Origin of the sequence: Flavobacterium notoginsengisoli (assembly GCF_042686225.1) — a bacterium.
GTDB lineage: Bacteria > Bacteroidota > Bacteroidia > Flavobacteriales > Flavobacteriaceae > Flavobacterium > Flavobacterium notoginsengisoli.
Genome location: NZ_JBHUOT010000010.1, coordinates 115343 through 173013, shown reverse-complemented (window position 1 = coordinate 173013; position 57671 = coordinate 115343). Strand labels below are relative to the sequence as shown.

33 protein-coding genes (2 of these 33 running past the window's edge) are annotated in these 57671 nt (G+C 35.3%); 20 read left to right on the top strand and 13 right to left on the bottom strand.

What is annotated here, in order from left to right:
• From ACFS3A_RS20655 to ACFS3A_RS20645, 3 genes are all read left to right on the top strand, one after another.
• Positions 1 to 1558 carry the 3' portion of a glycoside hydrolase family 95 protein gene (locus tag ACFS3A_RS20655; RefSeq protein ID WP_379827455.1) on the top strand. The gene continues 911 nt to the left of window position 1, outside the view, so 1558 of the gene's 2469 nt are visible here — the last part of the coding sequence; the start codon falls outside the window, past its left edge; its stop codon occupies positions 1556 to 1558.
• A 210-nt stretch (positions 1559 to 1768) separates the two neighbouring features.
• Positions 1769 to 3004, top strand: coding sequence for a glycoside hydrolase family 88/105 protein (locus tag ACFS3A_RS20650; protein ID WP_379827454.1), 1236 nt, complete (start codon positions 1769 to 1771; stop codon positions 3002 to 3004).
• Positions 3005 to 3031: 27 nt separating this feature from the next.
• On the top strand, positions 3032 to 4669 hold the full coding sequence (locus ACFS3A_RS20645) for a glycoside hydrolase family 43 protein (protein WP_379827453.1): 1638 nt from the start codon (positions 3032 to 3034) through the stop codon (positions 4667 to 4669).
• Positions 4670 to 5075: 406 nt separating this feature from the next.
• Here ACFS3A_RS20645 and ACFS3A_RS20640 read toward each other — a convergent pair whose 3' ends face one another.
• Positions 5076 to 9464: a hybrid sensor histidine kinase/response regulator transcription factor gene (locus ACFS3A_RS20640; RefSeq protein ID WP_379827452.1), complete on the bottom strand. Its 4389-nt coding sequence runs from the start codon at positions 9462 to 9464 to the stop codon at positions 5076 to 5078.
• Between the two features lie 567 nt (positions 9465 to 10031).
• Between ACFS3A_RS20640 and ACFS3A_RS20635 the strand changes: the two genes are divergently transcribed.
• Positions 10032 to 11060: a rod shape-determining protein gene (locus ACFS3A_RS20635; RefSeq protein WP_379827451.1), complete on the top strand. Its 1029-nt coding sequence runs from the start codon at positions 10032 to 10034 to the stop codon at positions 11058 to 11060.
• Between the two features lie 114 nt (positions 11061 to 11174).
• Here the strand turns inward: ACFS3A_RS20635 and ACFS3A_RS20630 are convergent, their stop codons facing one another.
• Positions 11175 to 11642, bottom strand: coding sequence for a cupin domain-containing protein (locus ACFS3A_RS20630; protein WP_379827450.1), 468 nt, complete (start codon positions 11640 to 11642; stop codon positions 11175 to 11177).
• Between the two features lie 311 nt (positions 11643 to 11953).
• On the opposite strand from ACFS3A_RS20630, the gene ppk1 reads away from it, so the two are divergent.
• Positions 11954 to 13975, top strand: coding sequence for a polyphosphate kinase 1 (gene ppk1, locus ACFS3A_RS20625; protein ID WP_379827449.1), 2022 nt, complete (start codon positions 11954 to 11956; stop codon positions 13973 to 13975).
• 57 nt (positions 13976 to 14032) lie between these two features.
• Here ppk1 and ACFS3A_RS20620 read toward each other — a convergent pair whose 3' ends face one another.
• Complete coding sequence (locus ACFS3A_RS20620) at positions 14033 to 14614, bottom strand: hypothetical protein (protein ID WP_379827448.1); 582 nt, start codon at positions 14612 to 14614, stop codon at positions 14033 to 14035.
• Positions 14615 to 14990: 376 nt separating this feature from the next.
• Between ACFS3A_RS20620 and ACFS3A_RS20615 the strand changes: the two genes are divergently transcribed.
• The gene (locus ACFS3A_RS20615; RefSeq protein ID WP_379827447.1) at positions 14991 to 16016 is read left to right on the top strand and encodes an NAD(P)-dependent alcohol dehydrogenase; all 1026 of its coding nucleotides are present in this window, start codon (positions 14991 to 14993) and stop codon (positions 16014 to 16016) included.
• A gap of 209 nt (positions 16017 to 16225) precedes the next feature.
• Here ACFS3A_RS20615 and ACFS3A_RS20610 read toward each other — a convergent pair whose 3' ends face one another.
• A complete protein-coding gene (locus ACFS3A_RS20610; protein ID WP_379827446.1) occupies positions 16226 to 16684 on the bottom strand; it encodes an RNA methyltransferase in 459 nt (152 codons plus the stop codon).
• Between the two features lie 291 nt (positions 16685 to 16975).
• On the opposite strand from ACFS3A_RS20610, the gene ACFS3A_RS20605 reads away from it, so the two are divergent.
• The 5 genes from ACFS3A_RS20605 (at position 16976) to ACFS3A_RS20585 (ending at position 27188) form a co-directional block, all read left to right on the top strand.
• Positions 16976 to 17419, top strand: coding sequence for a response regulator (locus ACFS3A_RS20605; protein ID WP_379827445.1), 444 nt, complete (start codon positions 16976 to 16978; stop codon positions 17417 to 17419).
• Positions 17420 to 17827: 408 nt separating this feature from the next.
• The gene (katG, locus tag ACFS3A_RS20600) at positions 17828 to 20101 is read left to right on the top strand and encodes a catalase/peroxidase HPI (RefSeq protein WP_379827444.1); all 2274 of its coding nucleotides are present in this window, start codon (positions 17828 to 17830) and stop codon (positions 20099 to 20101) included.
• Positions 20102 to 20727: 626 nt separating this feature from the next.
• The gene (locus ACFS3A_RS20595) at positions 20728 to 24096 is read left to right on the top strand and encodes a SusC/RagA family TonB-linked outer membrane protein (protein WP_379827443.1); all 3369 of its coding nucleotides are present in this window, start codon (positions 20728 to 20730) and stop codon (positions 24094 to 24096) included.
• 13 nt (positions 24097 to 24109) lie between these two features.
• On the top strand, positions 24110 to 26113 hold the full coding sequence (locus tag ACFS3A_RS20590) for a RagB/SusD family nutrient uptake outer membrane protein (RefSeq protein ID WP_379827442.1): 2004 nt from the start codon (positions 24110 to 24112) through the stop codon (positions 26111 to 26113).
• Positions 26114 to 26411: 298 nt separating this feature from the next.
• Positions 26412 to 27188, top strand: a complete 777-nt coding sequence (locus ACFS3A_RS20585) for a polysaccharide lyase (protein WP_379827441.1) — start codon at positions 26412 to 26414, stop codon at positions 27186 to 27188.
• 189 nt (positions 27189 to 27377) lie between these two features.
• On the opposite strand, the gene acnA is transcribed toward ACFS3A_RS20585, so the two are convergent.
• The 8 genes from acnA to ACFS3A_RS20545 form a co-directional block, all read right to left on the bottom strand.
• Positions 27378 to 30152, bottom strand: coding sequence for an aconitate hydratase AcnA (acnA, locus tag ACFS3A_RS20580; protein WP_379827440.1), 2775 nt, complete (start codon positions 30150 to 30152; stop codon positions 27378 to 27380).
• A 113-nt stretch (positions 30153 to 30265) separates the two neighbouring features.
• Positions 30266 to 31267: a type I glyceraldehyde-3-phosphate dehydrogenase gene (locus ACFS3A_RS20575; protein WP_379827439.1), complete on the bottom strand. Its 1002-nt coding sequence runs from the start codon at positions 31265 to 31267 to the stop codon at positions 30266 to 30268.
• A gap of 143 nt (positions 31268 to 31410) precedes the next feature.
• Positions 31411 to 32349 (bottom strand): ring-cleaving dioxygenase, encoded by a 939-nt coding sequence (locus tag ACFS3A_RS20570; RefSeq protein ID WP_379827438.1) that lies wholly within the window; start codon positions 32347 to 32349, stop codon positions 31411 to 31413.
• A gap of 308 nt (positions 32350 to 32657) precedes the next feature.
• Positions 32658 to 33008 carry a hypothetical protein gene (locus ACFS3A_RS20565; protein WP_379827437.1) on the bottom strand — a complete coding sequence of 117 codons (351 nt, stop codon included), beginning with the start codon at positions 33006 to 33008 and terminating at the stop codon, positions 32658 to 32660.
• Entirely contained in the window at positions 33008 to 33628 is a 621-nt protein-coding gene (locus ACFS3A_RS20560) for an alpha/beta hydrolase (protein WP_379827436.1), read from the bottom strand. Before ACFS3A_RS20560 ends, ACFS3A_RS20565 begins: the two co-directional genes overlap by 1 nt.
• 118 nt (positions 33629 to 33746) lie before the next feature.
• The gene (locus tag ACFS3A_RS20555; protein ID WP_379827434.1) at positions 33747 to 34037 is read right to left on the bottom strand and encodes a GNAT family N-acetyltransferase; all 291 of its coding nucleotides are present in this window, start codon (positions 34035 to 34037) and stop codon (positions 33747 to 33749) included.
• Positions 34038 to 34134: 97 nt separating this feature from the next.
• Positions 34135 to 34953, bottom strand: a complete 819-nt coding sequence (locus ACFS3A_RS20550) for an alpha/beta fold hydrolase (protein WP_379827433.1) — start codon at positions 34951 to 34953, stop codon at positions 34135 to 34137.
• A gap of 333 nt (positions 34954 to 35286) precedes the next feature.
• The gene (locus tag ACFS3A_RS20545) at positions 35287 to 35688 is read right to left on the bottom strand and encodes a lipocalin-like domain-containing protein (RefSeq protein WP_379827432.1); all 402 of its coding nucleotides are present in this window, start codon (positions 35686 to 35688) and stop codon (positions 35287 to 35289) included.
• A 215-nt stretch (positions 35689 to 35903) separates the two neighbouring features.
• Between ACFS3A_RS20545 and ACFS3A_RS20540 the strand changes: the two genes are divergently transcribed.
• A complete protein-coding gene (locus ACFS3A_RS20540; RefSeq protein ID WP_379827431.1) occupies positions 35904 to 37676 on the top strand; it encodes a mechanosensitive ion channel family protein in 1773 nt (590 codons plus the stop codon).
• 80 nt (positions 37677 to 37756) lie between these two features.
• Here the strand turns inward: ACFS3A_RS20540 and ACFS3A_RS20535 are convergent, their stop codons facing one another.
• The gene (locus ACFS3A_RS20535; protein ID WP_379827430.1) at positions 37757 to 40372 is read right to left on the bottom strand and encodes a beta-glucosidase; all 2616 of its coding nucleotides are present in this window, start codon (positions 40370 to 40372) and stop codon (positions 37757 to 37759) included.
• 300 nt (positions 40373 to 40672) lie between these two features.
• Here ACFS3A_RS20535 and ACFS3A_RS20530 point away from each other — a divergent pair, with 300 nt between their 5' ends.
• The 8 genes from ACFS3A_RS20530 to ACFS3A_RS20495 all read left to right on the top strand — a co-directional run.
• On the top strand, positions 40673 to 45007 hold the full coding sequence (locus ACFS3A_RS20530; protein WP_379827429.1) for a hybrid sensor histidine kinase/response regulator transcription factor: 4335 nt from the start codon (positions 40673 to 40675) through the stop codon (positions 45005 to 45007).
• 611 nt (positions 45008 to 45618) lie between these two features.
• A complete protein-coding gene (locus ACFS3A_RS20525; RefSeq protein ID WP_379827428.1) occupies positions 45619 to 46377 on the top strand; it encodes a hypothetical protein in 759 nt (252 codons plus the stop codon).
• 174 nt (positions 46378 to 46551) lie between these two features.
• Complete coding sequence (locus ACFS3A_RS20520) at positions 46552 to 49773, top strand: SusC/RagA family TonB-linked outer membrane protein (RefSeq protein WP_379827427.1); 3222 nt, start codon at positions 46552 to 46554, stop codon at positions 49771 to 49773.
• A 23-nt stretch (positions 49774 to 49796) separates the two neighbouring features.
• The gene (locus tag ACFS3A_RS20515; RefSeq protein ID WP_379827426.1) at positions 49797 to 51692 is read left to right on the top strand and encodes a RagB/SusD family nutrient uptake outer membrane protein; all 1896 of its coding nucleotides are present in this window, start codon (positions 49797 to 49799) and stop codon (positions 51690 to 51692) included.
• An 11-nt stretch (positions 51693 to 51703) separates the two neighbouring features.
• Complete coding sequence (locus ACFS3A_RS20510; RefSeq protein WP_379827425.1) at positions 51704 to 53353, top strand: DUF5123 domain-containing protein; 1650 nt, start codon at positions 51704 to 51706, stop codon at positions 53351 to 53353.
• Between the two features lie 156 nt (positions 53354 to 53509).
• Positions 53510 to 55153, top strand: coding sequence for a glycoside hydrolase family 43 protein (locus ACFS3A_RS20505; protein WP_379827424.1), 1644 nt, complete (start codon positions 53510 to 53512; stop codon positions 55151 to 55153).
• Between the two features lie 6 nt (positions 55154 to 55159).
• Complete coding sequence (locus tag ACFS3A_RS20500; protein ID WP_379827423.1) at positions 55160 to 56362, top strand: glycoside hydrolase family 88/105 protein; 1203 nt, start codon at positions 55160 to 55162, stop codon at positions 56360 to 56362.
• A 22-nt stretch (positions 56363 to 56384) separates the two neighbouring features.
• A protein-coding gene (locus tag ACFS3A_RS20495) for a glycoside hydrolase family 28 protein (RefSeq protein ID WP_379827422.1) crosses the window boundary here: on the top strand, positions 56385 to 57671 show its 5' portion. 408 nt of this gene lie beyond the right edge of the window; only the first 1287 of its 1695 coding nucleotides appear in the window; it begins with the start codon at positions 56385 to 56387; its stop codon lies off the right edge, out of view.

The window sequence follows — 57671 nt, the reverse complement described above, 5'->3', positions numbered from 1 at the left end:
CCAAAAATATTTTAATAGAGTTTCGTTGAATCTTGGCGATTCTCCTCAGTCTAAAAAAACAACTGATATAAGAATAAAAGAATTCAATACAAATTATGATCCGCAGTTGGTGGCGCTTTATTTCCAGTTTGGAAGATATCTGCTTATTTCCAGTTCGCAACCGGGGAACCAGCCAGCGAATCTTCAGGGAATTTGGAATCATAAATTGAGTCCGCCTTGGGATAGCAAATACACCGTAAATATTAATACCGAAATGAATTACTGGCCGGCTGAAACAACCAATTTGAGCGAGATGCATCAGCCTCTTTTCAGCATGTTGAAAGACTTAGCTGTTACAGGACAAGAAAGCGCAAAAGAAATGTATCATGCCAGAGGCTGGAACCTGCATCATAATACCGATTTATGGCGTATAACAGGCATAGTAGATGGCGGATTTTACGGAATGTGGCCTATGGGTGGCGCGTGGTTAACCCAGCATTTATGGCAACATTATCTTTATACAGGCGATACAGCATTTTTAAAAGAGTATTACCCAGTTATGAAAGGAGCGGCGCAGTTTTATCTTGATGTATTGCAGGAAGAACCAGAGAAAAAATGGTTAGTAGTATCTCCATCCATTTCTCCTGAAAATACGTATCAAGGCGGTGTTGGGGTTTCAGCAGGAACTACAATGGACAATCAATTGGTTTTTGATCTTTTTAATAATATTATCAATGCTTCTAAAGTGCTGGAAACGGATAAGAATTTTGCTGATTCCGTTGCTGTAGCTTTAAAACGATTACCGCCTATGCAGATAGGACAGTATTCGCAATTACAGGAATGGCTGCACGATTGGGATAAGCCAAATGATAAACACCGACATATTTCGCATTTGTACGGATTGTTTCCTTCAGGTCAGTTATCTCCTTTAAGAACGCCCGAACTGGTTGAAGCAGCTAAGAATACATTAATATCCAGAGGAGATGTTTCTACCGGCTGGTCAATGGGTTGGAAAGTAAATTGGTGGGCTCGATTATTAGACGGTAATAAAGCCTTTAAACTAATTAAAGATCAGCTTCGTCCGGCACCAATGGAAAGTAAAGGAGAATCAGGTGGCACTTATCCAAATCTTTTTGATGCACATCCGCCATTTCAAATCGACGGTAATTTTGGCTGTACCGCTGGTATATCTGAAATGCTCTTGCAAAGTTATGATGGTGTCGTTCATTTATTGCCTGCTTTGCCAGATGAATGGACAAAAGGAAATGTATCGGGATTGAAAGTTCAGGGAGGTTTTGAAATCGAAGAAATGAAATGGGATAAAGGCAGTATTATTTCAGTAACCATCAAATCAAATTTAGGAGGAAATCTTCGTTTGAGAAGTTATTCAAAACTAAAAGGTAAAGGATTGACAATTGCTACAGGAGAAAATCCCAATTCCTTTTTCAAAATACCAGAAGTGCAAAGTCCAAACATTTCAGCGAAAGCGAAACTAATTGGATTAAAAAGTCCAAAAGTTTTTGAATATGATATCACAACAGAAAAAGGAGGGAGTTATACTTTTTATGCTGAGGAATAATTTGAAAGAGAGGTATATTTTATATCAGAATGCTTTGGTTTTTGTCAGTAAGTACTAAAAAGTTTGATTTTTTGTCAAATACCCCCTGACATTTTGCGTATTGACCTCTCTATGTTCTGCGCTGAAAAGTAGTTTTGTGATTATAAATTTTGAATTATTCTCTCCAAAAATATGGAGTGAATGAGTAATACTTGATTAATAAAGGTTGTTATGTTTAAGTTTAAAAAAGAAAAAATAAAAATTCAGATGTTGAGACAGTTGGGTATTATGGCTCTTTTGTGTAGTTCCGTAATCGCATTTGGGCAGAATCAAAAAAAGTCGTTTTCAGTACAGCTAGCCGAATCTGTACTATATAATAATCCAGATGCATGGATGACCGATTTTCAGTCAAAACCGGTATGGGGTTATGTACAAGGTTTAGTTGCTCTTTCATTACAAGAAGTCAGTAAAGAAAAAAACGAACCAAAATATTTCGACTATGTCAAAAATACTTATGCTAATGTATTGATTAATAAGCAAGGAATTATTGACGGCTATCGTTTAGAGTCTTTTAAACTTGACGATATTAATTCGGGTAAGATATTATTTTCTTTATATGAGAAAACAAAAGACGAACGCTATCGCATAGCAATTGAAGCACTTCATGAACAATTAAAAAAACAGCCCAGAATCGATCAGGGAGCATTTTGGCATAAGAAAATTTATACCAATCAGGTCTGGTTAGACGGTTTGTATATGGGACTGCCGTTTTATGCACAGTATGCTGTAACATTTGGCGACGCTCAGGCTTTCGATGATATTACGAAGCAATTGTTAACTGTACAAAAGCATTTAAAAGATTCCAAAACAGGATTATATTATCACGGATGGGATGCCAGTAAAACCGTTTACTGGGCCAATCCTAAAACCGGATTATCACAAAACTTCTGGGGACGCGGCGTAGGGTGGCTATATATGGCATTGATAGATGTTTTAGAATATCTTCCTTCCAATCATAAAGATCGTAAAGCATTAGAAATCATGTTTCAGGATCTGACCGATTCTCTGTTAAAAGTTCAGGATCCGGATACAGGAGTATGGTTTCAGGTACTTAATTATCCAAAGCGTGAAGGGAATTATCGAGAAGCGACAGCCTCAGCAATGTTTGTTTATGGCTTAGCCAAAGGAATTCAATTAGAAGTTTTAAATAAAAAATACCTTAAACACCTGAAAAAAGCCTATTCAGGTTTTAGGAAAGAGTTCATTAAAATAGATGCCAATAAGCAAATAGAAATTACTTCGTGTTGCGCGGGAGCTGGTTTAGGTCCGGCAGACAATCTGGTTCGAAACGGGACTTATGATTATTATATTCATGAAGCGGTTAGATCTAATGACGGTAAAGCGATTGGTCCTTTTATAATGGCTTGTTTAATGCTGGAAAAGCATCCTCAATGGGCGGTTCTTTAATCTTAAATCGAAATTAAATATATTCAGATGAAAATAAAATATGTGGCATTTGCTTGTTTAGTCCTAACAAAAATGGGTAGTGTTTATGCACAAAAAAATACAGAAACGCTTTCTAAAGTTTGGGTATCCGACCTAGGAAATGGAAATTATAAAAATCCAATTATCTACGCCGATTATTCTGATCCCGATGTCTGCCGTGTGGGAAAAGATTATTTTATGACTGCTTCGTCTTTTAATTGTATTCCGGGACTTCCCATTCTGCATTCGAATGATTTGGTCAATTGGAAGTTAGTAAATTATGCGTTGCCAAAACAGCCTCCTGTAGAAACCTATGATAAAATACAGCATGGCAATGGAGTTTGGGCGCCTTGCATTCGTTTTCATAACGAGGAATATTATATTTTTTATCCAGATCCTGATTTCGGAATCTATATGACGAAAACCAAAAATCCCTATGGTAAATGGTCAGAACCTGTTTTGATTAAAGCAGCGAAAGGTATTATAGATCCCGCTCCTTTTTGGGATGAAGACGGTAAGGCTTATCTGGGATATGCATTAGCGGGAAGCCGTGCCGGAACCAAAAGTGTTTTAATGCTTTGTACCATAGATCCTGTAAGCTGTATGGCTAATGATGATGAGGTACTTTTGTTTGATGGTCATAAAAACCATACAACGGTTGAAGGCCCTAAATTCTATAAACGAAATGGCTATTATTATGTTTTTGCTCCTGCAGGTGGCGTGGCAACAGGCTGGCAGTTAATCTTGAGGTCTAAATCTATTTATGGGCCTTATGAAGAAAAAGTTGTTTTAGAACAAGGAAAGACAGTTGTAAATGGACCGCATCAGGGAGCTTGGGTGGACACGGTAACTGGAGAAGACTGGTTTATACATTTTCAGGATCAGGGCGCTTATGGACGAGTGGTACACTTGAATCCGATGAGTTGGAAAAATGACTGGCCGGTTATGGGAGTGGATAATGATAAAAATGGTATTGGAGAGCCTGTGCTGACTTTTAAAAAACCAAATGTAAATGGGCAATATCCTTTAGCAACTCCTCCAGATTCAGACGAATTTAATGAGCCTGTGCAAGGTTTACAGTGGCAATGGCATGCAAATAAACAGTTGGTTTGGGGGTATCCTTCGGCTGGTATGGGCTATTTCCGTTTGAATTGTATTCCAAAACCAGCGGATTTTAAAAGTTTATGGCAGGTGCCTAATATTCTGGCGCAAAAATTTCCTGCTGAAGAGTTTATGGCAACTTCTAAAATAACATTTACGCCCAATTTTGATAATGAACAATTTGGATTGGTTGTGATGGGAAGAAGTTATAGCAGTTTGACAGTTAAACGAATTAACGGACAATTAAAATTAATGCAGTTATCAGCTGCTAAAGCTGATAAAGGTGCTGCAGAAACAGGAACTGAAATAGCAACACTTTCTAATAACACTTTTTATTTCAGAGTGACGGTTCAAAAAGGAGGAAAGTGCCAGTTTTATTACAGTTTAGATGATAAAAAGTATTCCAAAGTAGGTTCTGAATTTATTGCTTCTGAAGGAACCTGGATAGGTTCAAAAGTTGGTTTTGTGGCTTTGAGAGAAGGAACAATAAATAATGCCGGCTATGCAGATATAGACTGGTTTAGAATATCTAAAATTGAAAAATAAGGTTTTAAGTTTAAGTTTAATTTTTTTTCGATCTGGTGGTTATGGTTTAAGTCATTAAGTATTTTTGTGGTTAATTGTAATTAGTTACTTTCACTTGCACTAGGATAAAAGAAGTCTTCGGACTTCTTTTTTTATTTCTAAAGAATTCTGTTTTCTAAAAAAGTTTTTTAACCACAACCCGAGCGATAGCGAACAGGCGAAGCAATTGCACAAATTTTCACAAATTAATTTCTACAGTTATTGGGCAGACTTTTTAGTTCATTAAAAAACTTAAACTTTAAATACTATTACTTAGCGTCTCTGCGCCTTTGCTAGCAAATTTCAAATTGGTTTACTAAATAATCTCGCAAAGTCGCAAAATCGCAAAGTTTTAATATGTATTCTCTTTTTTAGATTTTTAGTCGATCTAACTTTTATGTTTTTGTCGGTATTCTGTTGGAGTATCTCCGTATTTATTTTTAAAGGATTTAGTAAAATACTTCATGTCCGAAAAACCAGTCATATCAGCAATCTCTTTAATCAGTAACTGGCTGTCCGATAATAATTGTGCGGCACGTTTTATTCTAATATCACGAATAAATTCAACAGGAGAATAACCTGTTAAGCTTTTTATCTTATAATATAAAGTCGTTCGATTCAAACCTACAGTACTTCCGAGAATTTCAACAGAAAATTCATTATTGTCGATATTTTCTTCGATGCAATCCATGATTTTTCGCATCATTTCTTCGTCCTTGTCGCTTACTAAATGAGGTTTTGGTTCATAATCTTCTTTAGGATTAGGTTCGTTTTTTAATGTATTCTTATCATAGTTTTCAAAAATACTTTGTAAGCGTTTGCGCTGTTCCAGTAAATTCACAATACGGGCTCGTAAATAACTTACACTGAAAGGTTTGGTAATATAATCGTCGGCACCATAATTCATTCCCTCCAATTGACTTTCTATTGTTGTTTTTGCTGTTAATAATACAACAGGAACGTGACTGGTTTCGATGTTATTTCTAATTTTCTTCAGCAAATCTACTCCGTTAAGTTTTGGCATCATGATATCACTAATTACAAAATCTGGAGTGTTTTCGACTATTTTTTGGTATCCATCTTCGCCATCTTCGGCTTCAATTACTTCATAATCTTCTTCCAATACATTTTTTATAAAAGTGCGTAAATTCAAATCATCTTCAACAACTAATATTTTGACTTTTTCATTTGTCTTTTGTATCGTATTTTCTTCTTTTGCAATTTCGATTATTGCTGTAGGTTCTTCATAAAGAATTTCTACATCATCATTAAAATGATTATGGCCAATTTTAAAGTGTAAAGTAAAAGTACTTCCTTCATTGGCTTTACTGCTGAAAGTAATTTCTGCATGGTGCTGTTCCACTAATTCCTTAACCATTGAAAGTCCGATTCCAGTACTCGGATTATTGACATTGGTATTATAAGATGAAAATCGATTGAAAATGCGACTTTGAAAATCTTCCTGTATGCCTAATCCCGAATCGATAACCTGCAATTGCAATTGGTTTGACGTTTTTGTAATTTTTAATGTAATTGATTTTCTGTCTGGAGTATATTTAAAGGCATTGGACAACAAATTCATTAAAATCTTTTCTAACGCATTTTTATCAGCCCACAAACGAAAATCTTCTCCTTCGACTTCAAACAGATAGGTTATATTTCGTTCTTGTGCAGTCTCTAAAAAGTTATTGAATATATCGTTGGCAAACACCGTCAGATTAATTTCTGAAATCTGTAGTTTCTGATCCTGTATTTTTCTAAAATCCAGTATCTGATTGACTAAACGCTGTAATCTATTGGTATTTTGAGATACATAGGTCAATTGTTTTTTTACCACTTCAGAAGTTCTCGAATCATTGATAAGATAATCTATGGGACCGGTTATCAAAGTAAGAGGAGTTCGTAGTTCGTGCGAGATATCAATAAAAAACTTATTTTTCATTTCAAACATGTCTTTTTCCATTTGTGTATTGGTTTTCAATCGATACATGGTAAGGACTACGTAATTAATTCCTAAAATAATTCCCAATATCAACATGCAGTAAATAATGTAGGCAATCCAGGTATTCCATATCGCTGGCTGTACGGTAATATTGATCTGACGTTCATTGGCTACCCAGTTTCCTTGACTGTTGGTCGATTTTACCTTGAAAATATAATTTCCTTTTGGAACATTGGTATAAAACGCAGCATGTTGATCATTGGTATAATTCCAATTTTCATCAAAACCTTCCAGTTTATAAGCATATTTGATGTTTTCAGGATTAATATAATCTAAAGCAGCAAATTCGATATTAAAAAAGTTTTGATTGTGTTTTAATTCTATTACGGGATTACTGTCTATCGAGTATGATAAATTAAAAGGGGCATTATTACTATTTTGATTGTAAACCTGAAAATCAGTTAGGGCTAATGTTGGAATAGTATTATTAGATTTTATTTGGTTTGGGAAAAAATGAAGTAATCCTTCGGCATAACCAAACAATAATTCGCCGCTTTGTAATTTAATCCTTGTCGCTTCGGTAAAATTATTAAAGGTCATAATTGGCTTTACTTCCGAATATACTTCGAAGAGTTCGGCACGTGGATTAAAACGCGTCAAGATATAATCGGTTGTGATCCATAAATTTTGGTCATTGTCTTCTAATAATGATAAAATATTATTGGATGGAAGTCCCTCTTTTTGCGTATAATGTTTGAATTCTTTCGGATATCCCGATGCATCTCTGGTTGTGACTTTACTAATACCGCCATCAGCAGTTGCGATAAATGCCTGACCGCTTTTAGTCATACAGAAATCGATAATATCATTACTTTTTGGACAAGCTGTTTCCTGCTGTGTTTTTTCATAAACTTTAATAGAAGAAACTAGCTCTGGAAATCTTTTTTTGCCATCGACCACTAATAGTCCAGTTGTAGATCCGATATATAATATGCCTTGTTTGTCCTGTTTGATACAGCGAATATGCAAATGCTTCTCAAGCAACGTATTCTTTAATCGTCCATTCTGATTAATGAAATCTAAAGTATTTCCTCGTTTTCGAATTAAGTTTAATCCAGTTAAAGTACCAACCCATAAACGTTTAGACTGATCTTCAAAAATCGTATAAATATTATCATTACTTAAGCTGTTCGGATTATTTTCTGTATTCTTAAAACGCTGAACCTGATAGCTGTAGTTTTGATTTTTTTGAGTAAATTTAAAGAGTCCGTCTCCACGTGTACCAATCCATATTGTAGATTCTTTGTCTTGAATAATGCTATAAATTGGTTTTTTCCAGACAGCCTGAGGAACTAATTGTCCGTCAGGCGAAATGCATCCAAGTTTTTTAAAGTTTTTGTCAAAAAGAATGAGCTGATTTTGTTTATTCGCCACCCAAATATTTTCGTTTTTGTCTTGAAACATGGCACGCACATCTTTAATGCCTAATTTTATTTGAGGATTTTCAATTTTTAAAGCTTTAAAATTATTCTGGCTGAAAGTAACTTTTATAATTCCTGCGGTCTGTGTATTGTACCATAAATTGCCTTGTCGGTCAAAGTAAGCAATATGAAATTTATTGCTGAAGTTTCCTTTCGGAAAATAAGCTGTAGTTTCAAAAGGAATTAAACGATTGGTAGCAGCATCATATTTTGAAAAACTGCCATTATTGGGCTGTACCCAGATTTCTCCTTTTGTATTGGTCAATACTGTCGCTTTTACTGAAAACTGAGTTAATCCAGTTTCATCAGCACCTGCTGGAAAATAACTTACTTTTTTAGTTTTTATATTCACAGCATAAATTCCCGCCTCATCATTATTGGTAAACCATAATAGATCTTGTGTCAGCCTTATGACATTTATTTTCTTTTGTTCGAGATTTGTTATATCAGAAATTTTAAACTTACTTGTTTGTCCAGTATAAATGTTTAGTAAACAAAAATCAGCCTGCTCGGTTATGGCAATAACTGTGGAACTGTCTATTTTTTTTAGAATAATTATTTCACCATTTAAACCTAATTGATGAGTCCTGTAGTTTTGTGTTCCTTTTGTGTATTGAAGTAAATTACTGTTGGCTCCTCCAAACCATATTTCATCCTCTAGTTCAAGCGCACTGTAGAATACTTTTGTTTGTGAATTGGCGCCTAAGAGTGATTTTGGATTTGTCTGCAATTTATTTGCTTTGAGCAAGATAATACCTTGGTCAGTTAAAATCCAGCTATTTTTAGACTGATCTTCAAAAACTGTTATAACTTTATTGCTATTTAAACGTCCATTATCTTTACTAAAAATTTGATAGGAATAGCTGTTGTTTGTGATCGCAATACAGCCGTTATTTTTTGTAATAAGCCATACTAAACCTGATTTTTGAGGAAGTATCTGAGTAATTTCTATATTGTTTTTTACTACTTCTGGTATTAATTCTGCTCCCCAAAATTCGTTTAGAGCAGGATCAAAGCAATAAGCTTTGTTTTTGTTGGACAAAGTGCGCATCCAAATTTTTCCATAAGCATCTTCTGTAATCCAATCTATACGGTTGTTTTTCATCAAAACTTTATCCGTAGCTTCTGTTTTGTAGTTTTTAAATCTATATCCATTATACTTGCTCAAGCCGTTAGTGGTGGCAAACCACATAAATCCTTTTTTATCCTGAATAATATGATTGATAATATTGTGCGGAAGTCCGTCTTCAACTAAATAGTGGCTAAAATTGTAGTTTTGCTGGCAGTAAATGTGAAATTTGCTTAGTAATAAAAGTATTAAAATATAGCAGCATTTTTTTTTGAAAAAAGTCATCGAAGTGTAGTCTTGGTAGTAGTTTAGTATAGTTTACTAAAATAGGAAATTGTTTATTACAAAGACTAAAAAACAGTCAGTATATGAAATGATAAATTTTGTAAAATTGAGATAAAATGTTAGGAAATTTTATTCACAGCTTAATTTGTCAGAGATTTATAGAGTATTATAATATTTGGAATGCAAAAAAGAACAATCTATTATTTTATCATGGGATTTAAGCTGTCTTTTTGAAATTAAGGATATGATTTCATTTTAGATCGAAAAAGACATAAACTGTAAAAGAGAGCTTCTCTTTTTTTAAAGAAAAGAAGAATATGTTTGGTTATTTTGAAGGTTTGATACGTCTGTTTTTGTTAAAATTAGAATATTATTTTTGACTTTCTGAGAAGCTGCCAGCTCTTAATTATTTAATTGTGTAATTTATTGTTTGTTAATGGATTATGTTTGTTTGAGTAATGATTTAATTCTTTTTTAAATTCTCTGTATAACGAAGTGGCTGATCTTGTATTTTTAATGTAAAGAGAATAAAACTTCTATAATACCGTTTTTAAACAAAACGATATTATGGGTTTATTTGATTTTATGATAGTGGAAATCGCTATGGATTTGGGTACTGCTAATACTTTGATAATTTATGACGGAAAGATTGTTGTTGACAGTCCTTCAATTGTTGCAAGGGATATCAGGAACGGAAAAATTATTGCAGTTGGTAAAGAAGCCAGCTTAATGCAGGGCAAAACGCACGAGAATATAAGGACAATACGTCCGCTTAAAGACGGAGTTATAGCTGATTTTGATGCTTCGGAGAAAATGATTAGCTGGTTTATAAACAATATACCCGATATAAAGAAAAACCTTTTTAAACCGGCACTGCGAATGGTGGTTTGTATTCCAAGTGGTATTACAGAAGTTGAAATGAGAGCCGTAAAAGAATCTTGCGAGAGAGTGAATGGAAAAGAAGTTTTTTTAATTCATGAGCCTATGGCTGCCGCTATAGGAATGGGACTGGATGTAATGCTGCCGAAAGGAAATATCATTGTTGATATTGGTGGCGGTACAACAGAAATTGCCGTAGTTGCATTAGGCGGAATTATTTGCGACAAATCTATAAAAATAGCAGGAGATGTTTTTACCGGTGATATTCTGTATTACATGAGAACGCATCATAATTTATATATTGGTGAAGCTACTGCAGAACAGATAAAAATAGAGGTAGGTGCTGCAATTGAGGTACTGGAAGATGCTCCGGAGGATATGATGGTTCGTGGAAGGGATCTTCTAACCGGCAAACCCAAAGAGGTGCAGATTACATCCAGGGAAATTGCAAGGGCATTGGATAAATCAGTACTGCGAATTGAAGATGCAATTATGGTAACACTTTCAGTCACGCCACCTGAACTTGCTGCAGATATTTATAATACAGGATTGTATCTTGCAGGAGGAGGAGCAATGCTTCGGGGGCTGGATAAAAGAATTTCTCAAAAAACAGATCTGCCGGTTTACATTGCAGAAGATCCTTTACGGGCAGTTGTCAGGGGAACAGGTATTGTTTTGAAAAATATTGCCAAATATAAAAGTGTATTGGTAAAATAGCTTCTGAGCAATACAGCTATCAGAGAGAGATGAAATGTTCAAAAAAAGTACAGTTTTACAAAATGTATAGCGCTGTACTTTTTTAGTTATAATCTATTCGTAATCGTATAGATCCTATAAAAAAGTAATTCCAAAACTGCTACAAATTTCCAGTACTTTCTCCATATCAGGAGGACCTGCTGGAAGCTGAGAGAGTTGAACAAACATCTCTTCGATTCCTGAAGGAACAATCGTAATGATAGCTTTTGTATTTTTTTTTCCTGTAACTTTAAAGGAATGAGGAATTTGCCTTGGTAAAAATATAGTGTCACCAGTTTTTAATTTGCTTGTGATGCCTTCCACTGTAAATTCCATTTCTCCCTCCAGTATCCTGAATATTTCATCCTCATTTGCATGGACATGCAGAGGTATACTCACTCCAGGAGGATTATTGTTTTCGACTATGGTAATTCTTCCGCCGGTGTGTATTCCTGAAAGTTTTACCGTTTGGATATCTCCCAAAATGTTTTGATTAATACCTTCCGTTGCCTTTATAATTTTTGAAGCAGATGAAGTTGTTCCGCTAATACGATCCTTTTTCATAAATTACAATTAATTGTATATCAGTTCACTGCATATTTCCATTTTATATAGCTAAGGTAGATCTTTTTAATTATTGATAGATAAGTAGTTATACTTGATTTAGTTCTTTAAATTGATTTAAGAATTCTGCTTTTTATGATGTATGAGAAACAATAAAAGAATGAATAATTTTAGATGCACCACAATGATATGTTATCCATAGATTAATTTATGATTAAGTGTTTGTTTTATGAAGAAATAAAAAATAATTAATCACTGAAATTTACGAAGTTAGTGTCGCTAATTTAATTTTAAACATTAAAATATAAAACGTGCAAAACTATCTTATTCCTTCAGAAATTTCATGGCTTTCTTTTAACAATTGTATTTTGGATGAAGCTGAAAATCTAAGTAATTCATTGTATGACAGAATCAAATTTTTAGCGATCCATTCGTCTAATTTAGATGAGTTTTTTAGAGTCAAAATAAACAAACTGTATAAAAAAAATACCAGGAAAAACAACGAGTTATTAGCAGATATTTTAAAGGAAGTTGACCTACAGCAAAATAGATTCGGAAAAATATGGAGTTATTCAATTCTTACCGAATTAGCTTTAAATGATATTATATATTATGAGTATCAGGAAATAATTCCAAAACATTTGAATGAGATTGAGTATTATTTTAAAAGCATTATTCTTTCTTATATTCAGGTTATTTACATCACTGTAAATCAGCCTAAAACTTATTTTTTAAATAATCGAAGCTTATATTTTCTGGTAAAATTGAAAGACAGTAAAGGCGATTATAATTTTGCTTATTTGAATATTCCTTCTGATAAAGTGGAGCGTTTTAAAGAATTAGAAAGTCTGGAGGATAAACATTATATTATTTCAATTGATACTATAATTAGAAAATGCCTATCATTAATATTTCCGACAGAAAAAATTATTTCCTGTAATGCGATTAAATTAAACCGTGATGAAAATTATCTGATTGAAGATGAAAATTCCGGAGATTTAATAGCAAAAATAGAAGCCAAAGTAGAAGAGCGTAAAAAAGGTTCGGCCACAAGATTTCTTTACGATTCCAATATGGATGCAGATTCTGTTTCGATATGCAGAAAAGCGTTTAAACTTTACAAGAGTGAAATGATAAAAGGAGGAAGCCATCATAATTTTTATGATTTATTCAGGTTTCCAAATCCGGTCAAACCAAAATTAAAGGGAAAAGTTTATCCTGGTCTTCCGCATCTTGCATTTGAAAACAGCAAGTCGATTTTTGATGTAATAAAAAAACAAAACCAATTGCTTCAGTTTCCTTATCAATCGTATTATTACGTATTGCAGTTTTTTAACCAGGCAGCAATTAATAAAAATGTTACTGAAATCAAAATTACATTGTATCGTATTTCTTCTCAGTCGTTAATTGCAAATGCTTTAATTAGTGCTGCAAGGAATGGAAAAAAAGTGACTGTTTTTGTAGAAGTAAAAGCACGTTTTGATGAACATAATAATTTGTTCTGGTCTAAGGAAATGAAAAATGCAGGTATAAAAATTATTCAGAGTCTGCCTAATTTAAAAGTGCATGCAAAAGTGGCTATGGTGACGATGAAAGATAAATACGATAATAAAAAGAATTACGCTTATTTGTCAACCGGAAATTTTAATGAAAACACAGCAAATGTTTATTCAGATTTTGGGTTTTTTACCGCAGATACTAAATATATCAATGATTTAAAAAAAGTCTTTACATTTTTAAAAACCAAGAAGAAAGGAAAAGAACCTAAACATATTTTGGCAGCAGGTTTTAATATGAAAGAGAAATTACTCGAATTGATTGATACCGAAATAAAAAATAAGAAAGCAGGGAAACCAGCTTCGGTATTTTTAAAAGTAAATGGACTGGATGAGAAAGATATAATTGACAAACTGATTGAAGCAAGTAAGGCAGATGTCGAAATAATATTAATAGTCAGAGGAATATGTACATTATTGCCGGAAATAAAAAAAGTTTCTGAAAACATAAAAATATACCGTATTGTGGATATGTTTTTAGAGCATTCCAGAATCTATAAATTTGCTAATAACGGACAGAGCAAGATTTATTTATCATCTGCCGATATGTTAAGCAGAAATTTAAACAGAAGAATAGAAGTAGCCTTTCCATTATATGATGAAAAACATATTGAAGAAATAAATAAAGTAATCCAACTGCAGTTAGAAGACAATACCAAAAGAAGAATTATAAACAGCGAAGGAATTAATGAATTGGATATTCTAAATATTGATGTTCCCAGACGGGCTCAAATTCAAACTTACAACTGGATAGCCCATACTAACAGTACGTTTTAAATTATCTTGATGTTAGAAAAAGAGAAATGTATGATATTCATTAGAAGTATTAGTTCCTTAAAAGAATTCCGTCGTTTTTTGTGGTTTAAATCTTCTGCTTTTAAGTCGGATTCTTTTTATTTGAAGCAGACATTCGTTAATGAGGTTTTTTATTTCGATGTAAGAAACATTATGAACCGAAGTAATAGTATTTTTTACGCCTTCGACATATTTTCCGGCTGTGATCAAATCGGTTTCAAGATTTTTTAAAATACCACTTTCTATGTTTTTATTTTTTTTGTAGTAGTAAATACAATTTTGAAGATCTTCGATCTGTCCGCTGATATCTTCAATCGCATTTTTAGAAACGGCACGACTGTAGTAATATGAAAACTCTAGCGGATTATCTTCTATGACTTTATCAAAGTCGTCAATAGCTTTGTAATGATAATTGAGTTTCTGAAAACATTTTGCCCTCAACTCATATACCGTGCTATCAAATCCGGAGTTTACTGCATTGTCCAGATAAGACAATGCTTCAGAAAATTGACGGGAAAGATAAAGTTCTTTCCCTTTTTCTAAGTCAGCTGAATTCTGATGGATATTTTGCTCCACAATTTTGCCTTTAAACGGAAATCCTAAATTAACAAACCATTTCATATTATAAAATTTAGATGGTCAGGCTGTTCAGATTATAAATCTGAGTTTAGATGAGGGAACGTTAAAGTTAAATATTTTTTTGATATACAGTTGTTTAAAACTTTTTTATTATACAAAAAAACGGAGTATTTAATTTTTCTGAAATTTAGAAAGGCTATATTAATGTTTTTAGAAGCAAAAGATTTAGAGTGTTTTGTTTATGTTTTTGATAATTTTTGTTGGATACGCTTTACCTGCCAGATTTTTTCTTGAACTATAAATTTATTTAGCTTTTTTTCATTTTAATGAATGTTCATTATTAACATAAGTTTAAAAATCAGTTTCTCTAAAAATTCGGCATTTTGGCGTAAATTGTTTGATATTAAAAAAATAAATTATGAAAGCAGTACGTTATTTTGGACATAAGGATGTAAGAGTTGTTAATGATTTAGAAAAACCTGTTCCTAAAGGAGATGAAGTTTTATTAAAGATTGGTGGAGCAGGAGTCTGCCATTCTGATCTGCATATTATTGATGAAGGTACAGTTGGAGACCTTGTATTTACGCTCGGACATGAAAATGCCGGCTGGATCGAAGAAGTTGGCGACACTGTTAAAGATTATAAAAAAGGGGATGCCGTATTAGTATATGGACCTTGGGGATGCGGACATTGTAAACCTTGCCAGCAGTCTAAAGAAAATTATTGTGACCACCAAAGCGAACTTGGTTATGGCGGAGGACTTGGACTTAATGGTGGTATGGCAGAATATATGCTTGTGCCGTCTTCAAGACTATTGGTACCCATTTTTGATTTGGATCCTGTTATAGCAGCACCGTTGACAGATGCCGCTTTGACACCTTATTCAGCGATTAAAAGATCTCTGCCTAAACTTATGCCGGATGAATATGTAGTAGTTATAGGAGTAGGTGGGTTAGGACATGTTGCCATTCAGATCTTAAGAGAAACATCCGGAGCATCTATAATTGCCTGTGATGTAACTGAAGATAAGCTTACATTTGCTAAAGAATTAGGTGCAGCTCATACAGTAAACTCTAAAGATGCAGATGCAGCAGAGCAAATTCTAAAAATTACCGGAATAAAAAAGGCTAAAGTGGTTTTGGATTTTGTAGGGGCAACTTCTACAATAGACCTCGGAACTAAAGTTATAGGCATGGATGGTGATCTGACCATAGTAGGACTTGGAGGAGGATATTACCAATATAGTATGAACGGACTTCCTTTTGGTGTTACAATGACAAATCCGTATTGGGGATCTCGTACAGAATTAATGGAAGTTGTAGGGCTCGCAAGCCAGAAAAAAATACATATTGAAATTGAAAAGTTTGACTTAGAACAGGCAAACGAAGTTTATGATAAAATGCGTCAAGGACAAATTAAAGGACGAGCTGTATTAATTCCATAAATAAATTGGCTACAATCGGTTTTGTAGCTTATTATAATTAGGATTAAAATTATTGTGAATAGATAAAAAGTGTCATTTTTTAGTGGCACTTTTTTTTTGAAATAATAGATCTCTTAAATGTTGTAATGCTACTTAACTTTTTTTAAATTCAGCCTTTGGATACTATTAAGTAGAGTAACTAAAGGTAAAATGTAGATATTAGTTTTAATTTAAGAGCGGGGTTTAGGCAAATTTCTATCGTACATTACAATAGTTCCTGCTACTGCTACATTCAAACTTTTTTCTGACTTAAACTTTACTAAAGAATGGCATTTATCCATTGCTTTTTTAGATAAACCGTGATCTTCAGCACCCAATAAATAAACACAGCGTCTCGGATGTTCAAAAGTTTCTAAATCGGTAGCTTTTTCAGATAATTCAACCCCAACCAATCGCGCGCCTTTAGGTAGATTTTCAAAAAAAGCCTCAAAAGTTTCATAATGAAAATAAGGAATTGCTTTTACTGCGTCATGAGTATCACATGCTTGTTTGGCATATCGATTACCTATGGTAAATATAAAAGTAGCACCCATGTTTTGAGCTGATCTCCACAAAACACCTAAGTTTTCAGGGGTTTTACCATTTTGTATTCCTATGCCAAAATACTCATTTATAAAATTATCATTCATAGTACAAAAGTACAAACTGTTACTACATAAATCAATTTTTTATTGAAATGAAAGAAAGACATTATCAGATTGTAATTTTAAAATCTAATGGAAAACATACAGCTAAAAACGATAAGTTGAGGCAGGTCTGCAAAACTTCTATTGTTTTGAAAGTGTTTTCTTAGAAAAAATGATTATATTTATAGATAAACTATTCTATAATCATCATTTTCGGGTTATAGTTTTTTAAAAGTGTAAGTTATTTAAGGATAGTTCCGCATTTTTCTTTAACAGCATTATAAATTAAAAACTATGTCAAAAGAGCAGCATTTTAATAGAATTATTTATTTGGCCGATGACGATGAGGATGACAGAATACTGTTTCTTGATGCAGTAGAGGAATTAAATCTGCCAGTTTCTGTAGTGCAGACTGTTGATGGAAATGATCTTATTGACACCCTCAATAAAGCGGAGCAACTTCCTGAAATTATCTTTTTGGATATCAATATGCCATGCAAAAACGGCTTTGAATGCCTTAAAGAAATTCGAAATACCTACGGAAATTTAAAGAAGTTAAAAATCATAATGCTTTCGACCAGCAGCAGCTCCATACATATAAAAATTTCATATAAGCTTGGGGCAGATTTTTATGCTGTAAAACCCGGAACTTATCAGGGGTTGAAAGAATTGTTAACAAGAATTTTTAATGATTTTAAAAATCTGAAAAAAGATATAAAATATTTTATGCTGGCTTAGTCTTTTTAATTCACTGCCTCTCTTTCAAAAAGTTTAGGTTAGTATTATTACTCTATTTTTCTCAAATTTATATAGCGATTAAGTATTGATATTTCGACAAATGAAATCGATACCAGAGACTTTTCATAAATGATTGTTTTATGAGTGAGCAGGATTCAAATATTTGTTGAAAAAATGCTAACTTTAATATGGGGTTAAAAAAAGCTTAATCAAATATAAAAAAGCTTAATTATTTGATTTTACATCCTTGATTATTAAAGGATACTCTTTATTATTTTGTAATGATAAAATTAATTCTAAAACGTCTTTCAATAAATTTTATCTATCAGTGGAGAATTAGAAATGATAAACACTCAGAATTTTCTCTTTCTATACTTAGTAAATTAGTAAAAAAATAAAATTCAAATTATGGAGAATCAATCAAACGACATTAGTAAATGTCCTTTTCACAATGGCAGTATGGACAATCAGGCTGCATCAGGCACAAAAAATAATGACTGGTGGCCGAAACAGTTAAAAGTGAATATCCTGAGGCAGAATTCATCTTTATCAAATCCTCTTAATAAGGATTTTGATTATGCAGAAGCCTTTAAAAGTCTTGATCTTGAAGCAGTAAAAAAAGATCTTCATGAACTGATGACAGATTCGCAAGATTGGTGGCCTGCTGATTTTGGCCATTATGGAGGCCTTTTTATCCGTATGGCGTGGCACAGTGCCGGAACTTATCGTGTACACGATGGACGCGGTGGTGCAGGGGCAGGACAGCAGCGTTTTGCACCTTTAAACAGCTGGCCTGATAATGTGAGTCTTGATAAAGCCAGAAGACTTCTCTGGCCCATTAAACAAAAATACGGACAGAAAATTTCGTGGGCAGATTTAATGATACTGACAGGAAATATAGCTTTAGAATCAATGGGGTTTAAAACATTTGGATTTGCCGGAGGCAGAGCCGATGTATGGGAACCGGACGAATCTGTTTACTGGGGTTCCGAAACTACCTGGTTAGGAGGGGATGAACGCTATAATAATGGCTCCGAAGGAGTGCCAAAAGATCATGGAGTAGTTTCTTCAGATGATGATGCTGATGGAAATGTTCACAACAGAAATTTAGAAAAACCACTTGCAGCTGTTCAAATGGGACTAATATATGTGAATCCGGAGGGGCCTGACGGAAATCCGGATCCAATTTTAGCTGCAAAAGATATACGAGATACATTTGGCCGAATGGCAATGAATGATGAGGAAACGGTTGCATTAATTGCAGGCGGACATACTTTTGGTAAGACTCATGGTGCAGCTTCTTCGGATCATGTCGATAAAGAACCGGAAGCAGCAGGTTTAGAGTTACAAGGTTTTGGTTGGAAGAATAGCTTTGGCTCAGGAAAAGGTGCCGATGCCATAACAAGTGGATTAGAAGTTACCTGGACTAAAACACCAACTCAATGGAGTAATAATTTCTTCGAAAATTTATTTGCTTTTGAATGGGAGCTTTCTAAAAGTCCGGCTGGTGCTCATCAATGGGTAGCAAAAGATGCAGAAGCTATTATTCCGGATGCTTTTGACAGTACAAAAAAACACCTCCCAACTATGCTTACTACCGATTTGTCATTAAGGCTGGATCCGGAGTATGAAAAAATATCACGTCGCTTTTTGGAAAACCCGGACGAATTTGCCGATGCATTTGCCAGAGCTTGGTTTAAGTTGACACATCGTGATATGGGACCACGTGCTCGTTATTTAGGCCCGGATGTTCCTCAGGAAGTATTATTGTGGCAGGATCCTATTCCGGAAGCAGATCACAAATTAATAGATAAAAATGACATAACAAATCTGAAAGAGAAAATAGGAAACTCAGGTCTAACTACCGCTCAGTTAGTTTCTACAGCATGGGCTTCGGCTTCTACATTTAGAGGTTCAGATAAACGTGGAGGTGCAAATGGAGGACGAATCAGACTGGCACCGCAAAAAGACTGGGAGGTAAATAATCCTGCAAAACTTGTGCAGGTATTAAATAAACTGGAAAGCATTCAAACAGAATTTAATAATTCACAAAATGATGGAAAAAAAGTTTCATTGGCTGATTTAATTGTTTTGGCAGGTTCTGTCGGAGTTGAAAAAGCTGCTAAAGAAGCCGGATATTCTGTTGCAGTTCCTTTTACTCCGGGACGTATGGATGCATCTGCAGAACAAACAGATGTTGAATCATTTGGATATCTGGAACCTAAAGCGGATGGTTTTAGAAATTACAGAAAAACAAAATCAGCTGTTACAACAGAAGAACTTTTGATCGATAAAGCTAATTTGTTGACTCTTACAGCACCAGAATTAACAGTGCTTTTAGGAGGTCTGCGTGTTCTTGATATAAATACAGATGGTTCCAAAAATGGTGTTTTCACACATCGTCCTGGGCAGCTGACCAATGATTTTTATATCAATCTATTGGATATGAATACACAATGGCAGGCTGTTTCAAATGATAAAGAATTGTATGCAGGAAATGACCGAAGCACAGGCCAGCCAAAATGGATTGCAACACGTGCAGATCTTGTTTTTGGATCTAATTCAGAATTAAGAGCTGTAGCAGAAGTATACGCAAGTGCCGATGCACATGAAAAATTTGTAAATGATTTTATCAACGTATGGAATAAAGTGATGAATCTGGATCGATTTGATCTGGCTTAATTAGTAGCTATTATTATAAATTTATAAAAGACGCCAATTTAGGCGTCTTTTTTATGCTTTAAATAATTTATTTCTAATTTGTTAAGGAGAGAACTTTCAGTTGACGGAATTCAGTAATTCTTAAACAAAAAGACGGTTTATATTAAAAATTAGTAATCAATCAGGTTTTTGCTTTCTAAACAGAGTTTAAAATTTAAGGTTTTCCTTCTACAGGAGTATTTATTTCTGCAGAAAGTAACTTTTTAGTAACGGTATAATTTTCTTTTACTTATTTTCCCGGCTAACTTCTTGCCATTTGAATGATTTGAGCACCCTGCTTTGAAATTATTTTTTCACTTTTAAAATCGAATTGTATTTAATTTGAGATAGTTTATATTAATTATTTAATAATTGTATAAAATACATTTTATGTCTTCTATTTTTTGAATAATGTAATTTTTTTATGATAAATACGGGTTAAAATATACCCACAATACTATTTTATCCCTAAAAACGTATTTTATTTCTCCTTCTAAAAATCATTATTATCCAAATTTGCATCCCGAATTACGAATTGATCTAATATAAATCAATCTCAGATAATTTTCAAAAACTAACTATTTAATTAACCAAATTACCAAATCAAAATGACAAATTTTATTAGGATTAAAAATGATCCTAATGGTGTGTCCGGATTTAATTGGAAAACAAAGATGATGATTTTCTGTGTCTTGTTTTCTTTATCTCAAGTCCAGGGATACGCCATTAGTTCAGAAGGTGTGACAAAACCGCAAAATGTACAACAGCAAAAAAGTATTAGCGGACAGGTCAATGATGAAAATGGTTTACCACTTCCGGGAGTAACCGTTTTAGAAAAAGGAAGTAAAAATGCTGCCTTAACTGATTTTGACGGAAAATTTACTTTAAAAGTAGAAAATGAAAATGCAGTATTAGTATTCTCTTTTTTAGGATATACCAATACTGAAGTTGCTGTAAAAGGTAAAGCGACTGTAAATGTAAAAATGCAAAGAGCAACTGCATCATTAGAAGAAGTTGTAGTTGTAGGTTATGGTAAAATGAAGAAAAAGGATTTAACGGGAGCAGTCGTTCAGGTTACACCTGAGAAATTAGCAAACCAGAATCCGCAAACTGTTCAGGATATATTAAGAGGTACTCCCGGTGTAAGAGTGGGGTATGACCCTAGTGCAAAAGGAGGGGGAAGTATACAGGTTCGAGGACAGACTTCTGTTTATACCGGAGGAAGCCATAATTCGCCACTTATCATTTTAGACGGAATGCAGTTTTACGGTGAGCTTTCAGAAATCAATCCTGACGATATTGCCCAGCTTGATATTTTAAAAGATGCATCAGCTGCATCAGTATATGGAGCGAGAGCAGCAGCAGGGGTTATTCTTATTTCAACTAAAAAAGGTAAAACAGGAAAACCTATAGTTAGTTTTACGACAAACACAACAATTAGCAATAAGAGTGCTTATCGCGGTGTGTATTCTCCGGAAGGATATTTAAAATACCGTGAAGATTGGGAAACTGCCCAAACGTATGGTGTCAACACAACAACCGGACAATATGAGCCTTTTATTGCAGGAACAGTTGCTAATGGTAAGCCCGGATATTTTTCAAATCCGAATGATTTATCCAAATGGGGCATTACTGAAGCACAATGGTTAGCCTATCAGCCAGCTTCTCAGACAACAGGAAAAAGTGCTAAAGAAGTATGGGGAGCACGTTTAGGATTGAATTTTGATCCTTCGTTGATGGCTAATTTTTTAGCAGATAAAACACACGATTGGAGTAATAGCTCTTTTAGAACAGGAATTAATCATGATAATAATTTGAGTTTTTCCGGAGCAAGTGACAAGGTTAATTATTATATGTCTTTTGGTTATTTGACCTCAGAAGGAGCGATTGTAGGAAATAATTATAAATCAGCTCGTTCTAATATGAAAATTGATGCTAAAATTACAGATTGGCTTGACCTTGGAGCAAACGTTAATTTTCAGGATCGTTCAGATGGAGATGTAACGCCTTCTTTAGGGACAAATGCAGGAGATAATAATATGATGAGAACAAGTCCTTTTGGAACTTTTAGAGATGCAAATGGCAATTATGAAAGGCAGCCAATGGGGAAAAATGTTTCCGGACAGAATTATAACTATTACTACGAACGTCAATTCATTGATAAAGAGACAGGCTACACAACATTGAATACCATTTTCAATGCAAAGATAACTTTACCTTTAGGGATTACATATTCATTTAATATTGCTCCTCGTTATCAATTTTTTCACGATCGTTATTTCAGATCCACACAGAATCCAAACTGGCCTGCCGCTACTACTGGAGTAAATAGAAATAATGCAACAAGATTCGATTACAACCTGAATAATACATTAGCCTGGGATTATACAATTGCTGAAAAGCATCACATAGTAGCGACTTTTGTTCAGGAAGCTGAAGAACGTCGTTATTGGTCAGACGGAATGGATGCTTATAATATTCAGCCTTCAGATGCTTTAGGGTTTCACCTTGTAAATACCGCAACAATGGCTAATAGTGCAATTAGATCATATGATTCACACGAAACGGCAGATGGTTTGATGGCCAGACTTTTCTATTCGTTTGATAACCGTTATATGTTGACTGCTACTGTACGTCGTGATGGATATTCAGCATTTGGTGCTTCAAATCCGTATGCAGTTTTTCCTTCTTTTGGAGTTGCATGGAACTTTAAAAATGAGAAATGGTTTAATTGGGATGCCATGAGTACAGGTAAATTACGTATGTCCTGGGGTAAAAATGGAAACAGATCACTTGCAGATCCTTACATTTCTTTGGCAAACTTAGTAAATACCGGAACAATGGGGTATTTGGATCCTTCAGGAAAAGCACTTGAAATAAAGTATTTGGCGCTTGATCGTATGGCAAATCCAAATCTGGAATGGGAAAAAACAACATCAACAAATATTGGTCTTGACTTAGGATTTTTACAAGATCGTATTACTGCAACTTTAGATTTTTACAAGGCGTCAACCCATGATATGATTATGAGTCAGTCCCTGCCTGGTTTTACTGGTTTTTCATCTATTGCAACTAATCTTGGAGAAGTTCAGAATCAAGGAGTTGAATTAAGTCTTAGTACACTTAATATGAAAAAACCAAACTTTGAATGGCGTACTACGTTGGGAATATCGTACAACGAGAATAAAATTGTGTCATTGTATGGTAACATGGTAGATATTAAGGATGATAATGGGAATGTTATTGGTAAAAAAGAAGGAAATGATTCAGCCAATGGATGGTTCATAGGAAGACCAATCACTCAAATCTGGGATTATAGGGTAACCGGAATCTGGCAAAAAGAGGAATGGAAAGAGGCTCAGAAATACGGACAGCGTCCCGGAGATCCAAAAGTTGCAAACAGTTATACTGCCGATGATATAGATGCCGTAGATGCAGATGGACAACCTTATAAAAAAGCAGTTTATAATGAAAAAGACAAACAGTTTTTAGGTAATTATAATTCTCCGGTACAATGGTCGATGCGAAATGATTTTAAGATTTATAAAAATTGGGATTTGGGAATCAGTATGTATTCCAATATGGGGGGTAAATCACTCAATTCAAATTACATGAATACTTTTAATGATGCCAGTTTATATAAATTCAACTTCAATCCATACGTAAATCCGTATTGGACTCTTGATAACCCAACTAACCAATGGGCTCGTCTTGATGCCAAAGGACCTGCAGGAACTCCGGTTGCACCGGGAAGATTATATGATCGCAGTTTTATTCGTTTAGACAATGTTTCATTAGCCTATACACTGCCAAGAGATCTTTTAGACCGGGTACGTATTAAAAATATAAAGATTTATGCGTCAGTTCAAAATGTAGCAACATGGTCTGCTTCAAAAGAATGGAAATATTTTGGAGATCCGGAAACAGGCGGATTGGCTACGCGACAGTTTAATTTAGGCTTTAATTTCCAACTTTAAAATTTATTCAATAATGAAAAAATATATAAAAAATAAAATTACAAGACTAGTGCCTTTTGCATTATTGGTAGTGTTGTCTGGTTCTTGTTCTAAAGATTTTCTCGAAGCAGATCCGCTTTCGTTTTACGAACCGGAAACTACATTTTCTACAGAAGCCGGTTTACAGGCAACTTTAGCATTGTGCGATAAACAACTGCGTAATAATTATATTCACTATGGGTATTCAGGAGTAAGTGTACCTATCGGGACAGAATATCTATTCTCTGACATGGCGCAATATGGTAAAACAGATACAGGTAGTAATATCGCGGATTATGCTAACACTATTGTTCCTACGGGAGATTTTAGAAGAGATCCAAGTGGCGAATCTCTTTATCTTGGATTTATGTGGACAGAGGCCTACACAGGGATTAAGAATGCTAATACGGTATTAACCTACATTGGCAATGTGACAAGTTTGTCAGAAGAGGTTAAAAATAAATATATTGGACAGGCTTATTTTCACAGAGCGTATCGTTATCTTAATCTGGTGTATCAATTTGGAGATATACCTTTGATTACTAAAATTTTGGAAGTACCAAAGCAGAGTTATTATTCTACTAAAAAAGAAGCCATCATTGAAATGATTACGGCAGATATGGAGAAAGCGGTACAATGGGTTCCGGAACAGTCAAAAATAGGTTATGTTGGCATGGTGAGTAAAGGTGCTTGCCGTCAATTATTAATTAAGTGTTATTTAGCATCAGGCAGATTTGCTGAGGCTGAGGCGCAAGCTACTATTTTGATTAATCAATCAGGTTATTCTTTGGTACAAAATACTTTAGGAATTTTTGATCCGGGAGGAAATCCTACTGCATGGCCAATTACAAGAAATGTAATTTGGGACCTTCACAGACCAGAGAATAAGGTGATTGCTGCTAATACTGAAGCTATTTTGGTTGCACCAAATGGAGAAGCACAATCCTTTTTAGCGTTTTCTTCAATGCGAATTTTTGGCCCAAACTGGAATGATGCGAATTTGATTACGCCTGATGGTAAAACAGCAGCACCTCGTTTTCCATTGACGGATAAAACCAATTATAATGTAAAATATGATTATCAAAGAGCAATAGGACGTGGTATTGGTACAATCAGCGGTTCTTATTATTCACAGCATCCCATGTGGGTTGTAAATGGTGTTGAGGATAAGGTAGACCTTAGACATAACAGTACTGTTGGTAACTGGGTGAATATGGAAGATCTTAAATACGCTCCGGGAGCTGGTGGAAGTGCTGCATGGGCTGGTCAAAATTTTAGAATGAAAGATGCTACAGGCAAATTGTTGGCACAAGATTCTATTCGTGACTGGTTTGATTTTCCACATTATAAAATCTATTATCATGATGTAGTAGCTGAAGCTAATCCTGCGGCAAATGATTTTCAGGGTGCTACTGCAGGATCCAGTGCACACATGTACATTTATCGTTTAGCTGAAACGTATCTATTGCGTGCCGAAGCGCGTTTTTATCAGGGTAATACTTCCGGTGCTGCGCAGGATGTAAATGTTGTAAGAACAAGAGCAAAAGCTTCACAAATGTATACCACAGTAACCATTGGTGATATTTGCGCAGAAAGAGGCAGGGAGCTTTATATGGAAGAATGGCGAAATGTCGAGTTAAAGCGTATTTCTCACTGTTTGGCTCTTAGCGGAAAACCAGATGAATGGGGAAATACTTATAGCAAAGACAATTGGGATAAGCAATCCGGAAAAGATGCAGCAGGAGGTAGTTATTGGTGGCAACGTATTGTTCATTATACACTTTACAATAAATATCCTGCAGGTATCTCTCTTAAACCAGGCGTAAAGTTTTATTCTATGGATAAACGTAATAATTACTGGCCAATTCCTTTCAGACTTGCTATTGAGCCTAATATTAAAGGTCAGTTAAGTCAGAACTTTGGTTATGATGGATACAATGCTGCTGTTAAAGTATGGGATAAGTGGCAGGATGCCGTTGAAGATGAAAGTAAAATCTAAATCCTGAGTATTTTATTAAATAAATAGCTTTATAATATTCAAAGAAAACTAAAGCAAAAACGAGTTAATTCATTTAACTCGTTTTTTTTTTAGGATTTGTTTTTTTCTCTTCTTTTAAAAAGAGTAATTCCTTTTAAGAATATATTCAAAATATATTAAGCTGGATTTTTGTGTACGTAAAAACGGATTTTGTTACTCCTAATGAAAATTATTATTAATCAACTTTACATAGTCAATTACTAATCACTATCTATTATTAACTAACTATCAATTATTTACTAACCTTAAAGTTTGAAAAATGAGAAAACTATTAAAATTAACAAGTTTGTTATTTATTACAGTATTGGTGTTTAATTCTTGTGAAAAGGAACAAGATTTAAATGAGCCGCAAAGTACTGAAAAAGAACTGACGCAGGCAGTTGAGAAAGAAACCGTTTCAACTAACACCAGCACTACAGCAAAAGGCAGTACCGGAGCTAGGACGATTACATTACAAACCAATACATTATCTTGTCCCGGTGGTTTATGCACATCTTATGGTGTTTGGTCAACAGGCGTTTACACTGTTTGGTTCCAGATAAAATTTAATTCAGGATTTTATTGGAGCAGAGGTGGAAAATGCGGATATGGTATATTAATTGGTGACCAAAATACCGGAGGAGACCCTGGATGGGACGGTAATGGTGGTAGTGCCAGATTTATGTGGTATTGTCCAAATGGATCAAATTCTGCAAAAGGAAGCGGGGCTTATCTTCAACCTTATGTTTATTATAGAGATCAGCCGGGACAATACGGTAATGATTTTGGGAAAAAGTATTATATCCAGGAAGGTGTGACGTATAACTGTCAAATATCAGTTAAGTTAAATACAGGATCTAATACGGATGGTTATGTTAAATATTATGTGAATGGTACAGAGATACTGAATCAAAAAATTCGCTGGGTAACTAACGATGCTAAACGAAATGTTAATGCCGTAAGTCTGCATACTTTCCGTGGCGGAAGTCAGGAATACTGGAAAGCTCCGGTAACAAGTTCTATTTATTATCCTAGCGCATCCTGGGATGCGTTGTAGTATTTTAACGTTTTAAAAAAGTACAAAAGATGTGATAAATAGCATGATGCTGTTTTCTTTCCGGAAATTAAAGTAACAGAACATTGTCGGGTAATTGACACATTTGACTAATACTATTAAAACTCCATAACAAATTGAAAATTTTCTTTATTGTTATGGAGTTTTTTTATAATAAGAATAATTCCTTATTTATGATTTGTGAAGAAATTGTCTCAGAACATATTGAAGTATTCCGTCATTTTTATAATATTCGATTTCAATCTGTGAGTCCAGTCTTGCTATTGCACTAAAATTAAAAACTTCGCCATTCTCTTTAAGAGCCGTAATTGATAATTCTTTTAAAGGATAAATATCTTCTGCAATTCCGTTTATACTGAAGATTTCTTTACCGGTAAGTCCTAAGCTTGCCGCATTTTCACCATTTTTATACTGTAAAGGCAAAACGCCCATTCCAACCAGATTACTACGATGAATTCTTTCGTAACTTTCCGCCAGTACTGCTTTTACGCCAAGAAGAAAAGTTCCTTTGGCAGCCCAGTCTCTGGATGAGCCGCTTCCGTATTCTTTTCCGGCCAGAATAATTAAAGGTGTTTGTGTTTCTTTATATTTAACAGAAGCTTCGTAAATACTCATTTCCTCTCCTGTTGGAAGAAAAGTTGTAAAACCACCTTCCTGTTTCGCTAATCCATTTTTGATACGAACATTTGCAAATGTTCCTCTGATCATTACTTCATCATGACCACGACGTGATCCGTATGAATTGAAATCATTCTTTTCGACACCGCGGCTTAATAGATAACCTCCTGCCGCAGAGTTTTCTTTAAATGAACCTGCAGGCGAAATATGATCGGTTGTTACACTGTCTCCTAAAACAAGTAAAGTACGAGCATTTGTTATATCCTGAAGTGCCTTTGGATGATTCGGAAGATCTTTAAAAAACGGAGCTTCTTTTATGTAAGTGGAGTTATCATCCCAACGGTAAATTTTTTCATTTGGAATTTCAAGCTGTTGCCATATCTGATTGCCTTCAAATATGGTTGAATAACTGGATTCGAATTGTTTTGGAGTCAGAACGTTACTTAGTAACTGACTGATTTCTTCATCTTTTGGCCATAAATCTTTAAGATATACCGGAAGCAGATTAGAATCATAGGCAAGCGGTTCATTTACAATATCGATATCAACTCTTCCGGCTATAGCAAAAATAACCACAAGCATTGGCGACATTAGAAAGTTCATTTTTATTTGTGGATGAATTCTGGCTTCAAAATTTCTGTTTCCCGAAAGTACAGATGCCAATACAAGATCATTTTCATCTGCTGCTTTAGCGACATGCGGTGGAAGCGGACCTGAATTTCCAATACAGGAAGTACATCCGTAACCTACGACGTGAAATTTCAGCGCTTCAAGATCTTTCAATAAATCAGCTTTTATTAAATAATCGGTTACGACTTTAGAACCTGGCGCAAGAGATGTTTTGACCCACGGTTTTACATTGACACCTTTTTCTCTGGCTTTTTTAGCGATTAAACCCGCTCCAATCATCAGATACGGATTAGATGTATTGGTGCAGGAAGTAATAGCCGCAATACCAACTGATCCGTCAGATAGCGTAAACTGTTCGGAACCAATAGTTACAGAAACACTTTTACTGCCATTTTCTATTTTAGGATCAATCTGAACTTCATCAGGAACAGGTTTGCTTTCATTTAAAGGTTGTGAACCGCCTTCTGCCAGCCAGGTCGTAAGTTGTTTAGCCGGTTTTTTATATTTTCTTCCAAAATTTTTATCTAAGGCATCAACAAAAGCAGGTTCCAGATTTTTAAGCAAGATTTTGTCCTGAGGTCTTTTTGGTCCTGCAATTACGGGTTCTACAGAAGAAAGATCAAGTTCCAATACATGACTGTATGTAATGGTTTCGTCTCCTTTTCGCCATAACATATTAGCTTTGCAATAATCTTCAACTAAATGAATTTGCTCTTCCGATCTTCCGCTGAGCCTCATATATTCTAAAGTCTTTTCATCTGTAGGGAAATATGTTACGGTACATCCAAATTCAGGTGACATATTTCCGATTGTGGCACGATCCGGAACACTTAAATTATCAAGTCCCGGGCCAAATACTTCTACAAATTTGCCAACAACTCCATATTTTCTAAGCAGTTCTGCAATAGTTAATACCATGTCAGTTGAAGTTGAACCCAATGGTATTTTTCCCGTAAGTTTAAGTCCGATTACTTCGGGCATAATAAAATAAATTGGCTGACCCAGAATTGCGGCTTCAGCTTCAATTCCGCCTACACCCCAGGCAATAACTCCAATTCCGTTAACCATTGGCGTATGGCTGTCAGTTCCTACCAGTGTATCCGGAAAAACTTCACCATTTCGTTCTATTACGCCTTTAGAAAGATATTCAAGATTAACCTGATGGCAGATGCCCATTCCAGGCGGTACTACACTAAAATTAGTAAAGGATTCCTGCGCCCATTTCAAAAACTGGTAACGTTCGCTGTTGCGTTTGTATTCTTCATCCATATTACGCTGATAGGAGTATTCTGTTCCAAAGTAATCTACCTGTACAGAATGATCTACCACCAAATCGACTGGAATCAGCGGATTAATAGCATCGGGATTTTTTCCTCTTCTCGCTGCTTCTGCACGAAGTGAAGCGATATCAACAACAGCAGGAACACCTGTAAAATCCTGCATAAGAACTCTTGCCGGTTTAAAAGGAATGTCTTTATCTGAGGCTTCCGGTTTCCAGTTTAATAGTGTTTCAACATTTTCTTTGGTAATCGCAAAATCATCAAAATTTCGCAATACATTTTCCAGGAGAATTCGAATTGAAAATGGCATTTTTTCGATTTCAAATCCTTGTTTCTGCATTTCAGCAAGACTATAGTATGAAAACGATCTGCCTGTCGTTTTTAATACTCTTTTAATCTGGTAAATATCGTTTTGCATAATGTCAAGAGGTATAAAATTTAATTGGAATAAAAAGGTAGCATTTATATGTTGTTTTTGCTCACAAGTAAAAGTTAAAAAGCTATCTAAAGTTTAGACAGCTTTTATATCATTTATATTTTTGCGGCAATAAACTGAGCCACTTCGGCTAGTCTGTTGGCAAAACCCCATTCATTATCGTACCATGCCGCTACAGAAAGTAAATTTCCCTGTTTGGCAGTAAGCGGTAAATCAATAATCGAAGAATGCGGATCACCCACAATTCTGGCAGAACTCCATTGTTCTTCCAAAACATCTAAAACGCCTTTTAAAGCCCCTTCTTTTGCTGCTTTTCTAAAAGCGTCATTTACTTCTTCTACAGAACAATCTTTAGTTGTAACCAAATTCAATTCGGCAATACTTCCTGTTTTGGTTGGAACTCTGTAGGCTTTACCGGTAATTTTTAAATCACTCCAGATAAACTGCAGGGCTTTTGCCGCTCCTGATGAGGACGGAATTATATTTTCTGCCGCTGCCCAGGAATCACGTCTGTCTTTCATTGGCTGATCAGTCAGTGATTGTGTGTTAGTGTAGGAGTGAACTGTTGAAAATAAACCGTATTCAATTCCAAAATTCTCTTTAATAACTTTTACAACCGCAGCTAAGCCATTGGTTGTACAGCTTCCCATACTGATGATCTTGTGATTTGTTGCGTTAAATTCGTCGAGATTGATTCCTTTTAAAAGCACAGCATCACAATCTGCCAGAGATTTACTTGGCGCACTCACCAAAACATATTTTGCTCCTTTATCGATGTGTTTTTGCGCATTTTCTCTGTTAGTCGCACGTCCGGTACAATCTACAACCAGGTCAACTCCCAAAGCTTTCCAATCCGGAATATCCAGTTTAGAATTCTTGTACGGAATTTTTCTGTCTCCAATACTAAAATTCTCATCAGTCGTTTTTACGTCTTCGTGCCATCTTCCGTAATTGGAGTCGACACTAAAAAGCGCTCCGAGCAAATCTATATCCTGAATGTCTGCAATGACTTCAGGAACAAAAAGATTGTTTTTTAAGGCGATACGAAGAAATTGTCTCCCGATTCGGCCAAATCCGTATAATGCTATTTTTGCCATGATATAAATTGTTTTTATGGATTACGTATGGATATTGAATTATAAACTAAAAAAAATGAAAACATAAAATAAGACTCTGATTATCAATTTATTAATAAAAATACTCTTTTTTATGTTTCCATTTCCCGCTTTACTGTTTTTGATTAATTAATTTTAACCAAATGATCTTCAATGCTCTTTCTGTGTGCTTCGTATTGAGCAGGAAGTTTTAAGTTTTGACCTAATTCTTCTAAGCTTTCATCTACTGTAAATCCTGGATTATCAGTAGCAATTTCGAATAAAACGCCTCCCGGTTCTCTGAAATACAAAGAGTGGAAATATTGTCTGTCAATCTGTGGAGTAATAGACAATCCGTAAGCTTCAACTTTTTCACGGAAGTGCATTAAAATTTCATCATTTTTGACACGGAATGCTACGTGGTGAACCGTACCATTTGCATTCAAACCTCTTTTTTCATCGGCTAATTCCACTAAGTCAACAATGGCAGCATTTTCTACTGCATCTGTAGCATAACGGTAACGGTTTACATCCTGATCGATTAATCGATAACCAAAGATTTCCGTTAAAACGGCAGCAGTTGGTTTGATATCGTTTAAAGTCAGTGTAATGTTATGAAAGCCTTTTGTGGCTGCATCCGCTTTAACCTCATCAGTTTCCCAGGCTTTTCGGTTATCTTCTGTTTTAGATTCGATTAACTCTAATTTTAAACCATCCGGATCTAAGAAAGTAAGGTATTTTTCTCCGAATTTTTCAGCGGGTTTGTTGTAAATAACATTGTATTGTTCGAAACGTTTCTGCCAGAAATCCAAACTTCCTTTTGGAACAGAATAGCCAATTTCTGTAGCCATTCCGGAACCTTTTCTGCCTTGTTGGATTCCTGCTCCCCAAGGGAAAAAAGTTAAGATAGTTCCGGCACTTCCAACCTCATCACCAAAGTAAAAGTGGTAAGTTCCCGGATCGTCAAAATTCACTGTTTTTTTAATGAAACGTAATCCTAATATTTTTGAATAAAAATCGAAGTTTCTTTTAGCGTCACCTGCAATTGCAGTAATATGGTGTAAGCCTAAAATTTTATTTTCCATGGTATTTGTAGTATTAAATTGTTATTGATTTCTTATACAAATTTACATCCGTTATAGCTCCGGATCGATTAACCTAGATTAAGAAATAAGAAACCTCTTTTGTTATTCAAAAACTCTATAGCCAAATAGTGTTCCAAGTATATAAAAGCCTTGTTTATTAGTATTTTAATTGATTTTATAGTTGCTGCTTTTACGATATATCATCATTTCATTAAATGAGTTATTGTATTTAGAAAATAGATGAGGATTACAGTGTAAAATACCAGCAAATTATTTATAAATGAAAAAGCCGACAGAATGCCGGCAGTTTAGAACTTTATAAATATGGATTTTCGAAGTTGAGGCTCTAAATTTTTTGTTTTATGCCCTTTTCCTGTGGTGTCTTCCACCAGTAAAATGGATCCGGTTTCAAATTTTCTTTTTTCTCCCAAAGAAGTTTCGATTTCTACACCGCCTTCCAGTAATACAATATATTGGCGGTCTGGTGCATTATGAAAATCATAGTCGTAATAAGGTTTTACCTCTCTAAAAATGATTGATTTTACAGGTTCGTCATCCGATAAAAAACCGATATCGCCATTGTTTTTCAACATAACTTCAAAGTCTTGAAAATGACTTTCGCCGCTACTATCACTGTAAATCCGTGTTATCGTAATCATTATTTTTGATTAAAAATCAAAGCATTGGCACAATTTACTTCGTCCTGACTTATAGTGTGTCCCATGTTTGGATAGATTTTTTTAGTTACTGATGCGCCTAATTTTTCAAGAAGTGCTTCAGATTCGTTTACTCTTTCAACAGGAACATGAAAATCAGGATCACTTGTTCCGATGAAAATGGGTGTGTTTTCGAAATTTCCGGTATAATGATTTTCATACACTTTATCGCCGATAAGTCCGCCTGTAAAAGCCACAACACCTCCGTATTTTGCCGCATTTCTGGCTGTAAATTCTAAAGCCAGACAAGCACCTTGTGAAAATCCAAGGAAATAGATGTTCTCTTTTTCGATTCCGTTTTGCTGGATTGCCACCACAACCTGGTGAATAGCTTCCAGTGATTTTGAAAAAGAAGGTTCGTTTTCATTAAGAGGAGCTAAAAAAGAATAAGGATACCAGGTTCTGTTTTCAGCCTGTGGTGCTACCAATGCAAAATCATCTACTTTAAGATGTTTTGCTATTGAAAGGATATCATGAGCACCCGCACCACGTCCGTGAATCATAATTAAAGCTTTTTTAGCTTCGTTTAAAGGAATACCATCGGTTAAAATTTCTGTATTCATAATTGTTGTTTTCTTTTAAAATTAGAAAGTTGGATAAGTGATTTTCTCTCGCAGATTCAGCAGACTTTTTGATCTTTTTTAATGCTTTTAATCTGAGGCTAAAAAAAAACAGGATTATTTACTTTTTCCAAATATCCTGATAGTCGTCCGGATGTCTTTTGAATTGAGCGTGAACGTATGGACATAGAGGTAAAACCATCAAATCATTCGCACGTACATAAGCAACCATTTCCTCCAGCAGTTTTTTGGCATAACCCTTTCCTTCAGCTTCCGGTTCAACTCCAGTGTGGTAAACCGTTAACAAACCGGGTTTAATACTTACTGTCATTTCGCCTTGCTTTTTGTCATCAACATAAAGATTAAAAGCGCCGTGTTTTTTCTCGTCTAATTCTAGTTTTATCGTTTCCATATTTCTTATTGAACTGTGTTTTTATATTTATTTTTTTTAATGAAGTCTGTAATCATTTTTCTTTCACAGACTTCATTTTACTTATTGTCTTTTAAAGTTATGCTTTAATAAAATCCAAAATATCTTTATTAATAGTTTCTGCTTCTGTAGTAGGCATTCCGTGGGGAAATCCAGGATAAGAAATCAGTTTTCCGTTTTTCAAAAGTTTGGCCGCTTTCGGCGCCTGGCTGTAAGGTACAATCTGATCATCTTCTCCGTGTAATACAAGAACCGGAATATCCAGACTTTTAAGATCTTCTGTAAAATCGGATTCAGAGAACGCTTTAATTCCTTCATAATGTGCCAATACAGAACCCATCATTCCCTGACGCCACCAGTTGTGTTTTATTCCTTCCTGAACCTTTTGTCCTTCTCGGTTCCATCCGTAAAACGGAATTGGAAAATCATAAAAATATTGCGCTCTGTTAAATCCGGTGCCTTGTCTGATTTCATCAAAAACTGATAATGGTACGCCATCAGGATTATTTTCGTTCTGAATCATAATAGGGGTAACTGCACTTATTATGACTGCTTTTGCCACACGTCCTTTTCCGTATTTGGCTGCGTAACGTATTACTTCTCCGCCGCCGGTTGAATGTCCTACGTGAATAGCATCTTTTAAATCAAGTGCTTCTGTCAGAGCAGCAACATCAGCTGCATAGGTTTCCATATTATTTCCTTCAGAACTTTGACCGGAACGTCCATGTCCGCGACGATCATGTGCAATAACTCTGTAGCCTTGTTTTAGGAAAAACATCATTTGCGCATCCCAGTCATCACTTGATAAAGGCCATCCGTGGTGAAAAACAATTGGCTGACCTGTTCCCCAATCTTTGTAAAAAATTTCTGTTCCGTCTTGTGTTTTAATTGTGCTCATTTTTTCTCTGGTTTAAGATTATTAAATTTTGATAATTGATGTTGTTAATTTTCTTTTACAAACTTAGACAAGACCCGGAAGTCTGTCGATTAATCTAGATTAAGAAAAAAATGAGGAACTTAAATTTACGATTTATTATAGATTTAGCCGTGAATTATGACAAAAAAGACATAATCGTTTAATGGAAGTGATAGTGGAGATAATTGAAGAGTTGGATTGTTTTGATAGTTTTATATTGATGTTTAAAGAATATTAATATAGTTGTTTAATAAAAATGCAGCATATCTAAATAAAGATATACTGCATTTTTTAGTGAAATATTGTAGAAAAAAACTACTCTGCTCTTTCGTATACGTATGATTTTGTTGAATTTGAAGGAAACAAATGTAATTTGGTTTTTGTCAATTCTTTGATTTTGTATTGTTTATTTTCATTTGCTGTCTGAATAGATAAACTTGTTCCGGTTTTAGAGAAAGTTCCTTCAACGGTACTGATTGTGCATCCTGAATTTCCGGTTTCATCGGTCTTTACCATGACGACCGAGTTGCCTTCAAAAGCGATATTTTCATTTAGTTGGCATTCACTTAAACCTTGTCTGATAATATCATCATATTCTGCCGTTAGTATCCATACACCATTGATATCACCTGATGTATCATCCGGTATTATGTCATTGCTGCCGGAACATGATGCCAAACCTATTAAAATTAATGTACTCAAGAGTATTTTTTTCATAGTGGAAATATATAAATTATATGTTTCAAATGTAGGATAATTTCTTTAAGTATTGTATTTTTCTTTCTATTGTGAGTTATTAGATTAAATTTATTTCGAAAGCATTATTTGACCATTCTTTTAAGTACTTTTTATAATTTAAAGTATAATTTTGGTTTCTTTTCTCTTCTATATTTCATATTTTTAGTTTATTAAATCAGAAATTTAGTGTAATTATGAGTTTAGATGTAAAACGTTTACTGACTTTTTCTCTACTATGGTTTGTTCTGCTAATTAAACCTCAAATAGTAAATGCTCAATTATTAGGAACTAGTAAAGCCACTACAGAAGAAGCTGTAAAAATTCCAGATGATTCTCTTGGAAGAAGAACGCCGCAAGGAACCGTTAATGGTTTTATTAAAGCTATAGGTGACCAGAACTATCTTCGTGCCAGTCAGTATTTTGTGTTAAGTAAACGTTCCTATCGTAAAACCGCTGAAAGAATTCGTATAGCGAAGACATTTCAGCAGTTATTAGATCAGGGAGGGAATTTATCTCCATCTTCTATTATCAGTAATAAAGAGACCGGACGTACCGATGATGATTTGGCAACCGGAGTAGATCATGTTGGAAGTATTACTACAAGTAAAACAGCAATTCAGCTTTATGTAGAAAACCAGTCAGATGACAGTCAGCCTGCGTTATGGCTTTTTTCTGCCGAAACCGTTGAATCTATTCTTTCTGCTGATGTTTCTAAAGAAAAGACTTTTCTAGATCGCATATTGCCTACGGTTCTTAAAGAAAGAAAGTTAGGGAATGTTCCAATTGGACATTGGACTGTTGTGGTTGTAATGACGGTTTTATCTTATTTACTTGCGAGATTACTGGTTTTCCTGATTGGTTTATTAGTTCAAAAAGTATGGAAAAAAGCGGCTACAGAACAAGGAACAGCTATTATAGAAGCACTTACGTTACCAGTTCATATGTATCTTACTGTGCTTTTATTTGTTGCCTTTACACAACGTATGGGAATTTCGATAATCGTAAGACAGCGTTTTGGAATTATTATAATCACAATCGGAATTCTTGCTTTTCTGATTTTATTGTGGAGAATGACCGATTTTGTAAGCATGTACGCTCGAAGCAGAATGAGCAGAAGCGGGCGTATTTCTGCGATCTCTGCTATTTTATTTCTAAGCCGAACCACCAAAGCGGCAATCGTGGTTATAGGAATCATTGCTTTATTAGGAATTATTGGAGTAGATGTAACAGCTGGACTCGCCGCATTGGGAATAGGGGGTATCGCATTAGCATTAGGAGCACAAAAAACAATCGAAAACTTCGTAGGGAGTGTGAGCCTTATTGCAGATCAGCCTTTACGAGTAGGAGATTATTGTCGAATAGATGATATTAAAGGAACGGTAGAATCGATCGGAATGCGTTCGACCACACTGAGGACTTCTGCAAGAACAATTGTAACGATTCCAAACGGACAATTATCAGCGAGTAAAATAGAAAATTATAACCATCGAGATCGTTTTATATTTAATCCAATATTCAATTTTAGAATGGAGACTTCTCCAGATCAGATGCGTTATTTGCTGATAGAACTTAGATCTTTGTTGTATGCTCATCCAGCGATAAACAATTCAAACCCGATAGTCCGTTTTACCGGTGTAACTGCAGATGCTTTGAAAGTTGAAATTACAGCTTATATTGAAGCGATTAATGTTGAAACTTCTCAGGAAGTTCAGGAAGATATATTGTTGAGAATGATGGATATAATAGAGCAAAGTGGAACCTCATTAGCTTATCCGTCGCAGACGCTTTATATGGCACGAGATATTTCCCGATCAACGGAGAAATCGGATGCAATTTCTGAAACCATCAAGAAATGGAAAGAAAATAATGAATTACAATTACCAAAATTTGATCCTAAACGTGTTGAGGAATTAAAAGACAGTTTAAAATATCCCGATGACGGAAGTTATAAACCCAGCGAAGAATAAATAAAAAACAGGCTCTCTCAATTTTTGAGAGAGCCTGTTTTTTATGTTCCATCGGAACATTTCATCGGTAGAAAATGAATTTATTTATCCAGCGTGATTGTTTTTCCAGTAATATTGATACGTCCAGTTTGAACAGCAGCAGAACCATCAGGTTGTTTTCCGCCAATTGAAATAGTAAACCATCCCGGTTCTACAACACGTTGTTTTTTCTTATTGATTAATGACAATTGTCTCGGAGTTAAAACAAAATCAACTGTTTTGGTTTCGCCTTTTTTTAGAGTAATGCGTTCAAAACCTTCTAATTGAACTATTGGGCGAGGTGTTGACGCTTTTTCGTCTTTAATATACAATTCAACAACTTCTTCGCCATCACGATCTCCAATATTGGTTACATCAACAGATACTTTTAAGTCTTTATCAGCTGATGCAGTTGATGGGAGCTGTAAATTGCTGTATTTGAATTGGGTATAACTCAAACCAAAACCAAACGGATATAAAGGTTTCTTCTCAAAATAACGATAAGTACGTCCTTTCATATCATAGTTTTCAAAGGCAGGAAGTTGATCTACCGATTTATAATAGGTAACTGGCAATCTTCCAGCAGGATTGTAATCGCCAAAAAGAACATCAGCAATAGCATTTCCTCCCTGCTGTCCAGGATATCCTGCTGTTAATATCGCAGGAACATTATCATTTGCCCAGTTGATAGAAAGTGCGCTTCCGTTAATTAGAACTAAAACAACTGGTTTTCCTGTAGCAACCAAAGCTTTCATTAATTCTTCCTGGTTCGCTGGTAAATTTAGACTGGTACGGTCGCCACCTTCAAAACCGTCTGCTTCGACTTTCATTTCTTCGCCTTCCAGACGTTCGTTTAATCCTAATACCAAAACTACTGCATCTGCTTTATTAGCGGTTTCAACAGCTTCTTTCAAAACGTTTTCTTGTGGTTCAGCCCATAAAAGCTGTGCTATAGCATCGCCATAAAAATTTTGATATTTAACTTCGATTTTATATTTCTTACCAGCTTCTAATTCAATTTTCTGCGGACGAATTCTCGGATGATGATTGTTTTTTCCTCCAGATGATTTTCCCGTTTCAATATCAACGGTCATAAAAGGTTTTGCCCAATCTGATATTTCGTAAACTCCCGATTTTGGTACAGTAAGATAACCCGACCATTTTACACTGTAATTCCCCATTTTCATTCTTGGGTCGGGTGTATTAATGTCCCAGTGAAAATCTACATTATCATCATTACGCACAAAAAGAGGTTTTCCTTCCCATTTGCTGTTATCATAATATTCGCCCATTAAACCTTGTTTTCCGTTTTCATTTTGAAAATAAACTGATGGAATAACTGTCATTTCAGGAACACCTTTGGCAAGATCAGTTCCTTTTGCGTACAATACTTTAGCATTAGGTTCTATTTTATTTTGAATACCTTTTAAAACTGTAATTGGATTACTTGGCACGCCGCTGTAATTACCCCATAAAGATTGTACATCATTAGCATTTGGACCAATAACGGCAATTGTTTTTATGTTTTTAGAAAGTGGTAAAGCATTATTTTGATTTTTTAGAAGAACGATACTTTTTTGTGACGCTATTCGTGCCAGCCAGTCATTAGCGGCGTTATTGTTAACTGAAAACGGAATCTGTGCATAAGGAACAATTTCGTCCGGATCGAACATTCCCAATTTAAAACGAGCTGTAAAAAGGCGTTTTATAGTTAAATCGATATCGGCTTCCGAAAGCAGTTTACGATCCAGAGCTTCTTTTAAAGATTTGTAACTGCTGCCACATTCCAAATCTAAACCTTCTTTTACAGCAAGAGCAGAAGCCGAAGCAGCATCATTTGTAATTTTATGATATTTCCAAATGTCTGTAACAGCGCCACAGTCTGAAACAATATAACCCTGAAAACCCCAGTCATTTCTAAGAATATTAAACAAAAACGGACTAGCACTGCAAGATTCTCCTCTAAAACGGTTATAAGCTCCCATGACAGAATAAACGCTTCCATCTTTTACAAGAGTGCGGAATGCTGGTAAATAGGTTTCATATAGATCAATATCGCTGACATTCGCATTGAATTCATGACGGGAAGGTTCTGGCCCAGAATGTACAGCATAATGTTTGGCAGTCGCTACTACTTTTAAATATTTTGGATCAGTTCCCTGAAGCCCTTTTACATAATTAAGTCCCAATTGACCAGTTAAATACGGATCTTCGCCGTAAGTTTCATGCCCGCGTCCCCAGCGTGGATCACGAAAGATGTTGACATTTGGTGACCAAAACGTCAATCCCTGATAGATACCGTGTTGTCCTCGTCGAAGATATTCATGATGTTTGGCACGAGCTTCATCTGATATCGCATTGGCAACATCAAGTACTAACTGTTTATCCCAAGAAGAGGCAATCGAAATAGATTGTGGAAAAACAGTTGCAAATCCTGCTCTTGCAACACCATGTAAGGATTCATTCCACCAATTGTATTCTGGAATGCCAAGACGTTCAATTGCCGGTGCAGAATCCATCAACTGACTGATTTTTTCCTCTACAGTCATTCGGGATACCAAATCATTCACGCGCTGTTCAATAGGTAAATTAGGATTTTTAAAAACAGGGTTTTCCTGTGCGAAAGTGGTTAATGTGGCAAAGTTTAACATTAACACCAATTTGTATACTTTTTTCATCAAATTATTTGGGTGTTTTTTGGTTTGATAGTTATTCGTTTTTTTACTGTGGTTTTTTTCGTAAGTGTTTAGAACATTTGAAAATACAAAATTAAATCTTACTATTTCTCAACTGCGTATTAATTGCTATTTAAAGGGTGTTGTAAAGCTTAGACTATATTTTTGTCCATTTCAAAAAAGCAATCAAAGGGAGATAAATTGCTATTTAAAGGAGGGTATTCTGCTATTTAAGCTTCCAGTTCTAGGTTAGGTAAAGAATTTTGATATTTTTGTTATTTCTGCCAAAATGAAAAACTTACCATGTTGAAACACACTTTACTCGTCTTTTTATTTTCTTTTATCTGTATTAAAGGTATTGCTCAGCCTCAGGGTGTTTTGACTCATTTTTCTAATGATGGAAAGTTGAGCCAATCGAGGGTATTAGGAATTCAGCAGGATAAAAAAGGTTTTATCTGGCTCGCTACATTTAATGGTCTGATTCGTTATGATGGCAATACTTTTAGAAAATTTAAAGTCGGACAGGAAGACGTTTCATTAAATATACAATCCAACCGCGTATCGAAATTTATTTTTGATGCTAAAGGAAGAATCTGGATTCAGTCGGAAAAAAATGATGTTTACTATTTTGACACCAACGAATTAAAGTTTCATAATCCAATAGAAGGAAAATCGAACAATCTTGTTTTTGAGCAGTTCAAAATCATGTCTTCAGGAACAACTTGGCTTTTTCCAAAAGATAAAAACGACATGATTGCTTTTGAAAGTAATGGGCAAATCAGAAAAGTTAGTTTCAATAACACCAGACATTTTGGAAAAATTACAGACGTATTGGAAGATAAATCTGGAATAACATGGTTTTTATCCAATGCAGGACTATCCAGATTAAATAAAACAGCTAAACAGCCTGAATATTTTTTTACTAATGTGTCAGAACAGCCAGGAAAAAGCAATTCGTTTAATATTGCTGTTGAGACAAAAGAGGATCTTTGGTTTGGAGGCAATCAGGGAAAATTTATTAGATACAATAAAAAATCGACTACTTTCTTTGATTTGGATTTAGGAATTCAAGATGATATTCTGCTTTTAAAAGAAGTAGGCGACAGCAAAATATTAATTGTAAAAAAGAAAGAAGGTTTCTGTACTTACGATATTAAAACAGGAAGGTTTAATAATTACAATAGTACCACGCTGGCTGGTCTTCCACAAGAAAGTATTAATTTTTTAGGACTTACAGATTTACGCCGATTTTGGTTTGATACTCCAAATTCCGGAATATTTATGTTTGATTTGATTACTGGAAAATTAAAGAAACTGGAAGTGGATCCCAGCGAACCTTCTGCGGCAGCGGGCAGGCAAAAAAGTTTTCTACTCACTTCTCCTAATGGGACAGTCTGGCTTCAGTCGAATAAAGGGGCTTTTTCGTATTGGGATGAAAAACAGAGCAGGTTATTTTCTGTTATAAAATGCATCAAAGAATCTAAAGAAACATTTTCAGATGTAATGCATACTGCGGCGTTTGATAAATTGGGAAATCTTTGGTTTTGTTCTCATAAACAAGGTTTAGATTTGATTGTATTTAATAATAGCAATTTTCTAAAACTAAACTTAAGTGCGTCAGGAAATCATAAAAAACACAATGTAAGAAGTTTGATGGAAGACAGAGAGAAAAATCTCTGGGTTGCCAGTCGTGACGAGAAAATTGAAATTTTTGATTCGCAGAAAAGAAGAATAGGAAACTTAGGTTCAGACGGTACTTTATCTCCAGATAGTCCGGGTTGGGGAGCAGATATTTACAATATGATGCAGGATGCTCAAGGCAGAATATGGATTGGAACAAGAGGGAACGGTGTCTTCTGTCTGACCCCAAAACCGCTTTCTTTCAGTTTCACCGTCAAACAATATAAATATGATAAGGACAATAAATACAGTATTAGTTGTGATGATATTTATAAAATCTTTCAGGCAACAAACGGGCAGATTTACCTTGCAACTTGGGGAGGCGGACTTAATTTGATTAAAGAATCGGCTGGCAAAGCGAATTTTATAAGTTACAGAAATGAACTGAAAAATTATCCAATAGGAAGGGCAGATAAAGTCCGTTCGGTTGTGGAAACTAAAGATCATAGAATTTTCTTTGTTTCATCTTACCGATTATTTTCTATAGCAGGAGAAAAGCTATCAGCTGATAAAATGCAGTTTAAAGATCATTTTCAGGCTTCGGGAAATGATATTTTGGATATTATCGTGACTTCAAACGGTCGATTGGCATTATCAACAAACGGGAAAGGATTGATTCTGGTTGATGTCAATAAACAGGATCAGGTTAAAGCAGAAACATTTTGGAGCGAAAATTTCGGATTTCCATTAGAAGGTGTTGTGGGTATGGCGGAAGATAAATTTGGAAAAATATGGCTCATGGGCGATAATCAGATTGTACGTTTTGATCCTAAAAATAACAGCAGTGAAACTTTTCCGGAATTAAAATCTATTATAGGAACCGAGATATTCTCAGAAGCAACCAAATGTCGATTATCCAATGGTGAAATCGCAGCAGGTTATTCTGATGGAGTAATTTATTTTAAACCAGATGCGATTAAACCTTCAAAATTCAAACCTTATTTAGCGATTTCTGGATTTTTGGTCAACAATAAAGAATTATTTGAGGTAAATCCTGAAACACCAAAAAATCCAGATCTTTTGAGAGAAGTTGTCTTAAAACACGATCAGAATTTTTTCAGAGTTCAGTTCTCAGCTTTAGATTATATCAAAAATGAAAATATTGTTTACCGATATAAACTAGAAGGAATCGATAAAGACTGGAATTATCTTAAAGGAGGTCAGTCGATTAATTATACCAATTTAGGAAGAGGAACTTATACCTTAATCGTTTCTTCTACAAACGGACACAATTTGTGGCTGGATAACGAAAGACAGATTAAAATAACAATTAAGCCTTCTATTTGGGGAACTTACTTTGCTTATTTCTGCTATTTGGTATTGGCTGTAGGTTTGTTTTTATTGGTGAGACGTGCGATTTCAACAATCTTAAAACTGCGAAATGATGTGCGTGTAGAAAAAGAAGTTAGTGCCTTAAAACTAAATTTCTTTACCGATATTTCACATGAAATTCGTACACCACTTACGATGATTACTGCTCCTTTAGAAGTAATGCTTTCAGATAATAAATTAGATGAATCGTCAAAATCACAGCTTCGGATTATTGAAAAATACAGTAATAAATTATTGAATTTAGTCAATCAGATTCTGGATTTTAGAAGAATGCAGGACAGAAAACTGGAAGTTCGCGAAATTGATTTGGGCGAATTTGTAAAGGAAGTCTGCGAAGGTTTTACAGAAGTGAGCCAGCGTCGAAATATACAGCTTAAAGTCAGCATCGACGATATCAAACCACACATTTGGGCAGATCCTGATAGTCTGGATAAAATTTTGGTCAATCTGCTTTCCAATGCTTTTAAATATTGCAAAAAGGGAAATGTTATTGAAGTAAAAGTCGAAGAAACGGAGAATAATGTTTGTTTAAAAGTGATTGATAATGGCCCTGGAATTAGTACTGTGGTTCAGAAGAAATTATTTGTTCGTTTTTCCAATTACAATGAAAATCCGTTTAATCCAAGTACAGGAATCGGACTTTCAATTGTAAAGGATTCAGTTGAAAAGCACGGAGCAGTAATTTCTGTTGAAACGAAATTAGGAAAAGGAAGCAGTTTTGAAATTAATTTCCAAAAAGGATACGATCATTTTTCTGATGATGTAGAAATTCATTTTGAAGAAACAGAAGAACATTTTACAGATGATATTGCTATTGAAGAAACAGAAAAAGAAGAATTAATTGAAGAAATAATAAGAGAAAAACCAGTTGGATTAATAGTCGAAGATGATCCAGAATTGAGAAACTTCATTCTCTCCATTTTAAAAGAAGATTATACTATTTATACAGCTGAAAATGGAGAAGAAGGTCATTTAAAAGCAGTAGAATTATCTCCAGACTTTGTAATCAGTGATATTATGATGCCCGAAATGGACGGAATCGAAATGCTTAAAATTATTCGAAACAACTTTGCAATCAGTCATGTTCCGGTTATTCTGTTAAGCGCAAAAACAGCTATTGAAAGTAAATTGGAAGGAATGGAATACGGTGCAGACGATTATATTACAAAACCTTTTAATGTGAGTTTCTTAAAAGCAAGGGTAAAAAATGTTTTAGAACAACGCATTCGTTTACAGCAGTTGTACTCAACAGGAAGTATTGCGCAAATTGCAAAAGAAGTGCCTCTACAGATTTCAGATAAAGACAACAAATTTATGCTGAGAGTCATAGAGCTTGTAAAAGAAAATATTTCTAAAACCGATTTCTCTGTAGATGAGTTAGGAAAACTGATGTGCATGTCGCGAGCCAGCTTTTTTAATAAACTAAAAGATGTTACAGGAGTTTCTCCGGTTGTTTTTATAAGGGACATGAAACTTAGCGAAGCGGCAAACCTTCTAAAGAATGAAGATTTATTAATTAAAGAAATCTGCTTTGAAGTCGGATTTAGTGATTTGAAATATTTCGGAAAATGTTTTAAATCAAAATATAATTACACTCCTGCAGAATATCGCAGGCAGTTTCGTTAGGTAGATGGGATAATTTTTCTACAGGTATTTAATAATCTTTTAGCTTTTAAAAGTAAAGCTTCGGAGAAGCGAAATGTTTATAGAAATCATATTTATTATCTGCATCAGAGCTCCAGAGGAGCGACATATTATTTACAATGTAGGTAATATTTCGCTCCTCTGGAGCTTTTTTTGATCTACATAATTTAATTTCTATAAATATTATGTCCCGCTGGGGCTAGAAAATATAAGAATACAATAGGCTTCCAGCATGTTTAGAATTGCCTGTTTTTTTGTTTTATAAGTATTTGAAAACATGATTGTGATATGTGTTTTTATTTGTGACTATTTTTTTACATGAAATAAAAAATAGGGTTAATAATTGATAAAAACCTAGATTTTTAAGGATAAATAGCGATTTAACCCTTTTCGAAAAGCAAAATTTACCCCTCATTACAATACGCTATATCTAGTTTTGCTTCATAATCGGAAATGATTTTACTAACTAACCTTAAAACCAAAATTATGAACCAAACCAAATTTTTAACTCAACTCTTAAAAACAAAATCTGTAAGCTGTAGCTGTAGAAAGTTTGAAAAGCAAAATAGTAATCATTTTTAAATTTTGCTGTTATGAAAATCATGAAACAACTCATATTGGGAGCAGGAGTATTGCTTTCCATATTAAGTTCCTGTTCAAGTGACGATTTTAAATATGAAAGTTCTACAGTAAAACTATTAGATTTTCAATTAAATGATGTGCCTTGGAACTTGAATGTCGGGATTTCTACCAGACCGCTTTTTGTTTACAAAGACAACGGAGAGTATTTTGCCAACTACAGTTCGCTTTATCCTTTTTCTTTAGATGATGGAAAATACAAATTTGTAGCCTCAGATTATCCGGAACAAATGATTCCGTCTCCAACGAATCTAAATGACCTTATTGTGCCACAGCCGGCATTGGCCAATCAGCATGTGAATTTGTCAGATGCCATGCCGTATGCTTCGCCTTTTGATCAACCACTTACGCTTAACATTAAGACCAGAACGGGAATACTTCGTTTGAAATCTTTAGATGTAAATGCGGATAGAAGTTACACAACCATTAAAACAACCATTTCAGTAAAAAGAAGCGGTTACAAAGTTTTGGACGGAACTTATATCAACGAAGATATGTTCGTAACGAGAAGCAAAGCCACAACGAGCGGTGGAATTAATTATGCAGAAGATTTTATTTTATTTCAAACAGGCGATCCTGCAAACAATGTCAAAATTAAAATCGAATGTTTGGATCAAAATCAGCAGGTTGTCAAAACAAAAGAGATCGAAGGAAGTTTTGCGATTGAAGCCAGCAAAGTCACAAACGCTGATTTCTATTTGAACGCACTTTAAAAAAACTGTTGTTTAAATACAACAGAAACTTACCAACTATAATTAGCTGTCTTGATGTATTAATAAAAGGCGGGAACAAGCCATTATGATCAAATAGAATCATAGTAATTTTTGCTGTTCCCTACAGAAATCCTATGTCTAGGCTTTTAAAATAATTAAAGAAATATTCTAGTTATGAAGATAAAAAAATATATCTGGAGCATTTTAGCACTCTTATGTCTGACATTTGGTGCTTATGCTCAGAAGCGTGTTACTGTAAGCGGTACAGTAAGGGATAACATGGGGCTTATTCCCGGCGCAACTATTATTGTAAAAAATGAAAATACCAACACCGTTACCGATTTTGACGGTAAATTCAGTATTGCTGTTAATGACCCGGCAACAGCAGTTTTGATTGTCAAATTTATTGGTTTAACCGATGAGACGGTAGCCGTAAAAGGACGTACTTCCGGAATTACGGTTCAAATGAAAGAATCGAACAGTGAATTAAATGAAGTAGTAGTTATTGGTTACGGTACTCAAAAACGTAAAAACTTAACAGGAGCCGTTGCCAGTATAAAAGGAACGGAACTGGCAAAAGTGCCAACAGCAAACGTGGCTGAAGCTTTGACAGGAAGACTTCCTGGGGTTCAGGTTACTACTGTTGATGGTTCGCCGGGTGCAGAGGTAAAGATCAGAATTCGTGGAGGAGGATCTATTACAGAAGATAATTCGCCTTTGATTTTAGTCGATGGATTTGAAGTTGCGAATCTAAATGATATTCCGCCAACGGATATTGAATCGGTAGAAGTTTTAAAAGACGCGGCGTCAACAGCGGTTTACGGTGCGCGAGGAGCAAACGGAGTTATTATAGTTACGACTAAAGTGCCAAAAGCAGGAAAAGTTCAGGTAAACATTCATAATTATACGCAAATTAAAACGCTTGCCAATCATTTGGATGTAATGGATCCGTATGAATTTGTGATGTTGCAGTATGAGAATGCACGTAAAGGAAGTTCTAATCCAACCGGATTTTATAATCAATATGGAAAAGCTAACGAATTATATATTTATAAAGGAAACAAAGGTATCGATTGGCAAGATGAAATTTTCGGAAGCAACCCAATTGCCAGATATACGGATATTAATGTGAACGGAGGAAGCGAAAAAACAAAATTCAAATTCACGTTTGTAAATCAGGATCAGCCAGGAGCTTTGGTAGGAACTGGAATGCGTCAGAATTATGTTTATCTGATTATGAATACCAAGCTGACGGATAACCTTTTGTTTGAATATCAAACGCGTTTAACCAATCAGACTATTGACGGTTCTGGTACAGATGGCGTGAGTCTGCTTAGAGCTTTACGCGAAGCACCAACAAGAGGTTTGGAAGATTATATGACTTTACCAGATGACAATACCTATTTTGATCCGGAAGATTATCAAACAAAACCTCGTTTTAACCCGTTGGAAGAAGCAGAAAAAAATTATCGTAAACGTATTACGAGAATTTTTAATACACAAGGAGCCTTGACTTGGACAATCCAAAAAGGACTGACATTACGTTCTTCATTTGGTTACGAATACAAATATCAGGAAGACGGACGTTTCTATGGAACAGATACGCGTACTGCAACCGATAACAACAATCTACCAGTAGTATATTGGTCAATGACACAATCGCCACGCTGGCAGTTGAATAACGTATTAAACTACGGATTCAAAATAAAAGAGCGCCACGATTTTCAGTTGATGATCGGACAAGAGATAAAAGATCAGGAATCAAAAGCTAAATTTTACCGTTCCCGTTATTTTCCTGATGATATTTCGGGGCCAAAAGCTTTAGATAACTTGGCATTAGGAACTCCTTTTGATAACGGTTCATTGGCTGAATCTCCAAACAGAATCGCTTCTTTTTTTGGAAGAGCTAATTACGGTTATGATGATCGTTATCTGTTTACGTTTACAGTTCGTACCGATGGTTCTACAAAGTTTGGCCCGGACAATAGATGGGGAGTTTTCCCTGCAGGAGCTTTTGCGTGGAGAATTTCAAACGAAAGTTTCTTAAAAGAGAGTCAGACTGTTTCAAATCTTAAACTTCGTTTGAGTTATGGAGCTTCAGGAAATGACAGAATAAAAGCCGATTTATACGCAAAATATTATGGTGTTTCCAGAGATCGTTCAATAGGATGGGGAGAACAAAATCAGTATTACTATAATTTTTACAATAGCCAATATTTGAACAATCCAAATGTAAAATGGGAAACCACTTATACAGCAAACGTTGGTCTTGATTTTGGTTTTTTCAAAGAAAGATTAACAGGAACTCTTGATTTCTATTACAATAAAGTAAAAGATTTATTGGTGCCTTCTGATATTGCTTCGGTTTCCGGTTTTACCAAAATGATGACGAATGTTGGACAAACTTCTAATAAAGGTGTTGAATTGGCGCTTAACGGAAGTGTAATTAGAAAAAAAGACTTTCAGGTTGATCTGACTTTCAACATTGGTTACAACAAAAATAAAATTGACAAACTAGCAAGCGGAGAACAGGAATGGATTTTAAGTTCGGGCTGGGCAGGAACGCAGTTATTAAATGATGATGATTACCGTGCGTATGTCGGCGGAACAAAAGGTTTGATTTATGGTTTCGTAAATGACGGATTCTATACAATGGATGATTTTGAATCTTTTGATGCTGTAACAAGAACTTGGAAATTAAAAGAAGGTGTAGCCAACTCAAAAAATCTTTCAGGCGAGCCAGTTCCAGGAAATGCTAAGTTTAAAAAATTAACTCCTACTGATCCTTCAGATCCAAACAGCTATGTAATTGGAGATAAAGACAGAAAAGTAATTGGAGATACAAATCCTGATTTCTCTGGTGGATTTGGTGTGAATGCGGTTTGGAAAAACTTCGATTTAACAGCATTTTTCAATTTCATGTACGGTTTTGATGTGTACAATGCTAACAAGATCATGATGACTTCTTTCTTCCAAAACAACCAAAACAATTTTGGGATGGAAGTAGGATTAGATAACCGTTGGAGAAATTATGACGATATGGGGAACGACCTTCGTTATTCTCCGGAATTATTAGCAAAACAAAATGAAAATGCTACGATGTGGAATCCGGTAAGTATTGGTCGTCCTATTGCGATGTCTTACGCGGTGGAAGATGGTTCTTTCTTAAGATTAAACACGCTGAGTATTGGTTACACGATTCCAAAACAGCAAAGCAAAGCAATTGGTTTAAGCCGAGTGAGATTGTATGCTACAGGAAGTAACTTATTTGTTTGGACCAATTATTCAGGATATGATCCAGATGTCAATTTAGAAACAGGTCTTACACCAAATATAGATTACAACGCTTATCCAAGAACGCGTAATTACGCTTTTGGAGTACAGTTGTCATTTTAATTAACGAATTAAATCACGAAATGATGAACAAAAATATAGTATTAAGTTTTCTGCTAATTTTTGCACTGTCTTTTACAGCTTGCGAAGAGTATTTAGATGTACAGCCTGGATCGGGCTTTACCCAAGCAGAAGTTTTTAAATCAGAAAAAGACATGCAGTCTGCTGTTGCAGGAGTTTATACCCTGATGCTTGCAGAAGATGCCTATTCCAATCGTATTGCTTTTGTTTTTAATACCAATACCGATGTGGAAATGTCTGGAGTTTCAACCAATACAGTAAACGGAAACGGTTCTGATATTGCCTGTTACGACCCAAAACCATATTGGACGACTTTAAACTCAACCTGGAGTGCCATGTACAAAATTATTAATATGGCCAATGATGTTATTGAGGGAATCGAAAGTTCAGATTTGTACAAAACAGATCCAAAAACACAGCCTTCTAACGTAATGCAGATGTATGGCGAAGTTAAAACTATTCGTGCAATGGTTTATCTGGATATGATTCGTATTTGGGGAGATGTTGTTTTTAGAACTAAATCTTCAACTGGAGATGAAAATTTTGCTGTGGGAGTTACGGATAGAAATACCATTTTAGAATTCCTTATAGACGATTTAAAATCAGTTGAACCTTTGATGAAAAATGCCAGCGAATTAGATTATGGCGTAGAACGTGCTTCAAGAAGTTTTAATCAGGGATTAATTGGTTTATTGGCTCTAACTCGCGGTGGATGGACACTTCGCCCGGACGAAAATAATCCAGCGAACATTGGCCACATGGAAAGAGGGAAAAACTACGAGCAATATTATGACATTGCTATTCAATATTTAGACAAAGTAATTCAGGGCAAACAGCACGATTTGAAATTAGGCTTCAGAGAATTCTGGATCAAACAAAACAATTGGGAAAAGATTGATAATGATGATGTGATGTTTTCGATTGCAATGTTGAAAAACTCTTCCGGAGAATACGGTTATTTAGCTGGAATTCCTATTGCGTCCGGAAATCATCCTTATGGATCTGCTTCTGGAAATCTAAGTTTATGCGGTGAATATCTTTTTTCGTTCGATAATAAAGATTTGCGACGAGATGTTACTTGTGCTCCTTATGGTTACGACCTAAATTTAAATCAGGAAATGCGTTTGGGCATAGCTCGTTTGGCTGTTGGAAAATGGTCTAAATTATACATGACAAGCCCTTTAGGAGGTACTAGCGAAAAAGGAACAGGAGTCAATTATTCCTGGATGCGTTTTGCCGATGTATTGTTAATGTATGCCGAAGCTGTAAACGAACGTTTTGGCCCACGTGAAGATGCCAAAGAATGTCTAAGACGTGTAAGAAGAAGAGCTTTCGCGCAAGCAGATTGGGGAGCTAAAGTGGATAATTATGTAAACGCTCAATCTTCGCCAGAATTATTTTTTAAAGCGATTATGGACGAACGTAAATGGGAGTTTGGAGGAGAAAGCAAACGTAAATTCGATTTAGCACGCTGGAATAAATACAGTGAAGTAGTTTACAATCAATATTACAAATTATTCAACTGGGGACGTGTCGCTAATGGAGCGTTTGTTCCGGGAATCGATCAGGTTCCGGGCAATGTCTATTATAAATTAATCACTGATCCTGCTAATTCAACTAGAAAAATTCTGGATATACAAGGAATTAATCAAATTCTGACGGCAAATCCCGCAGGCTATACTGTACATCCATTCGCGATGAGCTGGTACTCTTTAAATAATGATACGGCGAGTTATGAACCGATAAACGAAATCAAATGGAGTTTTAGAGGGTTCATTAACTACAATAATGCTTCATCGGTTTCGCCAAATAATCCGTTGCGTTATTTATGTCCTTATCCATCAAAAGTGATAACAGATCACCGCGGTGCCATTCAAAATTATTATGGTTTTAATTTTTAATTGAATCAATCATGAAAAATTCAAAAAAACTAATTTACATTTTATCCCTTATCGGATTAATTGTTTTTGGAGAAATACTAAAATCCTGCGACAATGATGAATTTCGCTATAAACCTGTAGACGATTTATTTCAGCCAAAATTTGTTCTTACAGCTCCTTTAGTAAGAAGTAATTCGATTGCCGTAGTTTGGTACAAAGTAAACGACGCGGCATCTTATACTGTAGAACTGCATTTAGACAATTATTATAAAAGTCTTTACAAGTCTTATACAACAACAGACACACAGATTTTGATGGATGATATTCCATACAAAACCCAGTTTTATATCAGGGTAAGATCGAATCATGTAAACGGAGCACACAATTCGCAATGGGCTTATACAAATGCTTTGACAGAAGATCGTCCGCCTTTTGATCCTATTTTAAATCCTGTAGAAAGAGTAAATATTACGGAAACAGATGTTACAGTAACTTGGGCGGTTTCTTCCAAAAATCCAGTAGACAGTATTTCTGTTGCACCTGCACAATCTGCCGAAATTCAGTCAATCGGACGTAAATTAACGGCCGATGAAATGAGCAGAGGAGAAGCCAAGGTAATTGGTTTAGAAAAGAATACTTTGTACAATTTAAACATCTTCGATACTAAAAAACCAAGACGATACGATAAACCATACAATCAGGTTTCGTTCCGTTCTGCGGGACCATCAGCGGCTACAATTATTGTTACAAAAGGGATGGATTTAGATGCTTTACTAAGAACCAATAATGATGATCCGACAATTCCAGAAGGAACAGAGTATTTCTTAGAAGCTGGTTCGTTGTTTAAAATTACGCCGTTTACCATCTCCAAAGGATTTAAACTGACAGGAGGAACTCAGGGAGAACGCCCACAGATTGAAATGAACGGAAACTGGAATATTGCCGAAGGTTCTTATTTGTCTTCTTTAGCATTTGAGAATATTCGCTTCTATCAAACTATTGATGCAAGTTATTTCTTTAATAGTGGAACGGCTTGGAAAATTGATCAGATTACTTTCTACAACTGTGTTTTCAATTATTTCAAACGCGGTTTCTGGAGACATCAGGGGAATGGTAAATACAAAGAAATCGGAAATTTTGATATGAGTTATTGTACATTCGATCAGGTTGGAGGTCACACAGGACCTTACGGAACATTTGCCTTTGGTTCTGCCGGAGCTGATAATGTGAAAAAAGCAGTTTTCTCAAACTGTACGTTTATGAGAGATTACTATCAGACAACAGATCAAAACCGAAACTTTAAAAACCTTTGGGATTACGGTACATCGGCTTATCCAATTCATTTGGAATATCAAAATGTTACGATTTACGATTATGCTTATAACAGAGCATTAATTAATATTCCGTCTGCTGTCGGATCTACGTTGATCTTCAAAAATGTATTGTTAGCTTCTGCCTGCGGTAAAGTGATTCAGGCGATTGGAGCCAATACAACTTCTACATACGGTAATAATTATACAACAACAAATTATCTATTAGGAGCTTCTGCTATACAGGGAACCGAATTAGGAGTCAGTGCACAGAATTTATTTGTCGATCCGGCAAATGGAAATCTGATGATTAAAGATTCTAATTCTCCAATTGTGACCAATAGAGTAGGAGATACAAGATGGTTACCATAAATTTTGTTAATTAAGTTAAGTGGTTTCAGTACTCAGGAAGTATCCTTGTGGTTGGGGATACTTCTATGTACTGATTTAATTAATGAAAAGAACTGAGATGATCTAAATACCAAAAAAGTTTCTAGATCAATGAATTATTTATAAAAAGGAATACGAATGAAAATCAAACAATTACTGTTGTCTTTAGCCTTATTAGGATATTTAGAAGCAGGAGCGCAAGGCTGGAATGCCGATTTAGGAAATGGAAAATATAAGAATCCTATTTTACATGTAGATTACTCTGACCCGGATGTATGTGCTGGTAAAGATGGATATTATATGACCGCTTCAAGTTTTAACAGCATTCCCGGGCTTCCGATTCTTCATTCAAATGATCTGGTTAATTGGGAGTTGGTTGGATATGCGTTGCAGGAGCAAATTCCTGTTGAGCATTATCGTACCGTTCGTCATGGCGATGGTGTTTGGGCACCTTCCATTCGTTATCATGAAGGTGAATATTATATCTATTGGGGAGATCCTGATTTTGGTATTTATATGGTTAAAACTAAAGATCCAGCAGGAACTTGGGAGAAACCCGTATTAGTAAAAGAAGCCAAAGGAATAATCGATACTTGTCCGTTTTGGGATGAAGACGGGAAAGCCTATTTGTCTTATGCTTTTGCAGGAAGTCGTGCTAATGTGAAAACGGTTTTAATGCTCTCAGAAATGGCATTAGACGGTACAAAATTAATTGGCAATCCAGCATTGGTTTTTGACGGGCATAAGGGGCACACTACGGTAGAAGGTTCTAAAATGTACAAACGCGACGGTTATTATTGGTTGATGGCTCCGGCAGGGGGTGTAAAACCGGGATGGCAGTTAGCGATGCGTTCTAAAAATGTCTGGGGACCTTATGAATTCAAAGTCGTATTGCATCAGGGAGACACTCCAATGAATGGGCCTCATCAGGGCGGTTATGTAGAAACACCAAACGGAGACGGCTGGTTTATCCATTTTCAGGATAGATGGGCTTATGGCCGAGTAGTAAATCTACAGCCTGTAACATGGAAAGACAATTGGCCAATTATGGGAATTGATTCGAATAAAGATGGAATCGGCGAACCTGTTTTAGAATGGACAAAACCGAATGTTGGTAAAAATTATCCTGCAACACCTTTAGTGACTTCAGATGAATTCAACGGCCATCAATTGGGGGTACAATGGCAATGGCAGGCGAATCAGGATCCTGCAAAACACTGGGGATGGTCTTCGGCTAATTTGGGATTTATGCGTTTGAATTGTGTTCCTAGAGAAGATAATGTAAAAACGATGTGGATGATGCCGAATCTTTTATTACAGAAATTCCCTGGAGCAAATTTTACTTCAACTGCAAAACTAATATTTGAAAATAATCCCGAAGCAGGAATCAGCAATTCTGGTTTGATTGTCTTTGGAGAAGATTATGCTTACATCGCTATTGAACAGGATAAAACTGGAAATTTAAATTTAGTTCAGCGTTCCCTGAAAAATGCCCGTACGTCTAAAGAAGGCGAAAAAGAAATTGCTGTAATCCCTATTAATAAAAAAGAGGTGTATCTGCGTGCCAAAGTAGAAATGATTCAAAACAAAGAACCCTTTGATGCCAGAGTTACTTTTTATTACAGCTTAGACGGTAAGAGTTTCAAAAAGTTAGGAGAATCGTTTAAGCCAAGCGCAGGACGATGGGTTGGTGCTAAAATTGGACTTTTCGCTTCGGGAACAAAAGCGGTTAACGACAGCAGTTATGCCGATTATGATTGGTTTAAAGTAGAAGAAAACTAAGGAATTATGACACATAAAATAAAATACTGCTTTCTCGTTTTGTTGGTTCATCTGGTTTCGTTTGGTCAATCCCAAATAACACCAATTGAATGGGCTAAGAAAATGGCAGATTCTGATCAAAAAAGAGTTCCAAATCCGGTTTATCTGGATGGCGTAAAATTTCCAAAATGGAATTACACCAATGGTTTGGTAACGCTTGCCAATCAGCAGTTATATGATTATACCAAAGACCAGAAATATTGGGATTACGGACTTTCGTATGCCGACCAGCTTATTGATAAAGACGGAAAAATTGGCGGAGGCTATGAACTCGATAAATACAGTTTGGATTTAATCAATTCAGGCAAAATACTTTTTGAGATTTATACTAAAACCAAAGACGAGCGCTATAAAATAGCAATGGACATGCTTCATAAACAGCTCGAAGGTCATCCAAGAAATTCAGACGGCGGTTATTGGCACAAGAAAAGTTATCCTTGGCAGATGTGGCTGGATGGCGTTTATATGGCAGATCCTTTTTCGGCACAATATGGTTCAGTTTTTAATGATCCGAAAGCGATTGATGATGCCATTTTGCAGGCAGAATTAATTCAGAAACATACTTATGAACCTAAAACAGGCTTGAACTTTCATGGTTATGATGAAAAGAAAGTTCAGTTTTGGGCGAATAAAACTACTGGAACTTCTTCGCACGTTTGGGGACGCGCGCAAGGTTGGTATTGTATGGCATTGGTTGATATTTTAGATTTTGTGCCGGAGAATCATCCGAAACGAAAAGAACTGATTCAAATTCTGCAGAAGGTTTATGGTGCTGTTTTAAAAGCACAGGATTCTAAGACAGGCGTTTGGTGGCAGGTTATGGACCAGCCGGGACGAAAAGGAAATTATCTGGAATCGACCTGTTCTACCATGTTTGTTTATTCATTTACCAAAGCCTATAACAAAGGTTATGTAGATATAAAGTTTTTGAAATCGGCACAAAAAGGTTTTAAAGGAATCTTGAAAGAATTCATCAAAGAAAATCCAGACAAAAGCATTTCAATTACAAAATGCTGTGCGGTTGCCGGATTAGGAGGTAAAAACCCGCAGGATCGTGACGGTTCATTTGACTATTATATTTCAGAACCTATTAGAGAGGATGATGCAAAAGCGGTTGGGCCTTTTATTATGGCGGGTATCGAACTGCAAAGAACTTTAGACAAAAAATAATGTTTTCCAAACCACAATAGTTATGATAAAAATTAAAACAGCTGTCCTTGTTGGAATGGCATTATTCACAGCAATTTCCTGTACCAATTCAAAAGTTGGAACAGCTAAAATAGCATCCGAAAAGAAAGATAATCTCGCAGGTTTAAAACTTCCTTTTAAAATGCCCGAAATACAGATTCCGATTTTTAAAGCAGATACTTTGAACATCGTTGATTTTGGAGCAGTTCCCAATACAGAACAACTTTGTACAAATGCGATTAATACCGCAATAGAAAAATGCTCTGAATCAGGCGGTGGCGTTGTGGTTATTCCGTCAGGTTTATGGACAACAGGGCCAATCAAGATGAAAAGCAATGTAAATCTCCATACGCAAAATGGTGCTTTTATTTCTTTCACAAGCGATTTAAAACAATACAAACTGATTGAATCTTATTTTGAAGGCAGTAAAGTCATTCGTTGTGAATCTCCGATTATGGGAATTGATTTAGAAAACATAGCGATTACAGGCGAAGGAATTTTTGATGGAAACGGCGCTAAATGGAGACCGGTTAAAATTGGAAAAATGACTGCCGGGCAATGGGATGAACTGGTAAAATCGGGAGGTGTTTTATCCAAAGACGGTAAAATCTGGTATCCGTCAAAAGGAGCTTATTTGGGAAATGAAGAAAAAGACAAACTGCCTAAAAAACAGACAGTAGAAAACATGGAGCCTTATAAAGAAGCACTTCGTCCGGTTATGGTCAATTTTGTGAATTGTAAAAAACTGCTTTTAGATGGCGTTACGTTTCAAAATTCTCCTGCATGGAATGTCAATCCGTTAATGTGCGAACATCTTACTTTACGCAATTTGACGATTAGAAATCCGTGGTATTCGCAAAATGGCGATGGATTGGATTTAGAATCCTGCCGAATCGGATCGGTAACTAATTGTCGTTTTGACGTAGGAGACGATGCAATTTGTATTAAATCAGGAAAAGACAAAGAAGGCAGAGACCGTGGAAAACCAACTGAATTCTTCGTCATTACCGATTGTGTAGTGTATCACGCACACGGCGGTTTTACAATTGGAAGTGAAATGTCGGGAGGGGTTAAAAATATTTATGCCAAAAACCTAACCTTTAACGGAACAGACTGCGGACTTCGTTTTAAATCGGTTCGAGGACGTGGGGGAGTTGTTGAAAATATTTGGATGGAAGATATCCGAATGAACAATATTCCAACAGATGCCATCAATTTCAACTTGTATTATTTCGGAAAATCACTGACAGAGGATAAAGAGACAGGAGAAGTAGCAGTGGCAAAAGAGCCA

Bases quoted from the DNA above. Each gene is read 5' to 3' on its own strand.
- ACFS3A_RS20635 (WP_379827451.1), top strand. From the start codon at position 10,032: ATGGGTTTATTTGATTTTATGATAGTGGAAATCGCTATGGATTTGGGT.
- ACFS3A_RS20515 (WP_379827426.1), top strand. From the start codon at position 49,797: ATGAACAAAAATATAGTATTAAGTTTTCTGCTAATTTTTGCACTGTCT.
- acnA (WP_379827440.1), bottom strand. From the start codon at position 30,152: ATGCAAAACGATATTTACCAGATTAAAAGAGTATTAAAAACGACAGGC.
- ACFS3A_RS20605 (WP_379827445.1), top strand. From the start codon at position 16,976: ATGTCAAAAGAGCAGCATTTTAATAGAATTATTTATTTGGCCGATGAC.
- ACFS3A_RS20560 (WP_379827436.1), bottom strand. From the start codon at position 33,628: ATGAATACAGAAATTTTAACCGATGGTATTCCTTTAAACGAAGCTAAA.
- ACFS3A_RS20615 (WP_379827447.1), top strand. From the start codon at position 14,991: ATGAAAGCAGTACGTTATTTTGGACATAAGGATGTAAGAGTTGTTAAT.
- ACFS3A_RS20645 (WP_379827453.1), top strand. From the start codon at position 3,032: ATGAAAATAAAATATGTGGCATTTGCTTGTTTAGTCCTAACAAAAATG.
- katG (WP_379827444.1), top strand. From the start codon at position 17,828: ATGGAGAATCAATCAAACGACATTAGTAAATGTCCTTTTCACAATGGC.
- ACFS3A_RS20610 (WP_379827446.1), bottom strand. From the start codon at position 16,684: ATGAATGATAATTTTATAAATGAGTATTTTGGCATAGGAATACAAAAT.
- ACFS3A_RS20525 (WP_379827428.1), top strand. From the start codon at position 45,619: ATGAAAATCATGAAACAACTCATATTGGGAGCAGGAGTATTGCTTTCC.
- ACFS3A_RS20630 (WP_379827450.1), bottom strand. From the start codon at position 11,642: ATGAAAAAGGATCGTATTAGCGGAACAACTTCATCTGCTTCAAAAATT.
- ACFS3A_RS20505 (WP_379827424.1), top strand. From the start codon at position 53,510: ATGAAAATCAAACAATTACTGTTGTCTTTAGCCTTATTAGGATATTTA.
- ACFS3A_RS20565 (WP_379827437.1), bottom strand. From the start codon at position 33,008: ATGATTACGATAACACGGATTTACAGTGATAGTAGCGGCGAAAGTCAT.
- ACFS3A_RS20650 (WP_379827454.1), top strand. From the start codon at position 1,769: ATGTTTAAGTTTAAAAAAGAAAAAATAAAAATTCAGATGTTGAGACAG.
- ACFS3A_RS20535 (WP_379827430.1), bottom strand. From the start codon at position 40,372: ATGAAAAAAGTATACAAATTGGTGTTAATGTTAAACTTTGCCACATTA.
- ACFS3A_RS20555 (WP_379827434.1), bottom strand. From the start codon at position 34,037: ATGGAAACGATAAAACTAGAATTAGACGAGAAAAAACACGGCGCTTTT.
- ACFS3A_RS20550 (WP_379827433.1), bottom strand. From the start codon at position 34,953: ATGAGCACAATTAAAACACAAGACGGAACAGAAATTTTTTACAAAGAT.
- ACFS3A_RS20595 (WP_379827443.1), top strand. From the start codon at position 20,728: ATGACAAATTTTATTAGGATTAAAAATGATCCTAATGGTGTGTCCGGA.
- ACFS3A_RS20570 (WP_379827438.1), bottom strand. From the start codon at position 32,349: ATGGAAAATAAAATTTTAGGCTTACACCATATTACTGCAATTGCAGGT.
- ACFS3A_RS20585 (WP_379827441.1), top strand. From the start codon at position 26,412: ATGAGAAAACTATTAAAATTAACAAGTTTGTTATTTATTACAGTATTG.
- ACFS3A_RS20590 (WP_379827442.1), top strand. From the start codon at position 24,110: ATGAAAAAATATATAAAAAATAAAATTACAAGACTAGTGCCTTTTGCA.
- ACFS3A_RS20620 (WP_379827448.1), bottom strand. From the start codon at position 14,614: ATGAAATGGTTTGTTAATTTAGGATTTCCGTTTAAAGGCAAAATTGTG.
- ACFS3A_RS20520 (WP_379827427.1), top strand. From the start codon at position 46,552: ATGAAGATAAAAAAATATATCTGGAGCATTTTAGCACTCTTATGTCTG.
- ACFS3A_RS20545 (WP_379827432.1), bottom strand. From the start codon at position 35,688: ATGAAAAAAATACTCTTGAGTACATTAATTTTAATAGGTTTGGCATCA.
- ACFS3A_RS20540 (WP_379827431.1), top strand. From the start codon at position 35,904: ATGAGTTTAGATGTAAAACGTTTACTGACTTTTTCTCTACTATGGTTT.
- ACFS3A_RS20640 (WP_379827452.1), bottom strand. From the start codon at position 9,464: ATGACTTTTTTCAAAAAAAAATGCTGCTATATTTTAATACTTTTATTA.
- ACFS3A_RS20575 (WP_379827439.1), bottom strand. From the start codon at position 31,267: ATGGCAAAAATAGCATTATACGGATTTGGCCGAATCGGGAGACAATTT.
- ACFS3A_RS20500 (WP_379827423.1), top strand. From the start codon at position 55,160: ATGACACATAAAATAAAATACTGCTTTCTCGTTTTGTTGGTTCATCTG.
- ACFS3A_RS20510 (WP_379827425.1), top strand. From the start codon at position 51,704: ATGAAAAATTCAAAAAAACTAATTTACATTTTATCCCTTATCGGATTA.
- ACFS3A_RS20530 (WP_379827429.1), top strand. From the start codon at position 40,673: ATGTTGAAACACACTTTACTCGTCTTTTTATTTTCTTTTATCTGTATT.